Genomic DNA, 57,061 nt, shown 5'->3' on the forward strand with positions numbered 1-57,061 from the left:
CTCGGCTTCCGTATGCCGTCCGGCCCGTCCCACGACCCCGTGCCCACCGTGCGCCCGACCGCGCCCCCGCTGCACCGTTCGCCGATGCGGGCCGCGGTCGTGGCCTCGATCGCGGCCGGCGCGTCCGTCGCGGCGGCCTGGGGTCTGGCCATCTCGCCGCTGCCGGGGGCTCGTACGACCACCGCCCGGGTGCCGGTCGCCAGCTTCGGCGAGTCGGGCTTCGGCGGTACGCCCATCGGGGCGACGACGACCTTCCCGGCCCCGTCGGCACCGTCGGCTCCGTCGGCTACGTCGGGGCAGACCGTCGCCGGCCCGGGCCTGTCCGCCGGTTCCTCGCGCACATCGGGCTCTGGGGGGACGACCCGCTCGTCCGGCTCGCAGGGCTCGGTCACCGTGCCCTACTGGGTCGTGCGCAACCGCGCGAGTGCGCTCGTCGCCGAGGTGGGCCCGGTGCGCCTCTCGGTCGCACGTTCGGCACAATCAGGGCCATGACCAACGAGTCGACGACGCCCGGGGCTGGGACCCCTCGCGACGTCCAGCCTGACGAGACGGGCATCATCGACCTCGAACACACGCGCCCGGTGCCTCGCACCGAGGCCACCTCCACGGGGCAGGAGCAGGCCGCTGCCCACGACGACCCGTGGTTCGACGTCTTCGGTCCCGAGCACCCCACGCAGGGCCCCGGCGTGCCCGCGCGCGCCGACGAGGACTGGGGGAGCGACCGGGCCGACGCCCTCGCGGAGCAGGCCCACCGCGCGTCCTACGCACCGCCCGTGATCCCCTCGGGCCCGTCGGGCGCTGAAGGGGCACCCCTGCAGGCCCCCGAGGGTCAGACAACCCACGCCGGCTCGGGTGGGGGCTTCGCCTGGCCTGCCCCGACCGGTGAGGCCGTGACCTTCACCGATGCGCCCGCCGGTTCGGCAGACCCTCTCGACGGCACGGCGCCCGCTCGACGCAAGCGGCGGCGCTCGCGGTCCGGGCTCCTCGTGGCCGGCGTCGTCGGCCTGTGCCTGCTCTCCGGCCTCGTCGGCGGAGTCGCGGGCCAGCTGCTCGACGACCGGGTCAACCTCGCCGGCTCGACCCTTCCGGAGCCGGGCCCCGGCGCGACCGACCGCCCGGCCGGCTCCATCGCCAGCATCGCTGCCACGGCCCTTCCCAGCGTCGTGACGATCAAGGTCGACGGCGGCGCCGAGGGGGCGGCCACCGGGTCGGGCTTCGTCATCGACGCCAAGGGCCACATCCTCACCAACAACCACGTCGTCGAGGGTGCTGCCTCCGGCGACATCGAGGTCGTCCTCAGCAACGGCGACACCGAGAAGGCGACGATCGTGGGCCGCGACGCCAGCTACGACCTGGCTGTGCTCAAGGTCAGCCGCCCCGGCCTGACGCCCCTGCAGCTCGGGCCGTCGAGCAAGGTCGTCGTCGGTGACCAGGTGATCGCGGTGGGCGCGCCCCTCGGGCTCGACCAGACCGTGACGACGGGCATCGTCAGCGCGCTCAACCGGCCCGTCACCCCGGGCTCCGGGGGCGGCGACGTGACCTCCTACATCAACGCGATCCAGACCGATGCGGCGATCAACCCCGGCAACTCGGGTGGTCCGCTGCTCGACCTCAACGGCAAGGTCATCGGCATCAACTCGGCCATCGCCCGGGTGCCGGGCGCGAGCGGCACGACAGGCGGCAGCATCGGGCTCGGCTTCGCCATCCCGAGCGACCAGGCCCGCCGCACGGCCGACCAGCTCATCTCGACCGGCAAGGCGACCCACCCGATCATCGGGGTGCAGCTCGACCAGACCTTCAGCGGCGAGGGCGCGCAGGTGTCCGACAAGGCGACGGCGGTGACCGCGGGAGGCCCGGCCGACAAGGCGGGAGTCAAGCCCGGCGACGTCATCACCGGCTTCGAGGGCAAGCGCATCCGCACCCCCGACCAGCTCATCGTCTCGATCCGTTCGCGGGCCGTGGGCGACACCGTGACCCTCACCGTGAAGCGTGACGGCAAGCAGATCGACCTGCAGATGACCCTCGAGGCTGAACCGGACAGCTGACGTTCGGGCGACATCCGTATGATGACGCAGCCAGGGTCGCAGGGAAGCGAGGACGTGTGTTCGACATCAACGGCTGGGAGCTGCTGCTCCTCGGTCTGCTCGCCATCCTCGTGCTCGGTCCCGAGCGCCTGCCGGAGTATGCCGCGAAGTTCGGGCGCTTCGTGCGCCAGGCCCGCAGCATGGCCGACCGCGCCAAGGAGCAGCTCAAGGACGAGATGGGTCCGGAGTTCTCCGACATCGACTGGCGCGCGTACGACCCGCGACAGTACGACCCGCGCAAGATCGTGCGCGACGCGCTCAGCGCGCCGCCTGACGCGGACGAGGCCCCTGCGGCATACGACAAGCCGGTGAGCACCCCGCGGGGTCACGACCCGGCGCTGCCGACGCCCTGGGACGCCGAAGCCACCTGAGAGCAGGACGGCCGGAACGACTTCTCGTTCCGGCCGTCTCGCGTTCGGGTGCCGTTCGGATGCCGAGTCCGTATGCCGTCCCGCCCGGGCCGTGGCACCCCGGGCCGGTCGCTGGGGCGGGGTCGGTCAGCGCCCAGCGGGCGTGAGGCCGAGAGAGCGGCCGGCGAGCCCGCGCGCACGCGTGCCGAGGCCGCGGGCGATGCCGCGCAGGGCCACCGCGGCGGCCGAGTCCGGCTCGCCGAGCACGACGGGCATGCCGCTGTCGCCGCCCTCGCGCAGTCGCGTGTCGAGGGGGATCTGCCCGAGCAGCTGCACGGGCGCCCCGATGCTCTTGGTGAGCGAGTCGGCGACCGCCTGGCCACCACCGGAGCCGAAGATCTCCTGGCGGGTGCCGTCGGGCAGCTCCAGCCACGACATGTTCTCGATGACGCCGGCGAGCCGCTGGTGCGTCTGCAGGGCGATGGAGCCGGCTCGCTCGGCGACCTCCGCCGCGGCCTGCTGCGGCGTCGTCACGACGAGGATCTCGGCGGTCGGGATGAGCTGCGCGACCGAGATGGCGATGTCGCCGGTGCCCGGCGGCAGGTCGAGGAGAAGCACGTCGAGGTCGCCCCAGAAGACGTCGCCGAGGAACTGCTGGAGCGCCCGGTGCAGCATCGGGCCGCGCCAGACGACCGGCTGGTTGCCCGGCACGAACATGCCGATCGAGATGACCTTCACCTCGTGCGCGATGGGAGGCAGGATCATGTCGTCGACCTGGGTCGGACGCTGCTCCACACCGAGCATGCGCGGCACCGAGAAGCCGTAGACGTCGGCGTCGACGACCCCGACCCGCAGGCCCTGCTCGGCCATCGCGGCGGCGAGGTTGACCGTCACCGACGACTTGCCGACGCCGCCCTTGCCGGACGCCACGGCATACACGCGGGTGAGGCTGTTGGGCTTGGCGAAGGGGATCTCCTTCTCGGGGGCCCCACCCCGCAGCTGGGAGCGCAGCTCGGCGCGCTGCTCCTCGCTCATGACGTCGAGCTCGACCTCGACGGAGGTGACGCCCTCGAGGGCGAGCAGCGCGTTGCTCGAGTCGCGGGTGAGCGTCTCCTTCATCGGGCAGCCCGAGACGGTGAGGAAGATCGCGAGGGCGACCTTGCCGGCGTCGTCGATCTCGACCGACTTGACCATGCCGAGCTCGGTGATCGGCTTGCGGATCTCGGGGTCGTTGACCTTCGACAGTGCCGTGAGCATGGCGTCACGGCTGGGCAGCGCGGGGACAGACATGTCCTCCATCGTAGGCCGACCCTCGGGGCCTCACCGCCGCGGGCGGCCTCGGCCCCCTGTGCCCTCGCCCACGTTCAGCGCTGGTCCGTGGCCGCCTCGTCCTCGCCGCGGATGAGCGAGCGCTCCTCGAGCTCCTCGAGGAGGTTGCGCAGCTCGGAGCGGACGAAGTCGCGCGTCGCCTGCTCGCGCAGCGCGATGCGCAGCGAGGCCACCTCGCGGGTGAGGAACTCGGTGTCGGCGAGGTTGCGCTCGTCGCGGGCCCGGTCCTGCTCGAGCGCCACACGGTCGCGGTCGGCCTGGCGGTTCTGCGCGAGGAGGATGAGCGGCGCGGCATACGACGCCTGGAGGCTGAGCATCAGCGTGAGGAAGATGAAGGGGAACTCGTCGAAGCGCAGCTGGGCCGGCGCGGCGACGTTCCAGACGACCCACACGGCGACGAAGATCGTCATGCCGATGATGAAGCCGGCCGTGCCCATGAGGCGGGCGAACTGCTCGGACAGGACCCCGAAGGCCTCCTGCGAGAGCGTGATCCTCGGCAGCACCCGGGCGCGCTGCTCCTGGGGCTGGTCGAGCTTGTCGCTGTGCCCGGCGCGGGCGGCGCTGCGGCGCTCGGAACGCTCGCTCACGGGCGCACCCCGATCTCGTGCCGCTCTTCACGCCAGTCCTCGGGGAGGATGTGGTCGAGCACGTCGTCGACGGTCACGGCCCCGATGAGCCGGCCGTTCTCGTCGACCACGGGCAGCGAGACGAGGTTGTAGGTCGCGAGCGTGCGGGTCACCCGCTCGAGGGAGTCGCTCGCGGCCACCGGCTCGATCTCCTTGTCGATGATCGACCCGATCGCGGCGTGCGGCGGCTCACGGAGCAGCCGCTGGATGTGGACGAGCCCGAGGTAGCGGCCCGTGGGAGCCTCGAGCGGCGGACGGCAGACGTAGACCATCGAGGCGAGAGCGGGCGCGAGCTCCTCGCGGCGCACGGTCGCCAGGGCCTCGGCGATCGTCGCCTCGGGCCCGAGGATGACCGGCTCGGTCGTCATCATGCCGCCGGCGGTGTTCTCGTCGTAGGCGAGCAGGCGACGCAGGGGAGCGGCCTCGTCGGGCTCCATGAGCTGGAGCAGCTGCTCGGCCTGCTCGGGCGGCAGGTCGGCGAGCAGGTCGGCGGCGTCGTCGGGCTCCATCGCCTCGAGCACGTCGGCGGCGCGGGCGTTGGCGAGGCCCGCGAGGATCTCGACCTGGTCGTCCTCGGGCAGTTCCTCGAGGACGTCGGCGAGGCGCTCGTCGTCGAGCGCGGCCGCGACCTCGGCGCGCCGCTTCGGGTTGAGGTCGTGGATGACCTCGGCGAGGTCGGCCACCTTGAGGTCGTCGTAGGTCTCGAGCAGGCGCTCGGCGCTCTGCGCGCCCAGCTGCTCGTGCAGGCCGACGACGTCGCGGATGTCGACGAGCATCGTCTTGCCCGACCGTCGTCGGGTGAGGCGTGACATCGCCTTTGACGCCGAGGAGACGCCGGTCGCGGCCTGCCGCACGAAGACCTTGACGCCGAGCCAGTCCCGCCGCGGACCCTGCTCGATCGCGAGGTCCTCGACGAGCGCCGACGCGAAACCGGCCTCGACCGCCTCGGGCGCGGTGACGGTCACGGTGCGGTCGAAGAGCTCGGCCGCGACGAGGACCTCGTTGGTGCGCTGCTCGAAGCGGCGCATGTTGACCAGGCCCGTCGTGATGACGGCGCCCGCGTCGATGGAGGTGACCCTCGTCATCGGCACGAAGACACGACGGCGGCCCGGCACCTCGACGACGAGACCGATGACGCGCGGCTGGGGCCGGGTGGCGGAGAACATCACCACGACGTCGCGCACGCGTCCCACCTGGTCACCCAGCGGATCGAAGACCGCGAGGCCGGTGAGGCGCGCGACGAAGACGCGGGTGCTTGCGCTCATGGGGCAAGGCTATGGGGTCAGCCGCTGCGCCGACGCCCGCCACGTCGTTGCCGCTTGGCCCGCAGCTTCGCGCGCTCCCGGGCGGCCTTGCGTGTGGCCCGTTCAGCAGCCTTGGCCCGCTTCCGGGCCGCCTTCTCCTCGCCCCGGCCACGCCAGTGCCAGGGGCGCCAGGACGTCGTCGTGGCAGCGGTGCGCGCGGGCGCGGAGCGGGCGTCGCCGGCGGCATACGCCCCCGGCGCCTCGATCGGCGCGTCGAAGGGCACGAGCGCGGTGACGGTGCAGCCGTCGGCCCAGCGGGTCAGCGAGTCGTCGACGGCGTTGAGGCGCGACGCCCGCAGCAGCTCGGCAGCCTTGTCCCACTCAGGGGTGGCGGGCTCGAGGACGTGGGTGTGCGCGCGGAGCGTGAGCAGGCGGCCGCCGGTGTCCTTGCTGCGCAGGATGAGCCGCACCTCCTCGGGCAACCACGGCAGGGGCTGCTCCCCGGGCCCACTGACGACGTATGCCGCCCCGTCGTCCCACACGTGCCAGGCTGGCCACGCCCGGTCGCCTGCGACGTCGATCCAGAGCAGGCCCGACTTCGTCATGGCCTCGCCGAGCAGGGCGGCGACGGCGGCGGGGGAGGTGGTGGCGGAGGTCGAGGCGGAGGTCGTTGAGGAGGTGGCGCCGGGGGCCGGGGGAGCTGCGGCGGGGGAGGTGGTTCCGGCAGCGGCGGCGCCCGCGGCCTCGCCGGGCACGGCTGGTCCGGCGGTCGCGACAGGCTCGGCGGGCTGGGCGGTCACGGCACCACCCTAGTGATCCACGCCTCAGGACGGGCCCGCGTGACTGTCGTCATAACCGGCCGGCTCCGGGCGTTGCTACGTTGCAGCCCATGCGCAGCGCGAAGGACTTCTTCCGTCCACTGGCGGTGGGCGCGCCGACCCCGATCACCGAGGTCCCGGCCCGCCCGTCCCGAGTCATCCACTTCTTCGACCCGAGCAACGCCAAGATGGCGGCGAAGGTGCCGGCCATGGTCGGCACCGTCGACGTGCTGCTCGGCAACCTCGAGGACGCGGTCAAGGCCGACCGCAAGGAGGCCGCCCGCGCGGGCCTCGTCGAGATCGCCACGGCGACCGACTTCGGGGAGCACACGCAGCTCTGGACGCGGATCAACGCGCTCGACAGCCCGTGGGCACTCGACGACCTCACGACCCTTGTCACCGAGATCGGCGACAAGCTCGACGTCATCATGGTGCCCAAGGTGCAGGGGGCGGAGGACATCCACTACGTCGACCGGCTCCTCGCGCAGCTCGAGGCGAAGGCTGGGCTCACCCGCCCGATCCTCGTGCACGCGATCCTCGAGACGGCTCGCGGCATGGTCAACGTCGAGGAGATCTGCGGGGCGTCACCGCGCATGCAGGGGCTCTCGCTCGGGCCCGCCGACCTCGCCGCCGACCGACGGATGAAGACGACCCGCGTCGGAGGCGGGCACCCCGGCTACCTCGTGCGCACCGACCCGGTGGACGGCGACGTCCACGGCGAGCGGACCACCGCGCAGCAGGACCTCTGGCACTACACGATCGCCCGGATGGTGGACGCCTGCGCGATGCACGGGATCTACCCGTACTACGGCCCCTTCGGCGACATCCAGGACGTCGTCGCCTGCGAGGACCAGTTCCGCAATGCCTTCCTCCTCGGCTGCGTCGGCACCTGGTCGCTGCACCCCGTGCAGATCGAGATCGCCAAGCGCGTCTTCAGTCCGTCGGCGCAGGACGTCGCGCACGCCCGGCGCGTCGTCGAGGCGATGGGCGACGGCACGGGCGCCGTGATGCTCGACGGCAAGATGGAGGACGACGCGAGCCTCAAGCAGTGCCTCGTCATCGTCGAGCTCGCCGAGCGCCTGGCGCAGACCGATCCCGCGCTCGCCGAGCTCTATGCCGGCACACGGGGGGCTCCGCCCCCCGTGGACCCCCCGACGACCCGCGCGGCCGGGTCCGCAGCGGAAGGTGACCAGCGATGACCGGGGGTGTGGGTGCATACCGCCCCCGCCGCTCGGTGCTCTACATGCCGAGCTCCAACGAGCGCGCCCTGGAGAAGGCGAAGACGCTCGGGGTCGACGCGCTCATCCTCGACCTCGAGGACGCCGTGGCTCCTGACGCCAAAGACGCCGCGCGCGAGAACGCCTGCGCCGCAGTGCGGTCCGGCGACTACGGCCGGCGCGAGCTGACGATCCGGGTCAACGGTCTCGGCTCGCAGTGGCACGACGCCGACCTCGCCGCCGCAGCCGCCGCCGGGCCCGACGCGATCGTCGTGCCCAAGGTCGGGTCAGCGGAGGAGGTGCGCTCGCTCGTCGCAGCGATGGAGGCGGCCGGCGCTCCGGCGCACACCCGCCTCTGGGCCATGGTCGAGACGCCGGTCGCCGTGCTGCACGCCGAGGAGATCGCCCGGGCCTCTGACCGCCTCGCCTGCCTCGTCCTCGGCACCAACGACCTCTACAAGGAGCTCGGCGCCACCGTCGTGCCTGGCCGCGCGGCCGTGCAGACGGCGCTGCAGCTCGTGCTGCTCGCCGCTCGAGCGGCGGGGGTGGCGGTGGTCGACGGGGTCTACAACGACGTCAAGGACGCCGACGGGTTTCTCGCCGAGGCGCGTCAGGGACGCGAGATGGGCTTCGACGGCAAGACCCTCATCCACCCCGGGCAGGTCGAGCCGTGCAACGAGGTCTTCGCGCCCAGTGCCGACGAGGTCGAGCAGGCCAGGGCCGTCATCGCGGCGTTCGAGACCGCGCAGGCGGAGGGACGGGGCGTCGCGACACTGAACGGCCGGCTCATCGAGAACCTCCACGTCGACACCGCGCAGAAGGTCATCGCGACGGCGGAAGCCATCTCCGCCCTCTCCTGACACCGGCTCGACCCCTACCCACCCCCGCACACGACGACCCCTCACACGGACGAACCCCCGGTTCGATGTTTCTCCGCGAGCCATGGCCCGCGCAGAAACATCGAACCGGGGGTTCTGGGGCCGCTGGGGGGTCAGCTCATGCCGATCCGTGACGCGACGATGCTCGTGACGATGACGGAGGTGATCGTGACCGTCGAGAAGCCGGCCACGATCATCTTGGGCAGGATCTCGTGCTCGATCGCCGCGACCTCCTCGGGCGACTCACCGGCGCCCTTGGCGGCCTCCTGCGACAGGATCATCGTGCCCGGGAAGCCGTAGAGCGACGTGAGCCCGATGGCGACCGACATCGGGATGCTGTAGCCGAGCAGCTTGCCAACGAGGGCCGAGAAGCCGGCGATGCCGACGATGCCGAAGAGGAAGGCGAGCAGCAGCGGGAACGCGAGCGCCGAGACGTCCGAGGGCTTCACCGTCGCGAGCGGGCCGAAGACGAGGATCATGATGGCGATCATCATCAGGCCGAGCGAGTCGATTCCACCGAGCACTGACGGCTTGAAGATGCCGGTGGTGCGCAGCGCGATGCCGAAGATCAGCGCGACGACGAAGGTGTTGAGGATGCCGTCGGTGATGTTGTTGATGCCGAGGCTGAGGAGCACGACGACACCCACGACGAAGAGCGTGCCGGCCGTCGTGCGCAGGGCCGACGGGAGCTTCGAGGTGTCGGCGGCCGCGGGGTCGTCGGCCTCGGGCAGGACGAGTGCGCCGGCGCGGTAGTCCGCCTTGAGGCGGGCGGCCTCGCGGCGCAGCAGGATCGAGGTGAGCGGGAAGCCGATGAGGCCCTGCAGCGCCGCGATGAGAACGGGGAAGATCGCGATGCTCGTGAGGCCGACACCGAGGGCGGCCTCCTGCACGATGAGCACCGAGATGGTGCCGCCGCTCAGGGCGCCGGTGCCGGCGACGACGAAGTCGAGCGCCTGGGCGTAGCCGTCGGCCACAGAGCCCGTGATGCGCGACCCGAAGATGAGGCCGGCCACGAGCAGCGCGACGCCGATGCCGAGGACGGTGGCGACCCCGATGAGGAAGGTCTTCCACTGCTTCTTGAAGTCGTCGAGGCTGATCATCGTGCCGAGGTGGACGATGATGAAGCCGACGACGACGCCGGCGAGAGCCAGCAGGCTCGAGCTCGCCAGCAGGTCCTCCGGGAAGATGCCCGTCAGAAACCCGATGAGGAAGATGATCGAGGCGACGAAGAGCGAAGAGAGCAGTGACTTCGTCTTCTTCGCGACGAAGTCACTGATCGTCCAGACGAGCATGACGACGACGAACGCGAGCACCGGGTTCAACGGAGCCTCCGAGGGATGAGGAGTGGTGGCTTGATCCAACCACCCGCCGGCCATGATCCGATGCACTTCGTCCATGGTCTTCTCGTCGCGCCGCGCGGAACCGGGGCGAGCGCCTGGGATCAGGGTGCAGCTCTCGGGCGTTGGACGGGTCATGGAAGACACGGAGCGCCGCACGCCGCAGGGCTCGCGCACGTCGGACGGTCCCCAGCCGACCGACGACTCGCGCCCGTTGACGCGCCGCCGGCTCCTGACCATCGGCGCGCTCGGCGTCGTCGCCGCCGGGGGCACGTATGCCGTGACGCAAGCGGGCGGCATACCCTCGCTGCCCGACGTGCCGGGGCTGTCGGGCCTGTCGGCGCCGGCTCCGCGGGAGCTGCGCATCGACCCGTCGCCCGTCAACTACACGGAGCTTCAGTCGAGGCGGGCCGTCGGTGAGGCTGCCTATGTCTACGAGGTGAACGGTCGCCGCTCTGCCTACTACGTCACCGAGGCCTTCGGGAAGCGGCTGGACCGGTGGATCGCGCTGCACCGCAAGCACATCGGTCAGGCCCCGGATGAGATCCGCTCCTACGGCGCGTGGGTCCGGGGCTCGACGACGTCGTGGCACAGCTCGGGCGAGGCCATCGACATCGCGCGGCTGCGTGCGGACGGCACGGACCTCGTATCGCTGCGACACGACCTCTGGCGTGACGCGCCCGCGTCGGAGCTGCGGCGCCGGCTCGCGCTCTACTGGCGGACGGCTGCGGGGCTGCACCACGAGTTCGCCGACGTGCTCACCTACCTGTTCGACGACGCCCACGCCAACCACATCCACGTCGACATCGGGCGCTTCGGACCGGAGCAGCCGCGCCTCATCCGCCGCTCGAACGCGCAGGTGCAGGCGGTGCAGGCGATGTGCCGCCACGTGTGGGGCCGCAGCGAGGTGCAGATCACCGGTGTCTACGACGACGTGACGCGTGACGCGACGACGCGGATCCTCGAGCAGGCCGGCGGGCCGGGTGAGCTCGCCGACAGCCGCGCGGCGTGGCAGGCGTTCATGGTGGCGACGATGCAGAGGGCGTGAGAGCTCGCCCCAGAGGATCGCTCTCGGTTTCGTGGGAGGGCGCAGTTGATGAAGCGGGCGACGAACTGCTCTCTCGACTGCGTGCGGGGTGCCGCCCATCCCCCCCGGGCGTGCGTCTGCACACCCGAGCTGCCCGGGTGGGCTGCACGGCCCAATCGAAAGAGCACTCCGTCGGCACGGACGATCGAGAGCGCACGCCGTCGAGGAGACCGATCGAGAGAGCACTCCGTAGGGGTTTCGTGGGAAGGGCGCGGTCCAGGGACCGGCGACGAACTGCTCTCTCGATTGTCGAGGAGGCGACGAACTGCGCTCTCGATTGGCTGGGGGGACGGGGTGCTCTCTCGATGGGGCGCACGTGGCGTTGCCGACACCGGTGGTCGGGAAGAGACGTGCGTCGGGCATGGTTGTGGGGTGCGTGAGGACGGTGAGCGCGACGTGAGCGACGAGACGGTGACGCCCTGGCGGCATACGGCCCCGGAGTCGTCAGGGCAGCCCGACGTGCTGACACCGCTGCTGCGCGAGCGCGAGAGCGTCATGATCTACGACCGCACGCACGTGCTCTCGACGTCCGCCCTGCGCGCCATCCTCGAGGCCGCCCGTTGGGCGCCGTCGGCCGGCAACTCGCAGCCGTGGGGCTTCATCGTCGGCCTGCGCGGTGACGAGACCCACGCCGCCATGGTCGACGTGCTCTCGTCGGCCAACCAGGTCTGGGCGCCCGCCGCCTCGGCGATCATCCTCACCCTGCACCAGGTGGCGACCGACGAGGACCACGAGATCGCCTACAGCGACTACGCGATGTTCGACCTCGGCCAGGCCGTCGCCCACATCACCGTGCAGGCGCGGTCGATGGGCCTTCAGGTGCGCCAGTTCGGCGGCTTCGACCACCGGGCCGCCGCCGAACGCTTCGACGTGCCAGCCCACTGGGCCGTGACCACCGGCATTGCTCTCGGGCTGCCGGCGGAGGCCGGGGCCGACGACGCGCTGCCGGAGTGGCTTCGCGCACGGTCGAGGCTCCCGCGCTCACGGCTGCCGCTCGAGGCCTTCGTCCACTCGGGCAAGTTCGGTCACGCCGCCGACTTCCTCACCGACTGACGCGGCCCTCGAGCACAGCGAGATCGCGCTCCGCGAACAGCCGGTGGTGCCACTCCTCGTTGATCACGATGAGCAGGCACTTGCGCACCTCGAAGCTGCGCGACGGGGGCCAGCTCTCGCCCGGGACCGGCTCGGTGCGAGCGGCGAGCGACTCGTCGGTGAGGCCCTCGATCACCGAGCGTACGACTGCCATGCGGCTCTGGCGCACCGCGAGGGCCTCGTCGAGCGAGGGCCGGACGCTGCGGTCGCGGGGGATGCCCTGGGTGTCGGGCATGCCGTCCCACGGCAGCTCGAGAGGGTGCCACGGCGACGGGTCGCCGAGGATCGCGCGGCTCACCCATGCGTCACTCGCAAAGGCGAGGTGGCGCAGTGTCTCGATGAAGGACCACTCGCCGTCGACCGACTCGTGCAGCAGGTCCGGGTCGAGACCGCGGGCGCGCTCGACCGTCGCTGCCCATCTGCGCTCGACGATCTGCCAGGCCTCGCGGAAGCCGGCCGGGTCGGTCGGCCGCATCCGCACGCGGTCGGCGTCCCGCCGGTCGAGCTCGGCCTCGACGAGCGGCGCGACATCGACCCCGTTGAGGACGAGGTTCTCGAACTCGCCGTCGATGCGCACGTCGGTCAGCTCGACGCCGCGCATGACGACGTCGTGCATCTCAGCCCCACGGAACCACGACCGCGAGAAGTCGGTGTCCACGAACTCCGAGTCGGTGAGCAGGGCCCGCACGAACCGGGACCTGCTCAGGTCGTCACCGGTGAAGTCAGCCATTCCGTGAACGTAGCGGCGAGCGCTGACAGTGTGGCCGCGTCGGTCGATGGCCCCTCTGGACGTGACTCCCAGAAGGGGCGAAGTCGTTCGAGCCTGGATTTCCTCGCAGTTGCTCGCCTCTGACAAGGGACTCACACTCCGAACCAGCCCAGGGGACGACTCGAGACATGGAACCCCAGATCGTCGCCGCGATCCTCGGTCCAGCATGCACTGCACTGCTGGCCGCCACCGGCATCGCCCTGAAGAGCCTGCTCGAGCAGCGTCGCAGTCATGGATCTCGTGAGCGCGACATGCGCGTTGCAGGGGAGACCGTGGTGTTCATCGCCAGCTATCTCGCCGCGTACGAGAAGCTCAATGTCGCACCTGCGGAGGAGGCGGCGGTCAAGGTGCGGGCCACCAATGATCTAGAGGCCTCCTACCAGAGCATGATGGCTGCCGCAGTCGATGAGCAGCTCAGTGACTCCAAACCCGACTGGTCAAAGGTGGTCAAGGCCACGTTTCTCATTCCCCTCGAGAGACCAGCGGCCCGGGTGGTTCGTGCGATCTACTACTGCGCGCTCGTCTACGCCCTCGCCGTGTCCGCTCTATACGTGTCGTTTTCCTTCACCGCAGAGGAGGCACAAGGTGGCAGGGCCGTGGGTCTGGTGAGCGCCATCATCCTGCTTCCCTTCAACGTCCTTCCCGCGCTGCTGTTGCACATGTGGGCACGGCGGCTGGAGCGAGGTGCCCAGGCCGAGGCGAACGATCTCCCGGCAACGAACCGGTCGGGCTCGTGGCCGGTACCGTCCGGCCAGCCGCTCACCCGCCCGCCGGGCGCGTGAGCGGCCGTCGACCGCCGCTCATCTACCAGCGCGACGTGGCTGCAGCCATGAGGTCACCGAAGAGCAGGCCGTCGTCGACGGCATACCCCCGTCTGGTGAACCACTGGGCCATGTTGTGCGCGTCGCGCTCGAGGAACTCCGGCCCGTGCGGGTTGCCGATGACGTCGACGATCTGCGGCCAGTCGATGATGACGAGACGCGACGCGTCGCCCTCACCCTCGAGCAGCACGTTGTAGGGCGACAGGTCACCGTGGGCCCAGCCGAGCTCGGCGAGGTGGATCATCGCCTCGCGCAGCTGCTCGAAGAGCAGGGGCAGCACGTCGCGCTCGGGCCGGGTCTGCGAGAGGCGGGGCGCCGCGCTGCCGTCGCGAGCGCCGATGAACTCCATCAGCATCTCGTCGTCGGACAGCTGCACGGGGTAGGGAACGGGCAGCCCTTCCTCCCACAGGCGCACGAGCGTCTCGAACTCCGCGAACGCCCAGAGACCGCTGATGAGCTCCTTGCCGAACGCGGTGCGGGTGCGCATGGCGCGGTTCTCGCGCGACTTCCGAACCCGCCGCCCCTCAAGGTAGCCCGAGTCGCGGTGGAACATCCGGTGCTTGCTCGACCGGTAGCGCTTGCCGGCCATGAGCACGTCGCGCTCCGGCACGCCGGGCACCCAGCGGCGCACGAGGTGCACGTCGGCCTCCTTGCCCGTCTTGAGCACGCCGAGATCGCTCTCGACGGCTCCGAGGTCGGTGATCACCCAGTCGGGGCGTGGCTTCGGTCCGTGGGTGGCGCCGTCCCAGCTCGACCAGCGCTCACCCTCGGGCGGAGCGTCCGGCTGGGAGTCGACGGCGAACTGCTCACTCTCGAGCGCGGACAGCCGTCGGTCGGTCAGACGAGAGGGGTGGACCTCGTCGTCATCGTGGAATGCATTGAATGACAAGGGAACTCCAAGGAAGAAGTGATGTGGGCTGGCATGCCCGGGGCCGTCATCGACATGTCACCCTCCTCGGGTCCGGTGCGGTGCCCTGTGGCTCCGCGGTCGTCCCCGACGATCCCCGATGCCCATCGGGGAGCGCAACCGAATATCCGTGCCGTCGGAGCCGTCACTTTGCGGCAATCCGTATCACTGCGCCCGCCAGCGGCTCTACCGTGGCAGGGAGACGAACCGTCGTGGGTCTGTCGGAGGGGAGTGGGGTATGCCGTCCGCGTCCTTTGGTGGGGGAGCGGTGCGCGTGCGCACTCCCGGCGGCTACGACGCGACCCCGGCCAGTGACCGGGGCGACCGTGACCTCGGTGACGGAACCGGCCACGCCGCAGCCAAATCGGCTCTGCTGGCCGCACTCGGCGAGAGCGACTTCGAGGTCGTCGACCGCATCGACCTCACTCCCCGGCGCAGTCGAGACCTCGCGTCACCCGGTCCGGCGAACCGTCGCGGCACCGTGAGCCTCGACGTCGACGTGGCGCCGACCGACGACGCCGTCGTCCTGCTCGAGCGGGACGGTGTCTACTCGTGGCACCTGCCGCTGCGCCCGACCGGTGGCACGCGGTCCCTCGAGGCCCGAACGCTGTCCTTCGAGATCGACGTCCAGCCGCGGAGGCCGACGTCGGCGAACGTGCGGGCAGCTCGCCACGCTCGTGCCCTGACCGCCGAGCAGCCCCACGACCGTGGGCTGCTCGGTGACCTCGTGCACGGTGCGGTGCAGGCGATCGTGCTTCGCTTCGTGGCGCCGCTCGTCGTGGGTGGTGTCGTCCGCAAGCTCGAGGAGGCCGTCCGCCCGGGCCTCGTCCACGCCGCCGGCCCCGCAGCCGGGTCCTGGCAGCCTCTCCGCGCCGGTGCCACCCTGGGCCTGCCCACGGACCGCCCGGTGCGGGTGCTGCTGCTCGTCCACGGCACGTTCTCGTCGACGGTCGGGGCGTTTGCCGCGATGGGCCTGGTGCCGGGCGCCGAGGGCTTCCTGCAGACGGTGCTCTCCGCCTACGACGCCGTCATCGGCTACGACCACCGGACCCTGAGCGTCGACCCGAGACAGAATGCTGTCGACCTCCTCGCCGAGCTGCGACGCCAGCACCCGGGCACCGACATGACGATCGACATCATCACCCACAGCCGCGGCGGTCTGGTGACTCGATCCTTCGTCGAAGCCCTTCTGCCGCAGTCCAACTGGCCGGCCACCGTCGACAACATCGTCTTCGTCGCGGCCACCAACGGCGGCACGCACCTGGCGGACCCCGCACGCTGGCACGACCTCGTCGACCTCTACACCAACCTCGTCACGGTCGGCGCCGCCGGGCTGGCGCTCCTGCCCGGCGGGGCGCCCGTCGCTGCCGTCGTCGGCGGTGTCGTGCGCGGTATCGGGGCGCTCGTGAAGTACCTCGTGTCCTACGTCGCGACGGGCGACGACGTGCCCGGGCTTGCGGCGATGATCCCGGACGGGCCGTTCGTCACCGACCTCAACCGCGACCAGCCGGGTCAGCCGGGACCGGGCACGAACTGGCACGTGGTCTCCTCCAACTTCCACGTCAGCCTGCTCGACGGGAGCCACCGGCCACCGGAGTTCCCGAAGGAGCTGGCGGTGCGGCTCGGCGAGGGTTTCGTCGACGGACTCTTCGAGGGTGACAACGACCTCGTCGTCGACACGGCCTCCATGTCTGCGATCGGGCCGCCCTCGGGTGGCTACGTCAAGGACTCCCTCGCCCTCGGCACGAACGACGAGGTGTACCACACCAACTACTTCAGCCAGCTGCGCGTCATCGAGGCCATCGCCGGCTGGCTGCCCCTCGGCATGGGTGCGGGTGGCGGCCCCGAAGCTGCCCTCGAGGCGCCGCCCGAGACGGGTGGCGATGAGGGCGCCGAGGCCGAGCTCGACGGCGGCGTCGACCGTGAGGTGACGGGCGGTGGCGATGTCGGACTGACCGAGGTGGAGCTCGAAGCCCCGTCCCGCGCCCCCGGCCGACCTCCCAGGCTGACGGCGTCGCGTCCGTCGCGGGCTCAGCCGCCGCTCCCACCCGTTCCCCTGCCGACGACGGAGCGCCCGCCACGGAAGGCCCCGACGACGAAGGGAACGGCGAAGAAGGGGACGGCCAAGAAGGGCGCGACGAAGAGAGGCGCGACGAAGAGGGCTGCAGCGCCCGGTGTGCCGGCGACCAGTCCCGGGCAGCTAGCGGCGGAGATGCCGGCCACGGTGCGGCCCGAGGAGGACTTCACCGTCCGGGTGCGCCTGGGCACGGGCACCATCGAGGCCAGCCACGGAGCCGTGTCCGTCAGCGCCGGGGTGCAGGTAGATGCGGCGCGGCCGGTCAGAATCCAGGTCGTCGGCAAGCAGAACGCCCGCATCATCGGCGAGGACGCCAGGGCGCTGGGGCTGCCGCAGGGCGACTGGACGAGCGATGCCCAGTTCACCGCGCAGGCCCTCGAAGCCGGACCGGTCCGCATCACCGTCATCGCCCGCCAGGGCTGGGTGCCCGTCGCCAACCTGACGCTCGAGGGTGAGGCGGCCCCGACCGAGCGCAGTGGGTTGCTCCCGCTGACCGGGACCTCCCGCGCCACCGCGAAGGGGGCCTTCGACATCGACGCAGCAGGGCTCGAACGGCTGCCGGTGCTCGAGATCTTCGAGCGGCGCGTGGCGGGTGGCCGAGTCGTCTACCAGTACGCCGTGCGGGCGACGCCGCGCGGCAAGGTGAGGCACTTCGAGTCGCCGCCCCTGACCCGCAGCGAGCAGTTCGCTGCCAAACGGATCGGACAGATCGCCGACATCTGGCGCACGAGGAACCGCACCCCGGAGGAGCGCTTCTCCGACGTCCAGGACATCGGGGTCGACTTCTTCGAGCGGCTCTTCCCCGAGGAGATGCAGGAGTTCCTCTGGGAGCGGCGCGACAAGCTCGGCAACCTGCTCGTGCTCACCGACGAGCCCTACATGCCGTGGGAGATCGTTCACCTCAAGCCCCCACGTGGAGAGCGGGAGCAGGAGCCACGCTTCCTCGCCCAGGGCGGCCTCGTGCGCTGGCACTTCGACAGGGTGCCGCCACAGCGCCTGCGCGTGCGACCGGGCCGGGCGCGGTCACTGTGCCCCGTCTACGAGGACCCGGCCTTCACGCTGGCCGGTCCCGAGCAGGAGGCCCACTTCCTCGAGGAGCGCTTCGGCGCCACGCCGATCCGGCCGACGCCGCGGGCCGTGCGTGACCTGCTGCGGCGAGGGGGCTTCGACCTGCTGCACTTCGCCGGGCACGGGGCCGCCGACGCGAGGGCGATCGAGGACGCGCGCATCCTGCTCGCAGCCGGCCGACGCGACGGCGAAGAGCTGCAGGAGTACCTCTCCGCCACCAACGTGAGCGCGAACGCCGCCTGGACCCGCAAGGGCGAGGTCGGCCCCGTCGTGGTGCTCAACGCCTGCGAGGTCGGCCAGGTGGGCACCCAGCTGTCCACCGTCGGAGGCTTCGCCAAGGCGTTCCTCGACGCCGGTGCGTCCGCCTTCGTGTCGTGCCTCTGGTCGGTGCGTGACGAGCCGTCACGCATCTTCGTCGAGGCGCTCTACGACGAGCTGCTCAAGGGGGCCACCGTGGCCGCAGCCAGCGCGCACGCGCGAGCGGTCGCCCGCGACGCGGGCGACGAGACGTGGCTCGCCTACGTCGTCTACGCCCGCCCCGATGCCGTGCTCGTCACAGAGCCCGACCTGCCGGCCCCGACGACGAGTACGACCCCCGGCCCCGCCCGGCCGGGGAGCCTCACCACCCACCAGCCCAGCGGTACCGAGAGAGGACGAGCCATGACCAGCAGAGCCCTGTGCGTGGGGATCAACGAGTTCAAGACGCTGCCCCAGAGCAGCTGGTTGAACGGGTGCGTCAACGACGCCGAGGACATCGCGGCGACGCTGAAGAAGAACGGCTTCCAGTCGCGCAACGTCACGGTGCTCCGGGATGCCGAGGCCACGAAGGAAGCGATCATGAACGCCCTGACCGGCATGATCCGCAAGTCCAAGCCCGGCGACGAGGTGCTCTTCAGCTACTCCTCCCACGGCACCCAGGTGCCCGACCTGCCCGGCACCGAGGCGCCCGGCGACAAGGAGCCCGACGGCCTCGACGAGGCCTTCGCCTGCTACGAGATCGCCGTGGGGGGCGACGGCTGGGACCGCGACACGGTCATCGTCGACGACGAGCTGCGTGAGCTCTTCTCGTCCGCGCCCGACGGTGTGCTCGTCGAGGTGCTCCTCGACACCTGCCACAGCGGGTCGGGCACCCGCGACCTCGACGACATCCAGAGAGACCTGCTGCGGGGCCGACGCCCCCGGTACCTGCCGCCCCCCACCGCGAAGGCCCTGGCGCAGGCGCGCACGATCCGGGCCAACCACCCCGAGGCCGTGGAGCGCAAGGCGCTGCTGTCGCTCGTGAAGTCGCGTGGACCCAAGGCCAAGCCCGTCCTCTTCGCCGCCTGCCGCGCCGACCAGACGGCGTCCGACGCGCAGTTCGGAGGACGGCCGAACGGCGCCTTCACCTACCTCTTCCTCAAGGCCCTGACCGAGAACCCGACCGGTACCCGGACCGACCTGCACAAGGCCGTGACGAACGGTCTCAAGACCGAGGACTTCGAGCAGCGGTCGACGCTCGAGGGCCCGGTCAAGGCCAAGAAGACCGGCTTCGGCCAGCTCTGGTGAGGCGGCCGCCGCGGTGAGCCACACCACAGGTGTCCACCCTCACACGCGGCGGCACTGACCGACGGAGCTGCCCGGCGGCATACTCGGCGGAGGCGCCCCGGACGACATCGTCGACCGGGCGCGCACCCGTTGACCCCAGCCCGACGCAAGGTGGCGATCCGAGCATGTCCCGACTCCAGCAGACCGACGGCCTCACCGAGGAGCAGACCGAGCTCGTCAAGCTCGTGCGCGAGTTCGTCGAGGAGCAGATCATCCCCGTCGCCACCGAGCTCGAGCACAAGGACGAGTACCCGCAGGCGATCGTCGACGGGATGAAGGAGATGGGCATCTTCGGGCTGATGATCCCCGAGGAGTACGGCGGCCTCGGGGAGTCGCTGCTCACGTATGCGCTGTGCGTCGAGGAGATCGCCCGCGGCTGGATGAGCGTCAGCGGCATCATCAACACCCACTTCATCGTCGCCTACCTCGTGCTGCAGCACGGCACCGAGGAGCAGAAGCAGCACTACCTGCCCAAGATGGCGACCGGCGAGATCCGCGGTGCCTTCTCGATGAGTGAGCCCGGTTGCGGCTCGGACGTCTCGGCGATCAAGACCAAGGCCGTCAAGGGCGAGGACGGCGCGTGGACCATCAACGGCCAGAAGATGTGGCTGACCAACGGCGGATCGGCCAACCTCGTCGCCGTCCTCGTCAAGACCGACACGGGCGCCGACTCCGTCTACCGCAACATGACGACCTTCCTCATCGACAAGGAGTCCGGCTTCGGTGAGACCGCCCAGGGGGTCACCGTGCCGGGCAAGATCGACAAGATGGGCTACAAGGGCGTCGACACGACGGAGCTCATCCTCGACGGCCACCGCACCACCGACGCGCAGATCCTCGGTGGGGAGCCGGGCAAGGGCTTCTACCAGATGATGGACGGCGTCGAGGTGGGCCGCGTCAACGTCGCCGCACGCGGATGCGGTGTCGCGAGAAGGGCTTTCGAGCTCGGTGTGTCCTACGCCCAGCAGCGCGAGACCTTCGGCAAGAAGATCGTCGACCACCAGGCAGTCCTCTTCCGGCTCGCCGACATGGCCGTCAAGGTCGAGGCCGCCCACGAGATGATGGTCAAGGCCGCCCGCAAGAAGGACTCCGGCGAGCGCAACGACCTCGAGGCCGGTATGGCGAAGTACCTTGCGTCCGAGTACTGCTCGCAGGTCGTCGAGGACAGCTTCCGCATCCACGGCGGCTATGGCTACTCCAAGGAGTACGAGATCGAGCGCCTCTACCGCGAGGCACCGATGCTGCTCATCGGCGAGGGCACGGCCGACATCCAGCGGATGATCATCGGACGACGTCTCGTCGAGGACTACAAGCTGAAGAGCTGAGCCGGGCACCTGCCCGAGCCGCTCGGGGCGGGATGCGAGGATGGAGCCATGAGCCTGCAACCAAACCGAGCAGGGGGACGGCCCGGCTTCGCCACGCTCTCCCTCGACTACCCGATCTCGCTGGGCGTCTACGAGAAGTACGAAGACGCCCAGAAGGCCGTCGACACCTTGTCCGACAAGGAGTTCCCGGTCCAGAACGTCCTCATCGTCGGCACCGACCTCAAGCAGATCGAACGCGTCACGGCGCGGCTCACCTGGGGTCGGGTGATCCTCGGCGGTCTGCTGTCGGGCGTCTGGCTCGGTGTCTTCGTCGGCCTCATCCTCTCGCTCTTCGGCCAGCCGGCCAGCACCTTCGGCCTGCTGCTCTTCGCAGCCATGTGGGGCGGCCTCTTCGGCGTCGTCTGGGCTGCCGCCGGCTACGCGTTCACCCGCGGCCAGCGCGACTTCTCGTCGGTCACCCAGGTCGTCGCGACCCGCTACGAGGTCTTCTGCGAGCACAAGTTCGCCCAGCAGGGTCGCGAGATCCTCGCCGCCGCCGGCCTCGGCTCGACCGCGGCCCCCATCGTGCAGCCGACGACACCCCCGACGACCCCCCCGACGACGCCCCCGTCCTCCGACTCCTACCGGCCGCCGAGCGTCTGACCCCGCCAGCCGGCCATCTGGCGGCACCCGGCGGCCAGGTGCATCGAATCCTCCCTGTCGCGTGTCCTCCTTCGTGGAGGATCGTCACAGGGAGGTTTCTCATGTCCATGGCTCACGCGCGTCGCCGCGCACCACGACCGACCGCGATGGGGGGCCTCGTCGGGGTCGCGGTCGCCGCCGCCATCGCGCTCGCAGCGTGCGGACAGCCCGCCCCCGATGGGTCCCGCGACGGGCCGACGACACTGCCGGCCGTCTCGACGGGCCCGCTGAGACCCGTCACCGCGCAGCGCCTCGCGGCCGATGGCGCGCTCGAGTGCCCAGCGGCGCTCGAGTCACCCGATGGCTTGACCGTCCCCCAGAAGCCACAGGGTGTCGACGGCGCCGCCCGCCTGCTCCCGGAGCGCGACCCGGCGAGCCTCGTCGTCTGTGCCTACCCCACGATGCGGCTCACCGCCCCGACGCCGCTCACCGCGCCGTTCGCGCGGTCGGAGCGCACGGTGCTGAACCCGACTCAGCGCCGCGCCGTCGTCGAGCTGCTGACCTGGGCCTCGCGGTGGAACGGCAGCGAGCGCCCGTGCACGGCCATGGCCGGGGACGAGACGGCATACCTCGTCGGGGCGACCTACGGCGGCGCGATCGTGTGGGTCGCGGCGAAGGCCGATGCCAACGCGTGCTCCAGGGGCACGAACGGCGACTTCGTCACCGGTGACCCCGTCGGCGTGCCGCTCAAGGCGACCGTCGCCGGGCAGGCACTGCCGGCCGAGCAGCCTTGCGACGCAGCCGGACTCGGGCGACTCGACGACGACCGAACGCTCGCCCCGGAGGGCAGCCCCGCTGTGACGGTGTGTCGCCTCGACGCCAAGGGCACCTGGCAGGCGACGGCTCTCGACGCCGCCCGCAGCGCTCAGGTGCTCGACCTGCTGCGCTCGCTCCCGACGCGCCCCACCGACCACGTCTGCGAGGGCGCAGGCGGCAGCGTCGACGCCCGCTTCACCCTCCTGCTCCGGTATGCCGCCGGGCCGGCCCTGCGGATCAGCGTGGACCCCGCGTGCAGCCCGGGAGTGCTCGGGAGCGGCCTGGAGTCTGCTGATGCCGGGCCGCTCGTCGACCTCGTCGCACCGTGGAGCCCGCCCATCCCGGGGCCGGACCCCAACGGGTCGGTCTCCTCACCCTGAGTGCCGGGTTCGACCCGACACCCGGGGCGTCACCGCGCGATCAGGCCCCGCGCCCCGCCCAGACGCCTGCGATCCACGCCTCGACGTCGGCGCTCGTGCGCGGCATGGCGGCCGAGAGGTTCTCGCAGCCGTCGGCCGTGATGAGCACGTCGTCCTCGATGCGCACGCCGTTGCCGCGCAGCTCGGCGGGGACGAGCTCGTCGTCCGCCTTGAAGTAGAGGCCGGGCTCGACGGTGATGATCATGCCGGGCTCGAGGATGGCGTCGTTGTACTGCTCCCGCGTCGCGAGGGCGCAGTCGTGCACGTCGATGCCGAGGTGGTGGCTCGTGCCGTGAACCATCCAGCGGCGGTGGTACTGCCCGTGGTCGGGGTCGAGCGTGGCCTCGACGTCGATGCCCTCAGGGAGCAGCCCCCAGGCGTGGAGGTGCTCGGCGATGACGCGGATGGCGGCGGCGTGGACGTCGCTGAACTTGTTGCCGGGCTTGCAGGCGGCGATGCCCGCCTCCTGCGCGGCATACACGGCGTCGTAGATTCCGCGCTGCGCGTCGGTGAAGGTGCCGCTGACCGGCAGCGTGCGGGTGATGTCGGCGGTGAAGAGGGAGTCGACCTCGACACCTGCGTCGAGCAGCAGGAGGTCGCCGTCGGTGATGTCACCGGTGTTCTTGATCCAGTGCAGCGTGTTGGCGTGGTCGCCGCTCGCGCAGATCGAGTCGTAGCCGACGCCGTTGCCGTGGTGGCGGGCGTGCAGGCCGAAGACGCCCTCGACCCAGCGCTCGCCGCGTCCACGACGGACGGCCTCGGGCAGGTCGGCGATGACGGCGTCGAAGCCGCGGTGGGTGCCCTCGACGGCCGAGCGCATCTGCTCGACCTCCCAGTCGTCCTTGACCATGCGCAGGACGGAGAGCCTGGCGGCGAGCTCCTCGTCGGCGTCGCGCGCCCGCTCGGCGGTCGCCTCGGCCTGCTCGGAGCCGGCGGAGGCGGACGCGGCGTGGCGGGCCCGGTCGACGAGCGCGGCGACCTCGGGGTCGGCGTCGCGCACGACTCGCACCTGCACGGCGTCGACGTCCTTGGCGACGGCGTCGCCGAACTCGTCGATGTGGCGAGCCGTGACGCCGAGCTCGGACTCGATGTCGTCGAGCGTGGGGCGGGCGCCGACCCAGAACTCGCCGTAGCGCGAGTCGCCGAAGAACTCCTCGGTGTCGCGGTCGGCGAGAGGGCGGAAGTAGAGGACGGCCTCGTGGCCGTCGCTGCCCTCGCCGTCGGCGGACCGGCGCGGCTCGAGCACGAGCACGGCGTCCGGCTCGCGGTCGCTGCCGAGCCCGGTGAGGTGTGCGAAGGCGCTGTGCGGACGGAAGACGTAGTCGCAGTCGTTGCTGCGGACCTTGAGCCCGCCCGCCGGCACGACGAGCCGGTCGCCGGGGAAGGCCGCGCTGATCGCCTCACGGCGTCGGGCCGCCCAGTCGGCAGCCTCGGAGCGCGGGGTCACCGCGCTGTCGCGGGGCGACCAGCCGGTGGCGACGAACGCCCGGAACTCATCGGTGGTCGGGCGCTTGCGGCTCGGGGAGGTCTTCTGCTCTTCGCTGCTCACCCGGCCATGGTGTCACGAAGGGACCCGCCCGCCGAAGCGGGTTTGCGACGTGTGGCTCGTGGGACGAGAGGGTCGTGGGCGGTGGGTCGGCAGGGCGGCATACAGTCTCGGTGTGGCCCGCAACGACCGACCGACCCGGCCGACGGGAGCGCGGCGGGCGTTGCCCTCCCTGCGCTCGAGCACGCGGCGCGCGATGCGTCCGGACGGTCCGCCGACCGACGAGATCCCGATGTGGTCGAGCCCCGACGGGGTCGACCGCGACACCGCCCAGGCGGTCATCGACCTTGCGATGCGGGCCGGGGTGGCGATGCTCGCGACGGGCGCGTCCGCCGCCGACGTCACGGCGACGGTGCTCATGCTCACCAAGGCCTACCGTCTGACGTCGGTGCACGTCGACGTCACCTACACCTCGCTCACGGTGTCCTACCACCGCGGACCGCACGCCGACCCGATGACGATCATGCGCATCGTGCCCTTCCGCTCGCAGGACTTCACCCGGCTGGAGCGGCTGCGCGAGCTCATCGTCTCGCTCACCCAGGAGACGCTGCCCCTCGACGACGCGCGGGTGCGCTTCGACGGGGTCGTGTCGTCGCCGCACCCCTACAGGCGGTGGCTCGTCACCGGTGCGGGGGGCGTGCTGGCGGCCGGCGCTGCCGCGCTCGTCGGGGCAGGGCCCTTCATCGCCTTCGTCAGCTTCCTCACGGCTCTCGTCGTCGGGCGGGTCATGTCGTGGCTGGCCAGCGCCGGGGTCGCCTCCTTCTTCGCCCAGAGCGTGGGTGCGGCCATTCCCACCGTCGTCGCGACGCTCGTCGTCGTGCTCCAGTCGCACGGCTTCACCGTGATCGGTGACGTGTCGCCCTCGCTCGTCGTCGCCTCGGGCATCGTCCTGCTGCTCGCCGGGCTCTCGGTGGTCGGCGCTGCCGAGGACGCGCTCGAGGGCTACTACGTGACCGCCGGTGCGCGGGCCTTCGAGGTCATCGTGCTGACGCTCGGCATCACGGTCGGGGTCTCGACGGTGCTGTCCTTCGGCCAGCGGCTCGGCTTCCCGATCGCGATCACCTCGCAGACCCGGCTCACCGACGCGGTCGCCCTCCAGGTCGCCTGTGCCGTCGTCATCTCCGGGGCCTTCGCCGTCATGTCGTATGCGCGTGGCCGGGTCGTCGTGGCCGCGGGCGTCGCCGGGGCGCTGGGGTGGCTCGCGCTCGCCCTGGGAGAGCAGGTCGGCATCGGTACGATCACGGCCTCGGCGATCGCTGCAGCCACGGTCGGCTTCCTCTCTCGTGTCGTGGCCCGCCGCCTCGGCTTCTCGGCGCTCGCGGTGACGACTGCGGCGATCGTGCCGCTGCTGCCCGGCCGCCTTGCCTATCAAGGCATCAGCGAGATCGTCACCCGTCCCGACGAGACCGGCGTTCCGTCCGGGCTCACCACGCTCGCGCAGGCCTTCGGCACCGGGCTGGCGCTCGCCGCCGGGGTCGCGATGGGCACCTATTTCGCGAGCCTGCTCCAGGCCAAGCGCACGGGGGAGCGGCCCCGACCGGCCGCCGCAGCCTCGCGCACGACCGTGACGAGGGCCGTCGGTGAGCCGACGCTCTCCGACACCGGAGACCTTCCCCGCGTGATGCAGGCGCAGACCGCCGAGCCCGCGACCGAGCGGGCCCACGGGGGAGCGTGAGGAAGCACACGGCATACCCCGGTGTGCGAAAGCCGCCCACTGGGGCAGGCTGGCACCCGGACCTTCGAGGACGAGGAGTGGGCATGCAGTTCGGGCGCAGCTACGAGGAGTTCGAGGTCGGTGCGGTCTACCAGCACTGGCCCGGCAAGACGGTGACGGAGTACGACGACCACCTCTTCTGCCTCCTGACGATGAACCACCACCCGCTCCACCTCGACACGCACTACGCGGCCGGGTCGACGCAGTTCGGGCAGAACGTCGTCGTCGGCAACTACGTCTACTCCCTCCTGCTCGGCATGTCGGTGCCGGACGTGTCGGGCAAGGCCATCGCCAACCTCGAGATCGAGTCGCTGCGCCACGTCGCTCCGACCTTCCACGGCGACACGATCTACGGCGAGACGACCGTGCTCGACAAGTGGGAGTCGACCTCCAAGGACGACCGCGGCGTCGTCCACGTCGAGACGATCGGCTACAAGCAGGACGGCACCGTCGTATGCATCTTCCGCCGCAAGGTCATGGTGCCCAAGGAGAACTACCTCGAGGCCCGTGGCGGCGAGCAGCCCGGCCGCCCCGTCCCCGTGCCCGACAAGAACTGGCCGGGCCGCGACTGACCCTCGCGCCCGCAGCTGTGTCAGCCGGTCCCGACCTGCGCGCCCCGGCACCTCGCAACACACCGAGCAATCGGCAACACCCCGAGGTATGCCGCGTGGGGTTGCCGACTACTCGGTGTGTTTCCGCGCGCGGGTCGGCCTGGCGGCTAGGATCCGGGCGCCGAGCAGCCCCGGGCGGGGCAGCTCGTCCCAGATGACCCGTTCGACGGGGTGCCCGAGCCGGCGGATGACGTCTTCGCGCCGTTTCTCGGCCCAGACGATCTCGGCCGCGAACTCGCCCTCACCCCGGTACTTCACCCGTCCGTCGAACTCGAGCACCACCCCCTCGACGAGGAAGTCGACGCGAGCCACGGGGTTGCCGGCTGCGTCCGTGATCCAGAACTGGCTCTCGTAGGCGAGACCGAGATCCTGAAGGATCAGACGGGTTCGTGACTCGCCGGCCGACTCGGCCAGCGGGTCCATCCGCAACACGGCGTCGAGCGCCCGGCCCGACCCTCGTGGGGCGAGACGAGCGCCACCTCCGCCAGCAGCTCCTCGACGGTGACCATCTCGCGGTGCAGCGCCGCGTCGCCGGCCACGACCGCGCAGTCCCTGCCCATCGTCAGCGCGGTGCGCACGACCGCTCTCGCCACGGGCACGACGCCGATCGAACCGAACCGGACGGGCCGCACGTCGCCCCGCGGGTGCAGGTGCACTCCCGTCCGGCGCACCGTCTGGCCCACGTCGGCGAGCAGGTCGACGCGGTCGACGTCATGGCCCCACAGGGGTAGCCCGTGCAGCGCCAGAGCCGCGTGGTGGCTGACGATGTCGCCGTCTCGCGTGTGGCTCACCGCCCGCACGAGCAGACGGAAGCGCTCATCCTGGTCCGCATCGCGCCAGCGCACGCCCTCGACATAGGCGGCCCGGCGCGGGCGAAGGAGCTCGCCCGACCGCACCGCCCGTCTCAGCTCGAGGTGGTCGACACCGAGCGCGGCGGCCTGCGCCGAGCTGAAGGCGCCGTCCTGGCGGCCGGCGAGAGCGCGAAGTCGAACGTCCATGCGCAGCACGCTGGACGGCATACGGCGGCGGTGGAAGAGGCCCGCTGCACGCTGTGGACGACCGCGGTCGGCCCGCCCCCAGGTGTGGACGGTCGCGAACACACCGAGCAGTCGACAAGACCACGCGGCACACCTCGTGACGTTGACGGTTGCTCGGTGTGTTGCGAGCCAGGGTGGGTCGAATCCGACGAATCGGGCACATTGTCGCGGACTCGTGCCTACTCTCGAAGGCGTGGGGGTGCGCCCGTGGGGTCTGGTCGCTGTCGCCGTGGTGCCGGTGGCGCTCGGGGTGACGTTGTCGGGCGTGCCCGCGCACGCCGAGTCGACCGACACCCCGGGCACCGGTCACGGCCGGCACAGCGCCGGCGCAGGTCAGGACGCCACCGTCTCTGACCGTCTCGCCGGCACCCTCGGGACCGCCCCCGGCCCCGCCCCGCGGGGCAGCCGCCCTGCTGCCACCGCCGGCAAGGGCAGCCACTCGATGACCGGCCCCGCCGAGGGCGCCGCGACCTCAGCGCACTCCGCGGCAATGGCGACGGCAGCGCCGTCGGCCGCCCTGGGCGCGATCGCCGCGACGACCCCCACGACGGCCGATGCCTGGAGCTCCGTCGGCACGTTCCGCACCGCCGAGGGGTGGTATGCCGCCCCCATCCACGCGACGCTGCTGCCGGACGGTCGGGTGCACTTCATCGGGATCGCCCGCGAGACCAACCCGCCGACCCCGACGTCGAGGGCGCGGCGCGTGTCGTGGGTCTTCACGCCTCCGCCCGTCGGCAGCGCGCCCGCGGCCGACACCGTCATCACCGAGGTGGCCGAGCCGGTCGAGCACACGGGCACGCCCTACGGTGACGCGAGCCTCTACGACGACCTCTACTGCACGAGTGCGACCCTCGACGACACCGGCCGCGTCGTCACGGCGGGCGGCACGCGCATCGTCTCCGACCGGGCGACGGGTGAGCTGCGCTACACGCTGGGGCTGCCCTACCAGACCGTCTTCGACGGCACGACGTGGCAGCGGCTGCCGGGCGAGATGGTCGGGCGCGGTTACCTCGACAGCGCGGCGCGGTGGTATCCGACCCTGACCCGCCTGCCCGACAAGCGGATGCTCGTCACCGGTGGCCTCGAGCTCATCACGCCCAACGCGTCGGGCACCGACAACCGCAGTGTCGAGACGCTCGACCCGCACACGGGCGAGCGCGCTCTCGTGTCGAGCCACGCCGCCACGCCCGTCGCGATCCACGCGCGCGACTACACGAGCGTCTTCGTCCTGCCGTATGCCGCAGCAGCCTCCGACCTGCTCATGATCGCCGACTCGGGCACGCCCGTGACGACCGCCGCCACGGCAGACGCCCCGTGGAACACGTTGCCGCGCAGGACTTCTCACGGGACGACGGACCAGTCGGGCTGGGGTGCCTCGAGCGTGATGCTGCCCATCCGCTCCGGCGCCGGGGCGGGAGCGGCCTACCGCAACGGCAGCATCCTCGTCACCGGTGGCGACATGGTCGGCACCTTCCAGCGCAGCGCCGACGTGCTCGACCCGGTGACGGGGCAGTGGGGGCCGTCGGTCGACCTCGGCATCAACCGCCACCACCCCGACGCCGTCGTGCTGGCCGACGGGCGGGTGCTGCTCGTCGCCGGTCACGACATGACCGGTGCGACCGACGTCCAGCGGGCGCAGTACGTCGACCCGCTCTCGGGCTTCTCGGTGACGACCGGCGCGAGCGCGTCGGGGGTCATCCGCGGCTACCACTCCGTCGCGCTGCTCCTGCCCGACGGCCGCGTGCTCGTCGGCGGCGGCCGTGATGTCGTGACAGCGGACTCGCTCGAGAAGCCGACCTACCAGATCTACACCCCGGACTACCTGGCGCGCGCCCGTCCGATGATCGCGTCGGCCCCGTCGCAGCTGGAGTACGGCGCGCTCTTCCAGCTGCCGACCGTCGGGACCCCGTCGGAGGTCGTCCTCGTCGCCCTCGGGTCGCAGACCCATTCCTTCGACACCGGCCAGCGGGTCGTGCAGCTGCCCGTCGGCGTCACCTACAACCGCGCCGACGGCGCCGCCCTCAGCATCGTCGGCACTCCGGCGGACTCGCACGTCGCACCGCCGGGCTACTACGGGCTCGTCGTCCTCGACGGTGCGCGGACCCCGTCGGTCGCGAAGGTCGTCCACGTGGGGTGACGCGGAGCACAGCCTGCACGGCCTGATCCCGTCCTAGAGTGTGCGCGTGACCAGCGAGCTCAACGCGCACGGGACCGGGCGGAAGCCGGGTCCGGTCATCGACCTGCACGCGCACTCGAACGTCAGCGACGGGACCGAGACCCCGACAGAGCTTGTCGAGGCGGCCGCTGCGGCCGGCATCGACGTGCTCGCGATCACCGACCACGACACCGTCGGCGGGTGGGAGGAGGCCGCGGCCGCCGCTCGCCGGACGGGCGTGACGCTCGTGCCGGGCATCGAGGTGTCGTGCGCCCTCGGTGGGGTCTCGATCCACCTGCTCGGCTACCTCACCGACCCCGGCGACGAGGCCCTCACGGCCGAGCTCGCCCGTGCCCGTGAGTCCCGCGCCACCCGGCTGGAACGGATGGTCGCGCGGATGGCCGCGGACGGCATACCGGTGACGTACGAGCAGGTGCTCGCGCAGGTGGCCCCCGGCGCCACCGCGGGGCGCCCGCACATCGCCGACGCCCTCATCGCGAACGGCACCATCCGGCATCGCGACGAGGCCTTCGCCGAGTGGCTCGCCGAGGACTCGCCCTACTACGTCGCGCACCATGCGCCGCACCCCGTGCGCGCGGTCGAGCTCGTGCGGGCAGCGGGTGGGGTGCCCGTCATCGCGCACCCCTTCACGCGCACGCGCTCGCGCGGCGCCGACGAGGCGCTCATCGAGCAGATGTATGCCGCCGGGCTGGCCGGGCTGGAGGCCTACCACCGCGACCACGGCCCCGAGCAGATCGCGCGGGCAGAAGCGGTCGCCGAACGGCTCGGGCTGCTGCTGACGGGCTCGAGCGACTACCACGGTCAGGGCAAGCTCAACCGTCTCGGCGAGCGCACCACGAGAGCGGAGGTGCTCGACGCGATCGAGCAGGAGTCGTCGGGCGGCACGGCCGTCGTGCGTCCCTAAGCCGCTCGCCCGCGGGGCACCGGGCGAGATCGCCCTCAACCTGCGTGCGGCCTGATCAGCGCCTCCTGCGCGACGTGGCAGACCTCGCGGCCGTCCGCGTCGAAGGCCGTCGCCTCGATGAGGGCCCGGGAGGCGTGCGCCGCCGGGGTCGTGTGGTCGAAGAGGAGCCAGGCGTCGGCCCGGGCCTCGCGGTGGAACCAGATCGCGTGGTCGAGCGACACGGCTCGCCACCGGGCAGCCAGCGACCGCTCGTGACCCGTCGTGTGCCCGTGCGGCGTCACGGCGGTCGACATGAGCATGAGGTCGCTGGCGTAGGCGATCGTGGCGCGGTGCACGAGCGGGTCGTCGGGCAGCGACTCTCGCGAGCGCATCCAGATGCCGTTCGGTGGCGATGCGGAGTGGGCCGGATGCGTCTCTCGCAGAACGGGATCCACTCGCAGCTCGATGGCAGCGAACTCCTCCCAGTAGTCGCCGAGGCCGCCGGTGGCCTCGGCGACATCGCGCAGATCGGGGCTCGCGTCGGCACCTGCCGACGGGGGCGCGGGGCGCTGGTGCGTGAGACCGTCGACGAGGGCACAGCACGAGACGGTCGACCGGCAGAGCAGACGCTCACCCTGCCAGACGCCCACGTCGAGCGTCGTGATGAGGCCGCCCGTGCGAAGCGTCTCCGCGACGAAGCGCACGGGCTCACCCGGGCGCCCGGCGCGCAGGAACGTCGTGTGGATCGAGTGCACGGGGCGCTCCTCGCCCGCCGTGCGCCCCGCGGCAACGACCGACTGTGCGACGAGCTGGCCTCCGTAGAGGTGGGGCAGGCGCACGGTGTCGGTGCGGCCGAGCCAGGTCGTCTCCGACTCGCGGCGGAGGTCGAGCAGGTCGACGAGCCCGCTGACGCGCTGCGTCACGACGCGCCCTCCGCGCGGGTGGTGCGGCGTGGCGGGCGCGGGAAGAAGCCGCTCGTTCGCGCGATGTAGTCGTCGTAGGCCGCGCCCCGCTTGCGGCGCATGCCCTTCTCGAGAAGGGCCTTGCCGCTGTAGCTGACGAGGAGCTTGGTCATGACGATCGGTGAGACGACCGTGAGCAGGCCGACGGGGCTGCCGAGCGCGAGGAGGAAGAGGCCGACCCACACGCAGGAGTCGCCGAAGTAGTTGGGGTGGCGCGTCCAGGCCCACAGACCGCGGTCCATGATGCGCCCCTCGTTGGCCGGCTCTGCCTTGAAGCGAGCGAGCTGCTGGTCGCCCACGGCCTCGAAGGCGAAGCCGACGAGCCACACGGCGATCCCCAGGCCGCCGAGCACGCCGAGCGGCGCTGACTCGTACATCGCGACCTGCACGGGCAGCGACACGACGACCACGAGCAGGCCCTGGAGCCCATAGACCTTGCGCACGAGGTAGCCGACGAGCGACCCGGTCCGGTGGCGCATGAGGGCCGTGTAGCGCGGGTCCTCGCCGTGGCCGCGGTTGCGACGACCGATGTGGAGTCCGAGCCGCAGGCCCCAGACGGACGTGAGGACGAGCACGACCAGACGTCGTGTCGAGTCACCCTCGGAGCCGGCAGAGACCAGGTAGGAGACGACGGCGACGACGACGAAGGCCGGACCCCAGAAGATGTCGATGATCGAGTGGTTCTTCGCCCGGATCGAGACCGCCATGACGACGGCCATGAGCGCTGTGACGGCGATGATGCTGGCGAGGATGTTGAGGCCGACTGCAGCCCAGGGGAACTCGGTCATGAAACGGCCTCCGATGCCAGCTGCTGGAAGGCCTCCTGGGCCTCGGTGAAGGTGTGCGAGGTGCCGGCCGCACTCTGCTCGAGCAGGTGCGCGAGGGCCTCGGGCGCGAGGTCGCCGACGGGCAGGGACACGGTGCCGAGCTCGACGCTCTGCGCGAGGCGGAGGACGCCTCCACCGGTGACGACGACCTGCCCGTTGATGGTCGACGTCGGGTCGACGAGCGCCCCGACGACAGGTGCGACCGCCTCGGGGGTCATTCGGGCTGCATGCCGGGGGTCCATGCCCGCGTCGGTCATCTGGGTCGTCGCGTAGGGGAGGAGGGCGTTGCACAGGACGTCGCGCCGGGCGCCCTCGACGGCAGCAGTGCGGGCCAGCGCGATGACGGCGCCCTTGCTCGCGGCATACGCGGAGACCGTGGGCTCCCCGTGCAGGCCGGCGGTCGAGGCGACCACGACGATGCGCCCGTGACCCGCGTCTCGCATGACGCGGGAGGCGGCGGCCACGACGAGCGCGGTGCCGATGACGTTGACGGCGAGCACCCCGCGAAGGTTCTCGGGGGTGGTCTTGTGGAGCATCTGGGGTGAGCTGACGGCGGCGCTCGTGACGCAGATGTCGAGGCGCCCGAAGTGTTCGAGTGCCGAGGCGACGAGCGCCTCGGCGGTCGCCGGGTCGGCCACGTCGCCGTGGTCGGCGACGGCCCGGCCACCCGTGGCGCAGACCTGCCGGGCGACGTGGTCGGCTGGTCCAAGGCCGTCGGCGTCGACCTCGCGGTTGCGGTTGTTGACGACGACGGCGGCCCCGAGGTGGGCGAGGTGGAGGGCGAAGGCGCGACCCAGACCCTTGCCGCCGCCGGTGACGATCGCGACCCGGCCCTCGAGCGGCCGACCCGGATGTGGCTCGGCGATGGTCGCGGCGCCCTGTGAGGTCGTCACGACGCGACCCGCTCGATGAGGACGGCCACGCCGAGCCCGGCCGCGCCGCTGACGGCGGCGACGCCGTAGCGCCCGCCCCGCCGCTCGAGCTCCTCGACGCAGCTGCCGACGAGGATCGCCCCGGTGGCGCCGAAGGCATGGCCCATCGCCATGGTGCCGCCGTTGGGATTCATGCGGTCAGGGCCGGCTCCGAGGTCACGGCGGAAGCGGAGGCACAGGGCCGAGAAGGCCTCGGCGAACTCGAAGACGTCGATGTCGTTGGGGGACAGTCCTGCTCGCGCGATCACCTGCTCGACGGCGCTCTGGCCGGCGGTGAGCATGACGACCGGGTTGACCGCGGTCGAGGCGGCGCCGACGATGCGGGCCCGCGGCGTGATGCCGGCCGCCGCCGCGGCCTCCGGCGACCCGATGAGCAGCAGCGCGGCGGCGTCGGCGACCTGCGGGGAGGTGCCGATCGTGTGGAGGTGGTCGATGTGGTCGATCCCCGTCCAGGCGCCGAGGGCGATCTCGTCCTGCCCGGCCGCCCCCACCTCGGCGAAGGCCGGGGGCAGGGCGGCCAGCGACTCGAGAGTCGTGCCCGGGCGGACGAGCTCGTCGTGGTCGAGACCACCGCGCTCGGCGGTCGCCGGCACGGGCACGACCGAACGGTCGAAGGTGCCGGCGGCCCAGGCGGCAGCGGCCTTGTGCTGCGTCTCGAGGCCGTAGGCGTCGAGCTCCTCGCGGGAGAAGCCCTCCAGCGTGGCGTTGAGGTCTGCGGAGATGCCCATGAGCACAGCGCCGATGCGACGGGTGGTGGGCGGGTCGCAGTAGAGCGGGCCGCGGTCGGCGAACATCGGCACGCGGGACACGCTCTCGACCCCGCCGGCGACGGCCAGGCGCAGGTCGCCGGCCCGCACGCGCGCCGCGGTCTGGCCGACAGCGTCGACGCCGGAGGCGCAGAAGCGGTTGATCGTCGCCCCCGGCACGTCGTCGCCCCAGCCCGCGAGCAGGGCGGCGGTGCGGGCGATGTCGGCCCCCTGGTCGTCGACCTGGGTGGCGCAGCCGAGCGTGATGTCGTCGACCGTCTCGGACCGCAGCCCGGTGCGCTCGACGAGGGCCTGCTGGAGGTGCACGACGAGGTCGACGGCGGTGTGGTCGTGCAGCGAGCCCTTCGCCGTGCCCTTGCCTCGCGGGGTCCGCACGTAGTCGAGAACGAGCGCGTCGGTCATGTTGTCCTCTTCACGGATCGGGGGATACTCTGCTAGTTGTAGTACGTAGCGGAGGGCGTTGACAAGCCCGACGGCATACCTTGGCGACGGAGTGGCGATGGCGCCACGAAGGAGACGGCGATGGCGGACGAGACGGGCGTCTGGGTGCTCGGTGGATACCAGAGCGACTTCGCGCGCAACCTCACGCGGGAGGGGCGCGACTACGCCGACCTCACCCGCGAGGTCGTCGACGGCACGCTCGAGGCGGCGGGTGTCGACGGGAGCGGCATCGGGGTCGTGCACGTCGGCAACGCCTTCGGGCAGCTCTTCGCCGGCCAGGGGCAGCTCGGGGCGATGCCCGCGACCGTGCGCGAGGACCTCTGGGGCGTCCCTGCCTCGCGGCACGAGGCCGCCTGCGCGAGCGGCGGCATCGCGATCCTGTCGGCGATGGCCGACCTGCGCGCGGGCAACTACGACAGCGCGCTGGTCGTCGGCCTCGAGCTCGAGAAGACCGTGCCCGGCGACCAGGCTGCGGGCCACCTCGGCGCCGCCGCCTGGGTCGGGCACGAGGGCGAGAGCGCGACCTTCATGTGGCCGCACATGTTCAGCACCGTCGCCGACGTCTACGACGCGCGCTACGGGCTCGACGAGGCGCACCTTCGCGCCATCGCGTCCGTCAACCTCGGCAATGCCCGGCGCAACCCGAACGCCCAGACGCGCGGCTGGACGGTGCCCGACCTCACGGGCGACGCCGGCTCCGACGACGCCACCAACCCCGTCGTCGAGGGCCGGGTGCGGCGCTTCGACTGCAGCCAGGTGACCGACGGTGGCGCGGGGGTCGTGCTCGTCTCGGACGCCTGGCGCCGTGCCCACCCCGAGGTCTCGGCGACACCGCTGGCCCGGGTGCTCGGCTGGGGCCACCGCACTGTGGGGCTCGGCCTGCAGCAGAAGCTCACCCGCGACGCCGACGACCCCTACGTGCTCCCGCACGTGCGCCAGACCGTCCTCGACGCCTTCCGCCGCGCCAGGGTCGACCTCGACGACCTCGACGGGCTCGAGACCCACGACTGCTTCACGCCGAGCGAGTACCTCGCGATCGACCACATCGGACTCACCGGCCCGGGTGAGTCGTGGAAGGCGATCGAGAACGGCGAGATCGAGATGGGTGGTCGGCTGCCGATCAACCCCAGCGGCGGTCTCATCGGGGGCGGCCACCCCGTCGGAGCGAGCGGCGTCCGCATGCTGCTCGACGCCACGAAGCAGGTGAGCGGCACGGCGGGTGACTACCAGGTCGAGGGCGCGCGCACCTTCGCCACCCTCAACTTCGGGGGCAGCACCGCCACCACCGTCAGCTTCGTCGTCGGCTCCGCAGCCTGACGCCGCAACCGAACCCACCGCACCCACCCAGACCCACCTGAAACCACCTGAACCCACCCGAGACGAAGGAAGCCCGCGCATGGATGTCGAAGTCGTCGGTCGTCTGCTCTCCACCCTGCCCGCAGACGACGACCACCCGTATCGCACGGGCCCGTGGCGACCCCAGACGACGGAATGGAGGGCCGACGACCTCGAGGTCGTCGAGGGCGCGGTCCCGACCGACCTCGACGGCGTCTACCTGCGCAACACCGAGAACCCGGTCCACCCGTCGATGAAGAACTACCACCCCTTCGACGGCGACGGCATGATCCACGTCGTCGGCTTCCGCGACGGGAAAGCCTTCTACCGCAACCGTTTCGTGCGCACCGACGGACTGGCCGCGGAGCAGGAGGCCGGGCACGCGCTGTGGGCGGGTCTCGCCGAGTCGCCGTCGCTGTCGCTGCGCGAGGACGGCTGGGGTGCGCGCCGGCGCATGAAGGACGCCTCGAGCACCGACGTCATCGTGCACCGCGGCACGGCCCTGACGAGCTTCTACCAGTGTGGCGACCTCTACCGCCTCGACCCGATGTCGGCCGAGACCCTCGGCAAGGAGACGTGGAACGGCAGGTTCCCCTTCGAGTGGGGTGTCTCCGCCCACCCGAAGGTCGACGACCGCACCGGCGAGATGCTGTTCTTCAACTACAGCAAGGACGCGCCCTACATGCACTACGGCGTCGTCGACGAGAGCAACGAGCTGGCCCACTACATCGACGTGCCGCTGCCAGGCCCTCGTCTGCCGCACGACATGGCCTTCACCGAGAACTACGCGATCCTCAACGACTGCCCCCTCTTCTGGGAGCCCGAGCTGCTCGCCAAGGGCGCCCACGTGGCGCGCTTCCACCCCGACCTGCCGACCCGCTTCGCCGTCATCCCGCGGCGTGGGCAGACCTCCGACATCCGGTGGTTCGAGGCTGAGTCGACCTACGTCCTGCACTTCGTCAACGCGTACGAGGAGGGCGACGAGATCGTGCTCGACGGCTTCTTCCAGGGTGACCCCGAGCCCGCCGACAACGGGATGGGCAACAAGTGGGAGCGCGCCTTCCGCTTCCTCGCCCTCGACCGCATGCAGGCGCGCCTGCACCGGTGGCGGCTCAACCTCTCGACGGGGCTCGTCAAGGAGGAGCCGCTGAGCGAGAGCATCACCGAGTTCGGCATGATCAACGGTGCCGTCGCCGGCACCAAGCACCGGTATGCGTACGCCGCCTCGGGCAAGCCCCACTGGTTCCTCTTCGACGGGCTCGTCAAGCACGACGTCCTCACCGGCTCGGAGGAGCGCTTCTCCTTCGGCGACGGGGTCTACGGCAGCGAGACCGCCATGGCGCCGCGGGTCGGTGGCACCGCCGAGGACGACGGGTACCTCGTCACGCTGACGACCGACATGAACGCCGACGCGTCGTATGCCGTGGTCTTCGACGCCGCTCGCGTGGCCGACGGGCCGGTGTGCAAGCTCAAGCTGCCCGAGCGCATCTCGAGCGGCACGCACTCCACGTGGGCCCCGGGCTCCGAGCTGCGACGGTGGCAGCAGACGGACACCGCGGCCGAGGCTGTCGGACTCTGACGGCATACGACCCCGCCCCCATGGACGACACCGCGCCGACCGACCTCACCCAGCCCACCCGTCTGCCTGCCGGCGGGCCCAACGCCATCGGCCACATGCTCGGGCTGCTCGGGGACGAGTGGACGCTGCTCCTTCTCCAACAGGCCCTGCAGGGGGTGACGCGCTACGGCCAGTTCAAGGAGACGCTCCCCATCTCGAACTCCGTGCTGACCGCACGACTGCGCAGTCTCAGCGAGGCACAGCTGCTCGAACGCCATGTCTACCAGTCGAATCCGGAGAGGGCGGAGTACCTCACCACCCCGCGGAGCCGTTCGCTGTGGCCGGTCATGCTCGCGATCTGGGAGTGGGAGCGGCAGTGGGTGCCGGAGCACCCGGCGCCCCTGCCGGCCATGCACCACTCCGTGTGTGGCCACGACTTCGCCCCGGTCGTCGTGTGCCAGGCGTGCGGCAAGCCCTTCGAGCCCCGCGAGGTCGTGGCGGAGTGGGGCCCGAGCGGCTCGTGGGCGCGGTCGGTGCCCCAGGCGACGACGCGGCGCCGCTGGGAGCCCGAGGCGGGCCACCAGTACCCCGGCCTCTTCCCGCAGACGATGGCCATCTTCGGCAACCGCTGGTCGTCGGCGCTCATAGGTGCCGCCTTCCGCGGCGTCACCCGGTTCACCGACTTCGAGGCCAACCTCGGGGCGCCCCCGACCCTCGTCGCCGACCGGCTCCGGTCGTTCTGCGCGATCGGGGTGCTCGAGCCACGGGCCAACCCGGACCGCCCCGACTGGGCGGAGTACGGCCTCACGCCCAAGGGCCGCGCGTTCTATCCCGTCATCGCGGCCTCGATCGCCTGGGCCGAGCACTGGTTCGTCTCCCCGGAGGGGCGAGCCGTCGTGCAGCACCACCGCACCTGCGGCGAGGAGCTGACCGCGATCTTCACCTGCGACCAGTGCGAGCGCCCGCTGGCGGGCAACGACGTCACCGTGGTCCCGGCCGACGATGCCCGGGACCCTCACGAAGGAGAGGCATGACCGCGCCGACGACCATCGCCGACATCATCCGCACCACGAGCAGGGAGCACCCCGGCTCGCCGGCGGTGGTGGGGGAGGGCCGGCCGGTGACGCACGGCGAGCTGGGCCGGCGCTCCGACGCTCTCGCGTCCGGGCTCGTCTCGTGGGGCCTCGGCCCGGGCGACCGCGTCGCCTACCTCGCTCGCAACGCCACGGAGTACTGGGAGCTCTTCTTCGCGGCCGCCAAGGCAGGCGTCGCCGTCGTGCCGCTCAACTTCCGGCTGTCGCGTGACGAGGTCGCCTACGTGCTCGGCGACTGCGAGCCCGCCGTCCTCCTCGTCGAGGACCACCTCACGTTGCTCGTGCCGAGCGGGTATGCGGGTCACCGCCTCGTCTTCTCGCAGAGCGGCTCGTTGACGAGCACGCCCGAGGGCTGGTCGAGCTACGAGGAGTGGCTCGCCGAGCAGGCGGAGGTCGACCCCTGTCGCGACGTCGGGGGTGACGCGCTCTGCTCGATCATGTACTCCTCGGGCACGACCGGCCGGCCCAAGGGTGTGATGACCACGGTCGCCGGAATGCTCTGGGCCGTCAGCGCCTTCAGCTCGCAGTTCGTGGTCACGGCGAGCTCGGTCAGCCTCGTGCCGACGCCGTACTACCACATCGCCGCCGGCGGATGGTCGCTCATCGCGCTCTCTGCGGGCGGTCGCATCGTCCAGTTCACCGAGGTGACGCCGGCCACCATGCTCGGGCTGCTCGTCGGTCACCGGGCGACCCACGTCATCATGGTGCCCACCGTCATGCAGCTGTTCATCACGAGCCCGGAGGCGTCGGCCGCCGACTACTCGAGCGTCGAGTACGTCGTCTACGGCGGCTCGCCCATCTCCGAGACCGTCATGGTGGGCGCCAAGGAGGTCTTCGGGGCCAAGCTCGCGCAGAGCTATGGGCTGACCGAGACGATCGGCGTGACGACGATCCTGCGCGACGAGGACCACGTCACGGGTCCGGACAGCAAGCTGCGTTCGGCAGGGCGAGCCGTGCCCGGCGTCGAGGTCGCCGTCTTCGACCCCAGCACCGGATCTGCCTGTGCCACCGGCGAGGTCGGTGAGATCGTCACCCGCGGTCCCGGTGTCACCCATGGCTACTGGCGACTGCCCGAGGCAACGGAGTCGTCCTTCTGGCCCGGAGGCTGGTTCCGCACCGGCGATGCGGGCTTCCTCGACGACGAGGGCTACGTCTTCCTCAAGGACCGCATCAAGGACCTCGTCATGTCCGGTGGCGAGAACATCTACCCCGCAGAGGTCGAGAACGTCGTCATGGCCCACCCGGACGTGCAGGAGGTGGCCGTCATCGGCGTGCCCTCCGACCGGTGGGGGGAGTCGCCCATCGCCGTCGTCGCTCCCCGGGCAGGCCACACCGTCGACCCGGACGAGCTCATCGCCTTCACGAGGGAGCGGCTCGCGCACTACAAGTGCCCCACGGCCGTCGCGGTCGTCGACGCACTGCCCCGCAACCCTTCCGGCAAGGTGCTGAAGCGCGACCTTCGCGCTCCCTACTGGGCCGGCCACGACAGGAGCATCGGATGAGCCTCACTCCCGCGCAGCGCGCCATCCTCAGGCAGGTCGTCATCGGCTCGCCGGATCTCGACGCCACGACCCGAGAGCTGCGCGAGTCGCTCGGTGTGGCAAGGGGTTTCGCCGACCCCTTGCTGGAGGAGATCGGCATGGCCGACGAGACCATCCGGGTTGGCCCCGAGGCGCACCTCGAGGTCGTCGCCCCGCTGCGCGGGGACGTCTCGCTCGCAGCCTGGCTGCGCAAGGCCGGTGGTGGCGGGGGCTACGCCCTGTCGATCCAGGTGCCCGACCTCACGCCTCACCTCGCCGCAGCGGCGCGGCAGGGAGTGCGCGTCGTCGCCGACCTCGTGGCCTACGGCCATCGCATCGTGCAGCTGCACCCGGGCGACATGGGCCTGCTCATCGAGCTCGACGAGATCGCCGACCCGGCAGCCTGGTTCTGGGACGACATCGAGGCGGAGGTCGCGACCGCGCCGCGCGTCGACGACGTGCTCGCCGTCGAGATCACCTCGCACGACCCGCGAGCGCAGGTCGCCCTGTGGGCCTCGGTGCTGGGCGCGGAGGTGGACCCCACCGACTCAGAGCCGCGAATCAACCTGGGCCGCCGTGAGATCCGCTTCGTCGAGGGGTCACGCAAGATGCTGTCGGCGATCGACCTCGCAGCCGTCGACCCCGAGGCGCACGCGGGGACAGCCGTCGACGTCGCCGGTGTGCACCTGCGTCTGGTCGACCCGGCGGCGGCCACAGTGACGGCCGCCGCCGCGACTGCCCAGCCCGCTCAGCTCGGGTCGGCGTAGTCCTCACGCAGCCGCGTCTTGAGGAGCTTGCCGCTCGCGTTGAGCGGCAGGGCGTCGACGAAGGCCACCCCGACGGGGCACTTGTAGTGCGCCATCTGCTCCCGCGCCCAGGCGATGAGGCCGGCCTCGTCGAGGTCGCTCCCCGGCGCGCGCACGACGACGGCGAAGGGTGACTCACCCCAGCGGGCCGACCGGATGCCGATGACGGCTGCGTGCGCCACTCCGGGGTGCCCGGTGAGGATGCTCTCGACCTCGGCCGGAAAGACGTTCTCGCCGCCGGAGACGATCATGTCCTTGAGCCGGTCGTGCAGGAAGAGGTAGCCCTCGGCATCCATCGACCCGCCGTCGCCGGTGCGCAGCCATCCGTCGGGCGTGATGGCGGCAGACGTCGCCTCCGGGTTGCGCCAGTAGCGACGCATGACGTGACCGCCGCCGATGAGCACCTCGCCCCGCTCGCCATGAGGCAGGTCCTCGAGGGTGACCGGGTCGACGACGCGCACGGGCACGTTGGCCATCGGGCGGCCCGCCGACCGAAGTCGGTGCGCCGTCTCCGGGGTGGGCCGGTGGTCCTCGGGCGACAGCATGGTGACGCCGCCGGTCGACTCCGTCAGCCCGTAGCTCTGGAGGAACTTGCAGCCGAAAACCACTGTGGCGTCACGCAGCACGGGCTCGGGGATGGGTGAGCTGCCGTAGACCATGTAGCGCAGCGCCGACCAGTCCGCCGTGCGCACCTCGGGCTGCCCGAGGAGGAACTGGATGACGGTGGGCACGGCGACGGCGTGCGTGACGGCATACGCCTGGAGGATGCGGATGAGGTCGGCCGGCCCGGTGGGGTTGAGCAGCAGGAGGGCGGCGCCGTTGACGACGCTGACGAGGGCGAGGCCGAAGCCGGAGACGTGGAAGAAGGGCACGGGCGCGAGCGCGACGCAGTCGGTGTCGAGCTCCAGCAGGTAGTGCATGGCCGCGATCGCCTGCCCGATGTTGGCGCCGGTCAGCTCGATGCCCTTGGGGCGCCCCGTGGTTCCCGACGTGTAGAACATCAGCGCCGTGTCGTCGGGTGAGCGCCGGTGGCCGGGGTCCTCGTCGCTGACGCCGTCGAGCCAGGCCTCCCAGCCCACGACCGTAGCGCCGGGCGTATGCCGTCCGTCCCCCTCCGCAGACAGCGTCACCACCCGCTTCACGCTGGGCACGGCGGCTGCGGCCTCGACGAGCCGCTCCTGCCCGTGGCCCAGCACGACGACGGACGGCTCGCTGTCGCCGAGGATGAACTCCATCTCCGGCACCGACAGCCGGAAGTTGAGGGCGGTCGGGATCGCGCCCATCTTCGACCCGCCGAAGAGCACGGCGAGGAAGGACGAGGCGTTCTCGCCGATGTAGCAGACGCGGTCGCCCACCGACACGCCGTCGCGCAGCAGAGCCTGCCCGACGCGGCTCGCGTCACGGTCGAGCTCGGCGAACGTCGTGCGCGTGTCGGCGGTGATGACGGCCGGGAGGTCGGGGGTCGCCGCGGCGCGCTGCCGGGTGATGTCCTCGAGACGCTCGACGCGGGTGCCGTCGGGATGCAGGGCGTAGTGCGGGTCGCGGTACTCCACCGGGGTGGGGGTCATCCACGTGCCGGGGGCCTGTGCTGCTCGCGTCATCGGGAGCTCCTTGCTGCTGCTGGGTCGGGTCTAGAGGTGGAAGGGTGCGAAGACGGGCGGCTCGAAGATGCCGGGAGGAGCCGCGACGACCGCGTCGATCGCTCGGAGGACCGGCCCTGCGGTCACGAACTGCCCTGCGGTCGTGTGGCTTCCGGGCTCGTTGGGCTCCACGAGGTTGAGCGTCACGACCATCTCGGGCTTGCCGTGCAGGTGGATCGTCCAGTGGTCGCGACCGGCGTACTCCGCACGGTCGGGCTCCATCGTCCAGATGATCGCGAGGGTGAGGAAGGGCCGCCCGTCGACCATGGCGTGCCAGCGCCACTCCGTCGTCGCGACCGTCCCGCGCGCGATGGAGCCGGCGGCGACCTCGAGGTCGGCCAGGGCGGGCACGACGCGGTGGTCGGGCACGACCTCGTCGTAGGTGACCCCCATCCGCTCGCACATGAAGGCGATGGTCTCGAGGTAGAGCGCGGCATACAGCGTCGGTAGCGGGCCGTCACCCGTCAGCGCCGCCGGGTCGCTGCCCATGCCCATGACGGTGAAGGCGAAGTCCGGGTCGGGCATCGCACGGGCGTCGAGCACCTCGTCGATGGTGATCCGGTCGAGCGTGACGCTGGCGCCGGTGAGCCCGAGAGCGAGCCGCTCACCGACGATCCCCGGGCTGACGCCGACGCCGAAGAGGGTGCTGCGGCCCTCCTCGCACGCATCGAGGAAGAGTCGCTCCCGCTCGGGGCCGTGGGCGCGGGGGAAGTGCTGGCCCGACGTCGTGATGACGTTGGCACCCGAGCGCAGCAGGCGCAGCAGGTCGTCGTCGTGGGTCTCGTAGGGCAGCTGGAGTCGCGGGGCGTGCAGGACGACGTCGGGGCGTGCGTCGATGACGACCTCGATGTCGGTCGTGGCGAGCACCCCGGTCGGCTGGCGCCGGGCGATGTCACCGGCGTCGCGTCCGGCCTTGCTCTCGCTGTAGACGTGCAGCGCGACGAGGTCGAGGTCGTCGCGGTCGATGACGCCGCGCAGCAGCGTCTTGCCGACCGCGCCGGTCGCCCACTGCGCCACGCGGGTATGCCGTCCGCTCGGGTGAGCGCTCATCCCTTGGTCCTCAGCTCGGTCGCGTGGAGCAGCTTGCCGAGACCGCGCTCATAGCGAATCGGGTCTCGTGCCAGTCGTGCTCGCGCGTCGACGGCCATCGGGTCGGTGTCGCACACCCACTCGCCGCGGCCCATCGCCCGCAGTCCCGTGACGGCGATGTCGCGAGGATCCTCCTTGCGGCCCTGCACGTGCGCGGCCATGCGGGTGTCGACCGACCCGACGATGAGCGACGTGACGGTGATGCCGAGCGGCTCGAGCTCGGCCCGGGCGATGCCGCCGAGATAGAGCGCGGCGACCTTGGCGGGGGAGTAGCCACCCATGAAGGCCGTCGGTGCGATCGCGGCGACGGAGAGGACGTTGACGATCGACCCACCGCCGCCCGCCGCCAGCACCGGCGCGAAGGCCCGGGTGAGGTGCAACGGAGCGAAGTAGTTGACCTCCATCTCGCGGCGGGCCGCCTCGGGGTCGTCGGCGAGGACGAGGCGGTTGCCGGTGAAGAGGCCGGCGTTGTTGACGAGGATCGTCGCGTCGGCGCAGGTCTCGGCCGCAGCCGCGATGTCGTCTGCGTCGGTCACCTCGAGCCGGATCACCGTGGCGCCCGTGGCGGCTAGCTCGGGGGTCACGTCGTCGGGGTCTCGCACACCGGCATACACCGTCGTGGCGCCCTGGGCGAGGGCCTCCTGGACGAAGGCGAGCCCGATGCCGCGGTTGGCCCCGGTGACGACGACGCGGGCCCCGGGGACGGGGGTGCCCCGCCCCGCGGTCATGCCGGCACCCCGGCAGACCGCTCGGCGTAGACGACGTCGTGCGGGAACTTCTCGCTCCGACGCAGCCGGGCGGGGTCGTCGACGAGCATCCCGTAGACCCACGTCTCGGAGCGGTCCATGTCGTGGTTCCAGTCCCAGCGCAGGGCGCGGTGGCGGATGCCCCACCGGCCGTCGTGGAGCTCGAGGTCGTCGACCATGCGGGCACCCGTCAGGGTGTCTCCGACGACGCCGTCGGGCCTCCGCACGCGGGCGAAGGCGAGCACGTAGGACTCGGCCCGGGCGTGCCCCGACTCCAGGTCCTCACCGAGCGTGACGTCGACGAGGACGTTGGTGAGGGCGTGGGTCGTCAGGGCCTTGGGGTGGGTGAGGGTGCCCTCGATCGAGCGCAGGTAGTCGGCGGCTGGTCCGTCGAAGACGCCGCCATGGTCCTCGGTCGCGCCGGGCAGGTAGCAGGCCGCCGCGCCCTCGACGTCGCCCCGGTCGACCGCTCGGAGGTAGGTGGCGAGCAGGTCGTGGACGTCCTGTTTGGCGAGCAGCTCAGCCACCCTCCGGGTGAGTGGCGCAAACGACGAATTCGCTTGCGGCGCAGGGGTGGCGGGGTCGACGTGGGGGTCGGTCACCTGGGGCTCCTTCGATCCGGTGAGGCGGGGCGGAGAGGGTTGACGGACTCGCTCCGCTTGCTGTAGTAATCCCTATCACACTGTTAATTGAAGTGTCACGAGGAACGAGGCACCGTGAGCGCAACGACGCGCAGCACCGATCCGCCCGAAGGCCACGGCACGACGGCTGCAGCACCCACGAGCACCGCAGCAGCCGGCGACCGGGCCCTGCGCCTGCGCGACGTCACCATCACGTTCGGCGGCGTCACGGCCCTCGACGCCGTGAGCTTCGAGGTGCGCCCCGGCCGCATCTGCGGGCTCATCGGCCCCAACGGCGCAGGCAAGACGACGCTCTTCAACTGCATCACCCGCATCTACGTGCCCTCCTCGGGTGAGATCCGCTGGGGCGACATCGACCTGCTGCGACTGCGCCCGCACGCCCTGGCCGGGGCGGGCATCGCCCGCACCTTCCAGAACCTCGCGCTCTTCGGCGCGATGAGCGTCTTCGACAACGCGATGGTCGGCGGCACGTCGGTCTCCCGGGTCGGCCTCACGAGCGGCGCCCTCGGGTGGCCACCGGCCCGCCGGCGGCAGCAGGTCCTGCGCGACCGCGCCTGGCACCTGCTCGACCGGCTCGACCTGCTCGACGTCGCCGAGCGCCCCGCGGCGGGGCTGCCCTTCGGCACGCTGAAGCGCGTCGAGCTCGCCCGGGCCCTGATGTCGCAGCCGCAGCTGCTCCTCCTCGACGAGCCCGCCGGTGGCCTGACCCACAGCGAGGTCAAGGACCTCGGCTCGCTCATCACGAGCCTGCGCGACGAGCTCGGCTTCGCGGCGCTCCTCGTCGAGCACCACATGGGGCTCGTTCTCGGCATCAGCGACCACGTCGTCGCGCTCGACTTCGGCCGCACGATCTTCGAGGGCTCACCGTCCGAGGTGCGCGACAACCCCGACGTCGTCCGGGCCTACCTGGGGCGGGCCGCATGAGCCTGCTCTCGCTCACCGACGTCACCGCCGGCTACGGCCCCAGCGAGGTGCTCCACGGCATCACCCTCGACGTGGACCCCGGCGAGGTCGTCGTCATGCTCGGCGCCAACGGTGCGGGCAAGACGACGACGATGCAGGCGATCGCCGGGCTCCTGACGTGGCGCGGCAGCATCGAGCTCGACGGGCGACCGCTGCCGCAACGCCCCGAGCAGGTCGTGCGCAGCGGGGTCAGCCTCGTCCCGCAGGGCCGCGGCACGCTGGGAGCACTGACGGTGCTCGAGAACCTCCGGGTGGGCGCGGCCGTGCGCACCGACACCGGCGGCATCGGTGACGACATCGACCGGTGGTGCGAGGTCTTCCCGGTGCTCGGCCGGCGCTCGCGCCAGCTGGCGGGCACGCTCTCCGGTGGCGAGCAGCAGATGCTCGCCGTCGCCCGGGCGCTCATGAGCCGCCCCCGGCTGCTGCTCTGCGACGAGCCGAGCCTCGGCCTCGCGCCGATCGTCGTGCAGGAGCTCTTCGCGACCCTCGCCCACATCAACGAGACCGACGGTACGGCGATGCTCATCGTCGAGCAGAACGCCGAGCTGGCCATGGACCTCGCCAGCACCGTCTACCTCCTCGACGTCGGCACCATCGCGGCGTCGGGCACCCCCGCCGACTTCCGCGCCGACGACGCCGTGCGCACGGCATACCTCGGCTACTAGGAGCCCTCATGGAACTGTTCCTCGAACGCCTCATCTCGGGCCTGACCAACGGCTCGATCTACGCGCTGCTCGCGCTCGCGCTCGTCGTCGTCTTCCGCGGCACGGGCACGCTCAACTTCGCCCAGGGCGAGCTCGCCCTCTTCACGACGTTCGTCGCGTGGTGGCTGACGACGCAGTCGCTGCCCATCTGGTTCGCGATCGCCGCGGCCCTCGGCGTCGGCTTCCTCATGGGCGCGCTCATCGAGCGGCTCCTCATCCGCCCGGTCGCCAAGCGCAACGACATGGCAGTGCTCATCGTCGCCCTGGGGCTCTTCACCGGCCTCAACTCCCTCGCCGGTCTGCTCTGGGGCAGCGAGACGAAGATCATGCCGAGCCCCTTCCCCAACGGCGAGAGCGACTTCATCTCCGTCGGTGGGGCGCGCCTCTACGGCGACGCGCTCGGGGTCTGGGGCGCCCTCATCGTGCTCATGGGCCTCATGACGCTGCTCTTCCGCTTCACCAAGGTCGGCCTGCACATGCGCGCCGTGGCCGACAACGCGACCTCGGCGACCCTCGCGGGGGTGCGGACCAGCCGCATCCTCGCCATCGGCTGGGGGCTCTCGGGCGCCATCGGTGCCCTCGCCGGGGTGCTCGTCACTCCGCTCGCGCCACAGCAGCTGAGCCTCACGACGATGTTCTCCATCTTCATCGCGGCGTCGGCGGCAGCGCTGTTCGGCGGGCTCGACAGCCTCGTCGGGGCGGTCGTCGGCGGACTCGTCATCGGCGTGCTCGAGGCGATGCTCACCGGCTACGTCTCCGTCATCGGCGGCTCGCTCCAGCAGACGTCCGCGCTGCTCATCATCGTCGTCATCCTCTTCGTCAAGCCCACCGGCCTCTTCGGCACGACCAAGCTCGTGAGGGTGTGATGGGCGTGCAGGAGCCCACCGTCGTCGACGACCCCCCCCGCGCCGCTCCGCCGGGGCGTATGCCGTCCGGCCCGGTCGCCGCCCCCGGCTCGCCCCGCGGTCGTGGCCGCAGCGGCCGGGAGCGCCTCACCGTCATCGAGGGCTCGCGGCGTCACTGGGCGCTGCGCGCGCTCGCCGTCGTGGTCGTGGTGGCGGTGCTGCTGCAGGCCTCGCAGGCCCAGGCCTTCCGGGTCGGGCAGTTCACCAACGTCTTCATCATCGCGATCGCCATCGTCGGCCTCAACCTCGTCACCGGCCACACCGGGCTGCTGTCGATCGGCCACTCGGCCTTCTTCGGGCTCGGCGCCTACACGACGGGTGTCCTCGTCGCGCGCTACGACGCCGCGCCGATGACGACGATCCCCGTCGCGGTGGTCCTCAGCTTCGCGCTTGGACTGCTCGTGGGGCTGCCCTCCCTGCGCATCAAGGGCCTCTACCTCGCACTCGTCACCCTCGCGGTCGGCGTGTCCTTCCCCGAGATCATCCGGCGCGCCGAGGAGCTCACCGGCGGGGCGGCCGGCCTCGTCGTGCGGTCGGCCTCGCTCGCGCCGCCGGCGTGGACCGGGCTCGGCCGGGCCCAGCGGGGCATCTGGATGTTCTGGGTGTCGGCAGCCGTCCTGCTCCTCGTCATGTGGCTGAGCCGCAACCTCGTGAGGAGCCGCTTCGGCCTCGGCATGCGAGCGACCCGCGACCACGAGATCGCGGCCGCCGCGAGCGGGGTGCGGGTCGCGCGGACCAAGATCCTCGCCTTCGGTGTCTCCGGGGCCATCACCGGGCTCGCCGGCTCGCTCTTCACGATGTACATCGGGGCACTGTCGCCCGACGGGTCCTTCACCCTGCTCAAGTCGATCGAGCTCGTGACCGGGCTCGTGCTCGGCGGCATCGCGACCCAGCTCGGCCCTCTCATCGGGGCCGCCGCCGTCGTCTTCCTGCCCCAGCTCACCGGGTCGCTCAGCACCGGCCCGCTCTCCGGGGTCGTCTTCGGCGTCGTGCTCATCACCATCGTCTTCGTCATGCCCGAGGGCATCGCCGGGCGCATCGGCCTCTGGGTGCGCCGCCGGGTCGCGGTCGTGCCCGCGGACCGCCCCCGTCCGGCGGGCGACGCCCCACCGGCCTCCACTCCTGCACCTCCACCTCACAGCAACACACACAACAGATGGGAAGACCAATGAAGCGATTCCTGCGCGTCGTCTCGGCAGCCGCGCTGCCCGCCCTGGTGCTCGGCGCCTGCGGGTCGGGCACCGGCACCGGCACCGGCGGCGACCCGGCGGCCGCCTCCACCGGTGGCGCGGCCAGCGCGGCGGCCTCCGTCGTCAACGCCGACGACTGCGCCGACCCGGAGGGCGCCAAGGCGCCCATCACGGGGACCCTCAAGGTCGGCTGGTCGGCCCCGACGTCGGGTCCGCTCGCCGATGCGGTCGGCAACGTCATCGAGGGGATGAAGGCGCGCTTCGCCGTCGAGAACGCCAAGGGCGGCATCGGCGGCGTCAAGCTCGAGGTCGTCGTCAAGGACGACGCCTTCAACCCCGAGCGGGCCAAGGCCAACGTCGGCGAGCTCATCCAGAAGGAGGGCGTGCACGTCCTCGAGACCTTCGGGTCCGGCCAGGTCGACGCCATCGCCGACGACCAGAACGACGCGTGCGTGCCGCTGCTCTTCGCCCAGGCCAGCGTGCCGGCCTACCGCGACATCGAGAAGTTCCCGTGGACCACCGAGTACCTCCCGTCGGCCGACGTGGAGATGGGTGTCGTCGTCGAGAGCCTCAAGAAGAAGTACCCCAACGGCGCCAAGATCGCGCTGGCCGCCAACCAGACCGAGTCGGGCCAGGGCATCGCCAACGGCCTCAAGAAGGCCATCGAGGGAACGGGCTTCACGATCGCTGCCGAGGCGCCCCTCACCGACCCGCGCACGGCCGCCTCGTCGCTCAAGTCCTCGGGCGCCCCGATCCTCGTCAACGCCGGCGTCACGACCGACTGCCTCGCCCTCACGCAGGCCATCGGCCGCGTCGGCTGGAAGCCCGAGACCGTCATCCAGCCCTCGAACTGCGCCGACGGGGCGACGCTCTACGCGCCCGCCGGCGACGCGGCCGACGGCCAGCAGATCCTGCGCTGGCTCAAGGACCCGGCCAACGCCGCCTTCGCCGACGACGCCGCGGTCAAGGAGTACCTCCAGCTGTCGGCCGCGAACGGCGCGGACTCCCCGACGAACAGCTACACGGTCAACGGCTGGGCGATCGCCGACCTCATGGTCGACGACTTCACCCGGGCGGCGAAGCTCGAGGGCGGGCTCTCGCGGGTCTCGATCATGCAGGCGGCCCGCACGCAGAACTACCAGCCCCCGATGTTCATCGACGGCATCTCCTTCACGATGAGCCCGACTCAGGCCTACGGCGTGCTCGCCTTCCAGCCCTTCACGTGGAAGGCCGCCGACAAGGCCTTCGCCGTGGGTGGTGACGTCATCGACATCTCGTCGCAGTACGACAAGTAGGACAGGATGCAGAGCGAACGACCGGTGCATGTCGACGAGGAGATGGAGAGCCGATGACGATGGCGCGAGGGCTGCACCCGGCGGCCACGGTGGCCGACTACCAGGCGCGCGGGTGGTGGACCGACGAGACGGTCGACCAGCTCTTCGCGCAGCAGGTGCAGACGCGGGGTGAGGAGCTCGCGGTGGTCGACCCGGCCAACCGCGAGGCCCTCCTCGGGTCCGCACCGCGGCGGCTCACCTGGGCCGAGCTCGACGCCGAGGTCACCCACCTCGCCGCCGTGCTGCTCGACCTGGGCCTGGGCCGTGGCGACGTCGTCGGCGTGCAGCTGCCCAACGCCGTCGAGCTCGTCGAGGTCTACCTCGCCGCCTGGAGCATCGGCGTCGTCGTCTCCCCGCTGCCGATGCAGTACCGCGAGCGCGAGGTGCTCGGCATGGGCACCCAGGCCGACTTCGCGGCATACGTCACTGTCGCCCGATGGGGCGATCGCTCACCCGCCGCCGACGTGCTGTCCCTGCGGGACCAGCTGCCGTCTCTGCGCCAGGTCATCGCGTTCGGCCCCGCGGCCGAGCGCGGTGACCTGGCGGGCGGGGTGCTCGCCGTCCACCCGGCCGCGGCCGACGACACGGAGCGGGCCCGGCTCGCGTCCCACGTCGCGAGCGACCCCAACGACGCGAACGACTGCCTGACGATCTGCTGGACGTCGGGCACCGAGAGCGAGCCCAAGGGAGTGCCGCGCTGCCACCTCGACTGGCTCGCCATCTGCTGGGCCACGGTCGACGCCCCGAAGGTGACGGCCGACGACGTCCTGCTCAACCCCTTCCCCATGGTCAACATGGCGGGTATCAACGGGATGTTCCTCCCGTGGCTGCGCACGGGTTGCGTTCTCGTGCAGCATCATCCGTTCGACCTGCCCACCTTCCTGGGCCAGATCGCGGCAGAGCGGGTCACCTACACGGTCGCCCCGCCGGCCCTGCTCTGGATGCTCCTTCACAACGAGCCGCTCCTCGCGCAGGTCGACCTCAGCAGCCTGACGCGCATCGGCTCCGGCTCGGTGCCACTCCAGCCGGCGATGGTGCGCGGCTGGCAGGAGAAGCACGGCATCGGCATCATCAACTTCTTCGGCTCCAACGAGGGCGTGGGCCTGCTGTCGAGCCCCGACGACTTCCCCGACCCCGACGAGCGTGCGCAGTTCTTCCCGCGCTACGGGGCGCCCGGCACGACGTGGTCGTCACGGGTGTCGGAGTGGATCGACGTGCGCCTCGTCGACCTCGTCACCGGCGAGGACATCACCGAGCCCGGGGTCCCGGGCGAGATGCGGCTGAACGGGCCGACCGTCTTCGCCGGCTACCTGCACGGCGATCGGCTCGGGAGCCCGTTCGACGAGCAGGGTTACCTACGCTCCGGCGACCTCTTCGAGATCGCCGGCGACCGCGGGCAGTTCCTCCACTACCTCGACCGCGCCAAGGACGTCATCATCCGGGGCGGCATGAACATCGCGCCCGCCGAGATCGAGGGGCTCATCGCCGAGCACCCGGCGGTCGTCGACGTCGCGGTCATCGGCGACCCCGACGAGATGCTGGGCGAGCGGGTCGCGGCGGTCGTGTCACTCGCGCCCGGCCAGAGCCTGACGCTGGAGGAGCTCGTCGCCTTCCTGCGCGGCCAGCACATCGCCTCGTTCAAGCTGCCCGAGCGTCTCGAGGTGCGCGACGACCTGCCGCGCAACCCTGTCGGCAAGATCCTCAAGCGCCTGCTGCGCGCCCCTGCGAAGGAGTCCTCGTGACCGAACCGACCCTCACCCCGCCGTCCGAGATGAGCGACGAGGCCAAGCTCGCCCTGGCCCGCGAGATGTTCCACGCGTGGGACACCAAGGACTGGGAGGGCGTCATCGACCTCTTCGCCGACGACGGTGTGCTCCACAGCGTCATGCAGGAGCCCCTCGTCGGACGCGACGTCGTCGGCGAGCGGATCCGTGCCCTCGGTGCCATCACCGAGCGGATCACCTTGCACATCAAGGCGATCGGCCTCATCGACGGCAAGGTCTTCGTCCAGCGCGTCGACGACTTCGACACGGTCACCGGCTCGCACGGCGCGGTGCCGGTCGTCGGCATCCTCTCCATGGCAGGCGGTCGCGTGACCGAGTGGCTCGAGTACTACGACCGCCCCAGCCTGCTCGCCGGCATGGGCGTCGACGCACCCGCCCACTGATGGCACTGACGGCGCTGATGGCGCCACCCTGGGCGCTCGACGTCGTGACCGCCATGGGGCGGGCCGGAGACGCCGTCGCCTTCCGCCAGCCCTCCGGCAGCGGGGGTCTCGACGGCGCGACCGTGCGCACCCACGCGGAGAGCCGCGCCCGAGCGGCACGGCTCGCGCACGCTCTCGTCGCACACGGCATACGCCCTGGTGACCGGGTGGCGCTCGTCGTGGAGTCGACGGCGGACGCCGTCGAGGCCTACCTCGCGTTGGGGCTCGCGGGTGCCACCGCGGTCCAGGTCAACGACCGGCTCCAGGTGGCGGAGATCGCGGAGGTGCTCGACGCGGCGTCGCCGCGAGCGGTGGTGCACACCGCGGGCCACGCCGGGCGGCTCGAGGACCTGCTCGCCGGGGGCGGGGTCGAGGTGGTCAGCCTCGGCGGACGGCTCGGCTGCACCACGCTCGACGCCGACGACGCCGCACGGCACGGGGTGAGCGCCCCGCCCGAGGTGACCGTCGACCCCCGAGCCGCTGCCATCGTCGGCTTCACGAGCGGAACGACCGGACGACCCAAGGGCGTCGTGCACAGCCAGGCCAACCTCGCGCGCATCGTGCGGCACATGCCGGTGCACGACGGGCTGCGCTGGGGGAGCCGCTGCGCCTTCACCGGCACCCTCGCCTTCGCCGCGGGCATCTGGGGAGTCGTGCTGCCGCACCTCTGGGTCGGCGGCGAGCTCTCCTTCATGGCAGGGCTCCCGCCCGACGAGTGGGTCCGGCGGATGGTCGCCGAGCGCACCAACTTCACGTATGCGCCGACGCCGCTCATGGGGGCGCTCGCCGCCGAGGTCCGCCGCCGGCCGGAGGTGCTCGACCACCTCGACGGCGTGCTGCACTCGGGCTCGATCGCGCCGCGTGAGAGCGTCGTCGACCTCGTCTCCGCGATCGGGCACCGCTACGTCGAGACCTACGGCATGACCGAGACCGGGGCGCCGGTCACCGCGACCGTCCCCGACGACTGGCGGCCAGGCAGCACGGCCGATGACCCCTTCGCCTCCGCCGGGAGGGCGGTCAGCATCGCGCGACTCGAGATCCACGGGCCTGACGGGCAGCGGCTGGGCCCGGGCGAGGTGGGGGAGGTCGTCGTCGAGAGCGACACCCTCTTCGACGGCTACCTCGACGCGCCGGAGCTGACGGCGGAGGCGGTGCGCGACGGGCGCCTGCACACCGGCGACCTCGGGTCGCTCGACGCGGCCGGCCACCTCTACGTGCGGGGGCGGTCGAAGGAGATGATCGTCACCGGAGGAATGAACGTCTATCCGGCGGAGGTCGAGCGGGTCATGGCGCAGGCGCACGGCGTGGCGGAGGTGGCCGTCTTCGGGCTGCCCGACGAGCGGTGGGGCGAGACCGTGGCGGCGGCCGTCGTCGCACGCCCCGGTGCCGACCTCGACGTCGAGGCGCTGCGCGAGCACGTGCGCGAGCGGATGGCGGGCTACAAGAAGCCGACCCGCATCCACGTCGTCGACGAGCTGCCGCGCAACGCGAGCCTCAAGGTGCGCAAGGACGTGCTGCAGCGCCGCTTCGGTGGTGCCCCGTGACCCGCGACGAGCTGCTCGCGGCCCTGCGGCTGCCGGTCGTGGCTGCGCCGATGTTCCTCGTGTCGGGCACCGAGCTCGTCGTCGCGGCCGCGCGGGCCGGGGTGCTCGGCGCCTTTCCGACGCAGAACTGCCGGACGGCCGAGCAGCTCGACGAGTGGCTGGCGACGATCGCCGAGGGGGTGGGCTCGCGGCCGTGGGCCGTCAACCTCGTCACCCACAGCAGCAACACGCGGCTCGCCGACGACCTGAGGCTCGTGGCGGAGTACCGTCCGCCCGTCGTCATCACGGCGCTCGGGTCGCCCCGACCGGTGATGGAGGTCGTCAAGGGCTACGGCGGCCTCGTCGTCGGTGACGTCGTGAGCATTGCCCTGGCGCGCAAGGCGGTTGCCGCCGGCGTCGACGGCCTGGCGTGCATCAGCGCCGGCGCCGGTGGCCACACGGGCCACCTCTCTCCCTTCGCCTTCGTGTCGGCAGTGCGTGACTTCTTCGACGGCATCGTCACCGTCGGCGGCGGCATCGCCGACGGTGCGGGAGTTGCCGGCGCTCTCGCCGCGGGCGCCGACCTCGTCTACATGGGCACCCGCTTCCTCGCCTCGCGCGAGAGCCTCGCGCCGGACGCCTACAAGCAGATGGTGGTCGAGCACGGGCCCGACGACCTCGTCGTGAGCGCCGGCGTCACCGGCACCCCGGCGTCGTGGCTGCGACCGAGCCTGCTCGCCCACGGGCTCGACCCCGACCACCTCGTCCACGAGGGCGGCCGCAGCTATGACGCGGCGCAGGCGCCTGCCGCGCGGTGGTCGCAGCTGTGGGCGGCCGGGCAGGGCCTGCAGTCGATCCACGCGGTGGCGCCGGTGGCCGAGATCGTCGACGAGCTCGAAGCCGAGTTAGCCGCCGCTGCAGAGCGGTTCACCCGCCTCACGTCCAGCCTCGCTGGGCGGAGCACGAAGGCTCCCGCGTCCGGAGCGCGGGGTGTCGGCGGCGCGACCTAGGGTGGGCGCGTGACGACGCGCCCCGCAGAGCAGGAGACCTTCGCCGGCATGCCCACGCCGCTCTACAGTGGCTCGCCGTCCCGCCTCATGGCCTGGCTCGACTGCCCACGCCGCTACCGCATGCAGTACCTCGACCGGCCCAAGCCGGCCGCCCGGGCGCAGCGCGCCCACACCTCCGTCGGCATCGCGACCCACAACGTGCTCCGCGACTTCTGGGACCTGCCGCCCGAGCAGCGCACTCCCGCAGGGGTGGCCGAGCTCGTGCGCACGTCGTGGATCGACGTCGGCTTCCGCGACCCCGAGCAGTCCGCGGTGTGGCGCATGCGGGTGCGCGAGGTCGTCACCGACTACCTGCGCACCTCCGACCGCGAGCGCCAGCCCGTGGGCATCGAGCGCAGCGTCTCGCTCAAGACCGACGAGGTCGCCATCACGGGCCGCATCGACCGACTCGACGACCGCGACGGCGAGCTCGTCGTCGTCGACTACAAGACGGGCCGTCAGGTGCCCACCGACGACGATGCCCGCACGTCGCTGCCCCTCGCGCTGTATGCCGTCGCGTGCGCCCGCATGTTCCGCCGGCCCTGCCACCGGGTCGAGCTCCACCACGTGCCGACCGGCACCGTGGCCGCCCACGAGCACACCGACGAGTCGCTGGGCCGCAAGGTCACCGAGGCCGAGTCGATCGCCTCCGACCTGCGCCGTGCCGACGCCGACTACGCCGAGGTGGGTGTGGAGTCGACTCGCTTCGCCCCGCGCCCCTCCGCGCTCTGCTCGTGGTGCGACTTCCGGGCGCACTGTCCCGAGGGCCAGGCCCAGGGACCCGAGAAGTCCGACTGGGCCGGCCTCGAGCCCTATGCCTCGACCGACAGGAGAGACACGTGACCAACCTGCGCGCCGCGGTCCTCGCGGCTACCGACCACGTGGCAGCGATCGTCTCGCGCGACGACGTGGTCGCGGCGTGGCACGAGCAGAGCGCGCTCGCGGAGTGGGAGGTCGGGGGCCTCGTCGCGCACCTCGCGAGCCAGCCGGTGACGGTCGTGACCCTGCTGAGCGCCGACCCCGTGGGCGACCCGATCCCGCTCGAGGAGCACTACGCGCGGTCGGCCTGGGTCCACGCGAGCCTCGACGACGAGATCAACGTCTCGATCCGCAAGACCAGCGACGCCCGAGCGGTCGAGGGGCCGGAAGCCGTGCTGGCAACCGTGAGTGAGGCGCGCCGGGTGCTGCCCGACCTGCTCGCTGCACAGCCCGACGGCCGGGCTGTGCTCATCCCCTGGGCCGGCTGGTCATTGAGCCTCGACGACTTCCTGACCGGGCGACTCATGGAGGTCGTCGTGCACGGCGAGGACGTCGCCGCGAGCGTCGGCTTCACGTCACCGGCCCTGCCTCGCGGGGTGCTCGACCCCGTGCTCCTTCTGCTGACGCGGCTCGCGGTCACTCGGCACGGGCAGGGGGCGGTCGTGTCGGCGCTGACCCGCGCCGAGCGCGCGCCGCGGACGATCTCGGCCTTCTGACCGTCCACCTGACAGACTGCTCGCATGGCCCGCCGCACGAGCACCCGCGACTCGAGCCCCACTCCGCCCGCCACCGACACGCCCGGCGCCACCGTCATCGCGCTGGCCAACCAGAAGGGCGGGGTCGCCAAGACGACCTCGGTGGCGAGCCTGGGCGCTGCGCTGGCCGAGCTCGGCAAGCGCGTGCTGCTCGTCGACCTCGACCCGCAGGCCTGCCTCACCTTCTCGCTCGGGGTCGACCCCGACACCGTCGAGCGCTCCATCCACGACGTGCTGACCGCAGGGGTGGCGCTCGAGGAGGTCACGCTCACGACCGACGACGGCATGGACCTCGTGCCCTCCGCCATCGAGCTCGCGGGTGCCGAGGCGATGCTCCTCTCGCGTCCCGGCCGCGAGTACGTCCTGCGCACGGCCCTCGAAGCCGGCGACACGGCATACGACGTCGTGCTGCTCGACTGCTCGCCGAGCCTCGGGGTGCTCACCCTCAACGCGTTGACGGCGGCCGACGGGCTCATCATCCCGATGCCGTGCGAGATGCTGAGCCACCGCGGGGTCGGTCAGCTGCTCGACACCGTCGGCGACGTGCAGAAGATCCTCAACCGCGACCTCGAGGTGTGGGGCATCCTGCCGACGCTCTACGACGGGCGCAGCAACCACGCGCGCGAGGTGCTCGCCGATGTTGGCGCCCGCTACGACCTGCCCGTTCTCGAGCCGCCGATCCCCAAGACGGTGCGCTTCGCCGAGGCGCCGGCCGTCGGCCGCTCGATCCTCGCCACGGCGCGCTCCTCGAAGGGCGCCCAGGCCTACCGCGAGGTCGCGCAGTCGCTCCTGCCGCGGCTCTGAGGGGCCGTTCGCCGCTGGATGGCGGTGTTGGTGACGAGGTACGACGGGGAATGTTTCCCGGTGACCCCGTGCTGC

At 71.7% G+C, this 57,061-nt stretch carries 51 protein-coding genes (1 of these 51 cut by a window edge); 33 read left to right on the forward strand and 18 right to left on the reverse strand.

The annotated features are described in order from the left end of the window. The 3 genes in view from FHX52_RS17320 to tatB are tightly spaced (at most 56 nt apart) and all read left to right on the forward strand, a layout consistent with a single transcriptional unit that may run on beyond the window. On the forward strand, positions 1-492 hold the 3' portion of the coding sequence (locus FHX52_RS17320; protein ID WP_141823525.1) for an anti-sigma factor. 264 nt of this gene lie to the left of the window's left edge; only the last 492 of its 756 coding nucleotides appear in the window; its start codon lies beyond the left edge, outside the window; the stop codon is at positions 490-492. After that, entirely contained in the window at positions 489-2,045 is a 1,557-nt protein-coding gene (locus tag FHX52_RS17325) for a S1C family serine protease (RefSeq protein ID WP_141823526.1), read from the forward strand. Before FHX52_RS17320 ends, FHX52_RS17325 begins: the two co-directional genes overlap by 4 nt. Before the next feature lie 56 nt (positions 2,046-2,101). Next, positions 2,102-2,455, forward strand: a complete 354-nt coding sequence (gene tatB / locus FHX52_RS17330; protein WP_141823527.1) for a Sec-independent protein translocase protein TatB — start codon at positions 2,102-2,104, stop codon at positions 2,453-2,455. Positions 2,456-2,581: 126 nt separating this feature from the next. Here the strand turns inward: tatB and FHX52_RS17335 are convergent, their stop codons facing one another. The 4 genes from FHX52_RS17335 to FHX52_RS23960 all read right to left on the reverse strand — a co-directional run bounded on the left by FHX52_RS17335 (position 2,582) and on the right by FHX52_RS23960 (position 6,433). Next, a complete protein-coding gene (locus tag FHX52_RS17335; protein ID WP_141823528.1) occupies positions 2,582-3,724 on the reverse strand; it encodes an Mrp/NBP35 family ATP-binding protein in 1,143 nt (380 codons plus the stop codon). A gap of 74 nt (positions 3,725-3,798) precedes the next feature. Continuing rightward, positions 3,799-4,350 (reverse strand): DUF1003 domain-containing protein, encoded by a 552-nt coding sequence (locus FHX52_RS17340; protein WP_141823529.1) that lies wholly within the window; start codon positions 4,348-4,350, stop codon positions 3,799-3,801. Continuing rightward, complete coding sequence (locus FHX52_RS17345) at positions 4,347-5,654, reverse strand: magnesium transporter MgtE N-terminal domain-containing protein (RefSeq protein ID WP_141823530.1); 1,308 nt, start codon at positions 5,652-5,654, stop codon at positions 4,347-4,349. The genes FHX52_RS17340 and FHX52_RS17345 overlap by 4 nt, the downstream gene beginning before the upstream one ends. A gap of 17 nt (positions 5,655-5,671) precedes the next feature. After that, positions 5,672-6,433 (reverse strand): hypothetical protein, encoded by a 762-nt coding sequence (locus FHX52_RS23960; RefSeq protein WP_185747343.1) that lies wholly within the window; start codon positions 6,431-6,433, stop codon positions 5,672-5,674. 89 nt (positions 6,434-6,522) lie between these two features. Between FHX52_RS23960 and FHX52_RS17360 the strand changes: the two genes are divergently transcribed. Beyond that, entirely contained in the window at positions 6,523-7,650 is a 1,128-nt protein-coding gene (locus tag FHX52_RS17360; RefSeq protein WP_246070087.1) for an HpcH/HpaI aldolase/citrate lyase family protein, read from the forward strand. After that, positions 7,647-8,528 carry an HpcH/HpaI aldolase/citrate lyase family protein gene (locus FHX52_RS17365; protein WP_141823531.1) on the forward strand — a complete coding sequence of 294 codons (882 nt, stop codon included), beginning with the start codon at positions 7,647-7,649 and terminating at the stop codon, positions 8,526-8,528. Before FHX52_RS17360 ends, FHX52_RS17365 begins: the two co-directional genes overlap by 4 nt. Before the next feature lie 131 nt (positions 8,529-8,659). Here the strand turns inward: FHX52_RS17365 and FHX52_RS17370 are convergent, their stop codons facing one another. Next, the gene (locus FHX52_RS17370; protein WP_246070089.1) at positions 8,660-9,943 is read right to left on the reverse strand and encodes a hypothetical protein; all 1,284 of its coding nucleotides are present in this window, start codon (positions 9,941-9,943) and stop codon (positions 8,660-8,662) included. Positions 9,944-10,019: 76 nt separating this feature from the next. Between FHX52_RS17370 and FHX52_RS17375 the strand changes: the two genes are divergently transcribed. Together FHX52_RS17375 and FHX52_RS17380 are read left to right on the forward strand one after the other, a co-directional pair. Then, entirely contained in the window at positions 10,020-10,931 is a 912-nt protein-coding gene (locus tag FHX52_RS17375) for an extensin family protein (protein WP_141823532.1), read from the forward strand. Between the two features lie 411 nt (positions 10,932-11,342). Then, positions 11,343-12,023: a nitroreductase family protein gene (locus FHX52_RS17380; RefSeq protein WP_221630629.1), complete on the forward strand. Its 681-nt coding sequence runs from the start codon at positions 11,343-11,345 to the stop codon at positions 12,021-12,023. Here FHX52_RS17380 and FHX52_RS17385 read toward each other — a convergent pair. After that, positions 12,013-12,792: a DinB family protein gene (locus FHX52_RS17385; RefSeq protein ID WP_141823534.1), complete on the reverse strand. Its 780-nt coding sequence runs from the start codon at positions 12,790-12,792 to the stop codon at positions 12,013-12,015. The genes FHX52_RS17380 and FHX52_RS17385 overlap by 11 nt on opposite strands. Positions 12,793-12,959: 167 nt before the next feature. On the opposite strand from FHX52_RS17385, the gene FHX52_RS17390 reads away from it, so the two are divergent. Next, complete coding sequence (locus FHX52_RS17390) at positions 12,960-13,613, forward strand: hypothetical protein (protein WP_141823535.1); 654 nt, start codon at positions 12,960-12,962, stop codon at positions 13,611-13,613. Between the two features lie 22 nt (positions 13,614-13,635). Here FHX52_RS17390 and FHX52_RS17395 read toward each other — a convergent pair whose 3' ends face one another. Then, a complete protein-coding gene (locus FHX52_RS17395; protein ID WP_141823536.1) occupies positions 13,636-14,541 on the reverse strand; it encodes a serine protein kinase RIO in 906 nt (301 codons plus the stop codon). A gap of 256 nt (positions 14,542-14,797) precedes the next feature. Here FHX52_RS17395 and FHX52_RS17400 point away from each other — a divergent pair, with 256 nt between their 5' ends. The 4 genes from FHX52_RS17400 to FHX52_RS17420 all read left to right on the forward strand — a co-directional run bounded on the left by FHX52_RS17400 (position 14,798) and on the right by FHX52_RS17420 (position 22,430). After that, positions 14,798-19,249: a DUF7362 domain-containing protein gene (locus tag FHX52_RS17400; RefSeq protein WP_246070091.1), complete on the forward strand. Its 4,452-nt coding sequence runs from the start codon at positions 14,798-14,800 to the stop codon at positions 19,247-19,249. A 164-nt stretch (positions 19,250-19,413) separates the two neighbouring features. Further along, positions 19,414-20,613 carry an acyl-CoA dehydrogenase family protein gene (locus tag FHX52_RS17410; RefSeq protein ID WP_141823537.1) on the forward strand — a complete coding sequence of 400 codons (1,200 nt, stop codon included), beginning with the start codon at positions 19,414-19,416 and terminating at the stop codon, positions 20,611-20,613. 48 nt (positions 20,614-20,661) lie between these two features. Then, complete coding sequence (locus tag FHX52_RS17415; protein WP_246070093.1) at positions 20,662-21,255, forward strand: YflT domain-containing protein; 594 nt, start codon at positions 20,662-20,664, stop codon at positions 21,253-21,255. 101 nt (positions 21,256-21,356) lie between these two features. Continuing rightward, entirely contained in the window at positions 21,357-22,430 is a 1,074-nt protein-coding gene (locus tag FHX52_RS17420; RefSeq protein ID WP_141823538.1) for a hypothetical protein, read from the forward strand. Between the two features lie 40 nt (positions 22,431-22,470). On the opposite strand, the gene FHX52_RS17425 is transcribed toward FHX52_RS17420, so the two are convergent. Beyond that, entirely contained in the window at positions 22,471-24,018 is a 1,548-nt protein-coding gene (locus tag FHX52_RS17425; protein WP_141823539.1) for an aminopeptidase P family protein, read from the reverse strand. Between the two features lie 112 nt (positions 24,019-24,130). On the opposite strand from FHX52_RS17425, the gene FHX52_RS17430 reads away from it, so the two are divergent. Beyond that, a complete protein-coding gene (locus FHX52_RS17430; RefSeq protein WP_246070095.1) occupies positions 24,131-25,690 on the forward strand; it encodes a threonine/serine exporter family protein in 1,560 nt (519 codons plus the stop codon). An 83-nt stretch (positions 25,691-25,773) separates the two neighbouring features. Further along, positions 25,774-26,301: a MaoC family dehydratase gene (locus FHX52_RS17435; RefSeq protein ID WP_141823540.1), complete on the forward strand. Its 528-nt coding sequence runs from the start codon at positions 25,774-25,776 to the stop codon at positions 26,299-26,301. Between the two features lie 108 nt (positions 26,302-26,409). On the opposite strand, the gene FHX52_RS17440 is transcribed toward FHX52_RS17435, so the two are convergent. Continuing rightward, on the reverse strand, positions 26,410-26,763 hold the full coding sequence (locus FHX52_RS17440; RefSeq protein WP_141823541.1) for a hypothetical protein: 354 nt from the start codon (positions 26,761-26,763) through the stop codon (positions 26,410-26,412). Beyond that, a complete protein-coding gene (locus FHX52_RS17445; protein ID WP_185747344.1) occupies positions 26,718-27,338 on the reverse strand; it encodes a type IV toxin-antitoxin system AbiEi family antitoxin domain-containing protein in 621 nt (206 codons plus the stop codon). Before FHX52_RS17445 ends, FHX52_RS17440 begins: the two co-directional genes overlap by 46 nt. A gap of 232 nt (positions 27,339-27,570) precedes the next feature. Here FHX52_RS17445 and FHX52_RS17450 point away from each other — a divergent pair, with 232 nt between their 5' ends. Both FHX52_RS17450 and FHX52_RS17455 read left to right on the forward strand, forming a co-directional pair. After that, the gene (locus FHX52_RS17450; RefSeq protein ID WP_141823543.1) at positions 27,571-29,514 is read left to right on the forward strand and encodes a galactose oxidase early set domain-containing protein; all 1,944 of its coding nucleotides are present in this window, start codon (positions 27,571-27,573) and stop codon (positions 29,512-29,514) included. Between the two features lie 46 nt (positions 29,515-29,560). Then, on the forward strand, positions 29,561-30,457 hold the full coding sequence (locus tag FHX52_RS17455; RefSeq protein ID WP_141823544.1) for a PHP domain-containing protein: 897 nt from the start codon (positions 29,561-29,563) through the stop codon (positions 30,455-30,457). A gap of 35 nt (positions 30,458-30,492) precedes the next feature. On the opposite strand, the gene FHX52_RS17460 is transcribed toward FHX52_RS17455, so the two are convergent. The 4 genes from FHX52_RS17460 to FHX52_RS17475 are packed head-to-tail and all read right to left on the reverse strand — an operon-like array spanning position 30,493 to position 34,326. Further along, the gene (locus FHX52_RS17460) at positions 30,493-31,359 is read right to left on the reverse strand and encodes an acyl-CoA thioesterase (RefSeq protein ID WP_141823545.1); all 867 of its coding nucleotides are present in this window, start codon (positions 31,357-31,359) and stop codon (positions 30,493-30,495) included. Beyond that, a complete protein-coding gene (locus tag FHX52_RS17465; protein ID WP_141823546.1) occupies positions 31,356-32,186 on the reverse strand; it encodes a DUF1295 domain-containing protein in 831 nt (276 codons plus the stop codon). Before FHX52_RS17465 ends, FHX52_RS17460 begins: the two co-directional genes overlap by 4 nt. Next, complete coding sequence (locus FHX52_RS17470; RefSeq protein WP_221630630.1) at positions 32,183-33,118, reverse strand: SDR family NAD(P)-dependent oxidoreductase; 936 nt, start codon at positions 33,116-33,118, stop codon at positions 32,183-32,185. Before FHX52_RS17470 ends, FHX52_RS17465 begins: the two co-directional genes overlap by 4 nt. Next, complete coding sequence (locus tag FHX52_RS17475) at positions 33,115-34,326, reverse strand: acetyl-CoA C-acyltransferase (protein WP_141823547.1); 1,212 nt, start codon at positions 34,324-34,326, stop codon at positions 33,115-33,117. The genes FHX52_RS17470 and FHX52_RS17475 overlap by 4 nt, the downstream gene beginning before the upstream one ends. A gap of 120 nt (positions 34,327-34,446) precedes the next feature. On the opposite strand from FHX52_RS17475, the gene FHX52_RS17480 reads away from it, so the two are divergent. From FHX52_RS17480 to FHX52_RS17500, 5 genes are all read left to right on the forward strand, one after another. Further along, positions 34,447-35,682: an acetyl-CoA acetyltransferase gene (locus tag FHX52_RS17480; protein WP_141823548.1), complete on the forward strand. Its 1,236-nt coding sequence runs from the start codon at positions 34,447-34,449 to the stop codon at positions 35,680-35,682. Between the two features lie 79 nt (positions 35,683-35,761). Beyond that, positions 35,762-37,279, forward strand: coding sequence for a carotenoid oxygenase family protein (locus FHX52_RS17485; protein ID WP_141823549.1), 1,518 nt, complete (start codon positions 35,762-35,764; stop codon positions 37,277-37,279). Positions 37,280-37,299: 20 nt separating this feature from the next. Continuing rightward, complete coding sequence (locus FHX52_RS17490) at positions 37,300-38,292, forward strand: winged helix-turn-helix transcriptional regulator (RefSeq protein ID WP_141823550.1); 993 nt, start codon at positions 37,300-37,302, stop codon at positions 38,290-38,292. Beyond that, positions 38,289-39,854, forward strand: a complete 1,566-nt coding sequence (locus FHX52_RS17495) for a long-chain-fatty-acid--CoA ligase (protein ID WP_141823551.1) — start codon at positions 38,289-38,291, stop codon at positions 39,852-39,854. Before FHX52_RS17490 ends, FHX52_RS17495 begins: the two co-directional genes overlap by 4 nt. After that, on the forward strand, positions 39,851-40,639 hold the full coding sequence (locus tag FHX52_RS17500; RefSeq protein ID WP_141823552.1) for a VOC family protein: 789 nt from the start codon (positions 39,851-39,853) through the stop codon (positions 40,637-40,639). Before FHX52_RS17495 ends, FHX52_RS17500 begins: the two co-directional genes overlap by 4 nt. On the opposite strand, the gene FHX52_RS17505 is transcribed toward FHX52_RS17500, so the two are convergent. The 4 genes from FHX52_RS17505 to FHX52_RS17520 are packed head-to-tail and all read right to left on the reverse strand — an operon-like array spanning position 40,621 to position 44,755. After that, positions 40,621-42,279 carry a long-chain-fatty-acid--CoA ligase gene (locus FHX52_RS17505; RefSeq protein WP_185747345.1) on the reverse strand — a complete coding sequence of 553 codons (1,659 nt, stop codon included), beginning with the start codon at positions 42,277-42,279 and terminating at the stop codon, positions 40,621-40,623. The genes FHX52_RS17500 and FHX52_RS17505 overlap by 19 nt on opposite strands. A gap of 30 nt (positions 42,280-42,309) precedes the next feature. After that, positions 42,310-43,368 (reverse strand): NAD(P)H-dependent amine dehydrogenase family protein, encoded by a 1,059-nt coding sequence (locus tag FHX52_RS17510; protein WP_141823553.1) that lies wholly within the window; start codon positions 43,366-43,368, stop codon positions 42,310-42,312. Then, positions 43,365-44,135, reverse strand: coding sequence for an SDR family oxidoreductase (locus FHX52_RS17515; protein ID WP_141823554.1), 771 nt, complete (start codon positions 44,133-44,135; stop codon positions 43,365-43,367). Before FHX52_RS17515 ends, FHX52_RS17510 begins: the two co-directional genes overlap by 4 nt. Continuing rightward, positions 44,132-44,755 (reverse strand): nuclear transport factor 2 family protein, encoded by a 624-nt coding sequence (locus tag FHX52_RS17520; RefSeq protein ID WP_141823555.1) that lies wholly within the window; start codon positions 44,753-44,755, stop codon positions 44,132-44,134. Before FHX52_RS17520 ends, FHX52_RS17515 begins: the two co-directional genes overlap by 4 nt. Before the next feature lie 114 nt (positions 44,756-44,869). On the opposite strand from FHX52_RS17520, the gene FHX52_RS17525 reads away from it, so the two are divergent. Genes FHX52_RS17525 through FHX52_RS17580 form a run of 12 tightly spaced genes read left to right on the forward strand, consistent with a single transcriptional unit; the run spans position 44,870 to position 56,986 of the window. Beyond that, positions 44,870-45,718, forward strand: a complete 849-nt coding sequence (locus FHX52_RS17525) for an ABC transporter ATP-binding protein (protein ID WP_221630631.1) — start codon at positions 44,870-44,872, stop codon at positions 45,716-45,718. Then, positions 45,715-46,422, forward strand: coding sequence for an ABC transporter ATP-binding protein (locus FHX52_RS17530; protein ID WP_141823556.1), 708 nt, complete (start codon positions 45,715-45,717; stop codon positions 46,420-46,422). The genes FHX52_RS17525 and FHX52_RS17530 overlap by 4 nt, the downstream gene beginning before the upstream one ends. An 8-nt stretch (positions 46,423-46,430) precedes the next feature. After that, positions 46,431-47,327 (forward strand): branched-chain amino acid ABC transporter permease, encoded by an 897-nt coding sequence (locus tag FHX52_RS17535; RefSeq protein ID WP_141823557.1) that lies wholly within the window; start codon positions 46,431-46,433, stop codon positions 47,325-47,327. A 5-nt stretch (positions 47,328-47,332) separates the two neighbouring features. Continuing rightward, positions 47,333-48,538, forward strand: a complete 1,206-nt coding sequence (locus FHX52_RS17540) for a branched-chain amino acid ABC transporter permease (protein WP_221630632.1) — start codon at positions 47,333-47,335, stop codon at positions 48,536-48,538. Next, the gene (locus tag FHX52_RS17545) at positions 48,535-49,851 is read left to right on the forward strand and encodes an ABC transporter substrate-binding protein (RefSeq protein ID WP_141823558.1); all 1,317 of its coding nucleotides are present in this window, start codon (positions 48,535-48,537) and stop codon (positions 49,849-49,851) included. Before FHX52_RS17540 ends, FHX52_RS17545 begins: the two co-directional genes overlap by 4 nt. A gap of 53 nt (positions 49,852-49,904) precedes the next feature. Further along, a complete protein-coding gene (locus FHX52_RS17550; RefSeq protein WP_141823559.1) occupies positions 49,905-51,632 on the forward strand; it encodes a class I adenylate-forming enzyme family protein in 1,728 nt (575 codons plus the stop codon). Beyond that, entirely contained in the window at positions 51,629-52,057 is a 429-nt protein-coding gene (locus tag FHX52_RS17555) for a nuclear transport factor 2 family protein (RefSeq protein ID WP_221630633.1), read from the forward strand. The genes FHX52_RS17550 and FHX52_RS17555 overlap by 4 nt, the downstream gene beginning before the upstream one ends. Continuing rightward, the gene (locus tag FHX52_RS17560) at positions 52,057-53,640 is read left to right on the forward strand and encodes a class I adenylate-forming enzyme family protein (RefSeq protein WP_141823560.1); all 1,584 of its coding nucleotides are present in this window, start codon (positions 52,057-52,059) and stop codon (positions 53,638-53,640) included. Before FHX52_RS17555 ends, FHX52_RS17560 begins: the two co-directional genes overlap by 1 nt. Beyond that, the gene (locus tag FHX52_RS17565; protein WP_221630634.1) at positions 53,637-54,629 is read left to right on the forward strand and encodes an NAD(P)H-dependent flavin oxidoreductase; all 993 of its coding nucleotides are present in this window, start codon (positions 53,637-53,639) and stop codon (positions 54,627-54,629) included. The genes FHX52_RS17560 and FHX52_RS17565 overlap by 4 nt, the downstream gene beginning before the upstream one ends. Before the next feature lie 9 nt (positions 54,630-54,638). Further along, positions 54,639-55,511: a RecB family exonuclease gene (locus tag FHX52_RS17570; protein ID WP_246070097.1), complete on the forward strand. Its 873-nt coding sequence runs from the start codon at positions 54,639-54,641 to the stop codon at positions 55,509-55,511. Further along, positions 55,508-56,143 carry a maleylpyruvate isomerase N-terminal domain-containing protein gene (locus FHX52_RS17575; protein ID WP_141823561.1) on the forward strand — a complete coding sequence of 212 codons (636 nt, stop codon included), beginning with the start codon at positions 55,508-55,510 and terminating at the stop codon, positions 56,141-56,143. Before FHX52_RS17570 ends, FHX52_RS17575 begins: the two co-directional genes overlap by 4 nt. Positions 56,144-56,167: 24 nt before the next feature. Then, positions 56,168-56,986, forward strand: coding sequence for a ParA family protein (locus FHX52_RS17580; protein ID WP_141823562.1), 819 nt, complete (start codon positions 56,168-56,170; stop codon positions 56,984-56,986). The last annotated feature ends 75 nt before the right edge of the window (positions 56,987-57,061 follow it).

The sequence above is a fragment of the Humibacillus xanthopallidus genome (assembly GCF_006717145.1).
GTDB classification, from domain to species: domain Bacteria; phylum Actinomycetota; class Actinomycetes; order Actinomycetales; family Dermatophilaceae; genus Humibacillus; species Humibacillus xanthopallidus.

Bases quoted from the DNA above. Each gene is read 5' to 3' on its own strand.
- FHX52_RS17325 (WP_141823526.1), top strand. From the start codon at position 489: ATGACCAACGAGTCGACGACGCCCGGGGCTGGGACCCCTCGCGACGTC.
- FHX52_RS17335 (WP_141823528.1), bottom strand. From the start codon at position 3,724: ATGTCTGTCCCCGCGCTGCCCAGCCGTGACGCCATGCTCACGGCACTG.
- FHX52_RS17345 (WP_141823530.1), bottom strand. From the start codon at position 5,654: ATGAGCGCAAGCACCCGCGTCTTCGTCGCGCGCCTCACCGGCCTCGCG.
- FHX52_RS17360 (WP_246070087.1), top strand. From the start codon at position 6,523: ATGCGCAGCGCGAAGGACTTCTTCCGTCCACTGGCGGTGGGCGCGCCG.
- FHX52_RS17365 (WP_141823531.1), top strand. From the start codon at position 7,647: ATGACCGGGGGTGTGGGTGCATACCGCCCCCGCCGCTCGGTGCTCTAC.
- FHX52_RS17370 (WP_246070089.1), bottom strand. From the start codon at position 9,943: ATGGACGAAGTGCATCGGATCATGGCCGGCGGGTGGTTGGATCAAGCC.
- FHX52_RS17375 (WP_141823532.1), top strand. From the start codon at position 10,020: ATGGAAGACACGGAGCGCCGCACGCCGCAGGGCTCGCGCACGTCGGAC.
- FHX52_RS17385 (WP_141823534.1), bottom strand. From the start codon at position 12,792: ATGGCTGACTTCACCGGTGACGACCTGAGCAGGTCCCGGTTCGTGCGG.
- FHX52_RS17390 (WP_141823535.1), top strand. From the start codon at position 12,960: ATGGAACCCCAGATCGTCGCCGCGATCCTCGGTCCAGCATGCACTGCA.
- FHX52_RS17400 (WP_246070091.1), top strand. From the start codon at position 14,798: ATGCCGTCCGCGTCCTTTGGTGGGGGAGCGGTGCGCGTGCGCACTCCC.
- FHX52_RS17410 (WP_141823537.1), top strand. From the start codon at position 19,414: ATGTCCCGACTCCAGCAGACCGACGGCCTCACCGAGGAGCAGACCGAG.
- FHX52_RS17415 (WP_246070093.1), top strand. From the start codon at position 20,662: ATGAGCCTGCAACCAAACCGAGCAGGGGGACGGCCCGGCTTCGCCACG.
- FHX52_RS17420 (WP_141823538.1), top strand. From the start codon at position 21,357: ATGTCCATGGCTCACGCGCGTCGCCGCGCACCACGACCGACCGCGATG.
- FHX52_RS17435 (WP_141823540.1), top strand. From the start codon at position 25,774: ATGCAGTTCGGGCGCAGCTACGAGGAGTTCGAGGTCGGTGCGGTCTAC.
- FHX52_RS17440 (WP_141823541.1), bottom strand. From the start codon at position 26,763: ATGGACCCGCTGGCCGAGTCGGCCGGCGAGTCACGAACCCGTCTGATC.
- FHX52_RS17445 (WP_185747344.1), bottom strand. From the start codon at position 27,338: ATGGACGTTCGACTTCGCGCTCTCGCCGGCCGCCAGGACGGCGCCTTC.
- FHX52_RS17465 (WP_141823546.1), bottom strand. From the start codon at position 32,186: ATGACCGAGTTCCCCTGGGCTGCAGTCGGCCTCAACATCCTCGCCAGC.
- FHX52_RS17475 (WP_141823547.1), bottom strand. From the start codon at position 34,326: ATGACCGACGCGCTCGTTCTCGACTACGTGCGGACCCCGCGAGGCAAG.
- FHX52_RS17480 (WP_141823548.1), top strand. From the start codon at position 34,447: ATGGCGGACGAGACGGGCGTCTGGGTGCTCGGTGGATACCAGAGCGAC.
- FHX52_RS17485 (WP_141823549.1), top strand. From the start codon at position 35,762: ATGGATGTCGAAGTCGTCGGTCGTCTGCTCTCCACCCTGCCCGCAGAC.
- FHX52_RS17490 (WP_141823550.1), top strand. From the start codon at position 37,300: ATGGACGACACCGCGCCGACCGACCTCACCCAGCCCACCCGTCTGCCT.
- FHX52_RS17495 (WP_141823551.1), top strand. From the start codon at position 38,289: ATGACCGCGCCGACGACCATCGCCGACATCATCCGCACCACGAGCAGG.
- FHX52_RS17500 (WP_141823552.1), top strand. From the start codon at position 39,851: ATGAGCCTCACTCCCGCGCAGCGCGCCATCCTCAGGCAGGTCGTCATC.
- FHX52_RS17505 (WP_185747345.1), bottom strand. From the start codon at position 42,279: ATGACGCGAGCAGCACAGGCCCCCGGCACGTGGATGACCCCCACCCCG.
- FHX52_RS17510 (WP_141823553.1), bottom strand. From the start codon at position 43,368: ATGAGCGCTCACCCGAGCGGACGGCATACCCGCGTGGCGCAGTGGGCG.
- FHX52_RS17515 (WP_141823554.1), bottom strand. From the start codon at position 44,135: ATGACCGCGGGGCGGGGCACCCCCGTCCCCGGGGCCCGCGTCGTCGTC.
- FHX52_RS17530 (WP_141823556.1), top strand. From the start codon at position 45,715: ATGAGCCTGCTCTCGCTCACCGACGTCACCGCCGGCTACGGCCCCAGC.
- FHX52_RS17535 (WP_141823557.1), top strand. From the start codon at position 46,431: ATGGAACTGTTCCTCGAACGCCTCATCTCGGGCCTGACCAACGGCTCG.
- FHX52_RS17545 (WP_141823558.1), top strand. From the start codon at position 48,535: ATGAAGCGATTCCTGCGCGTCGTCTCGGCAGCCGCGCTGCCCGCCCTG.
- FHX52_RS17550 (WP_141823559.1), top strand. From the start codon at position 49,905: ATGACGATGGCGCGAGGGCTGCACCCGGCGGCCACGGTGGCCGACTAC.
- FHX52_RS17560 (WP_141823560.1), top strand. From the start codon at position 52,057: ATGGCACTGACGGCGCTGATGGCGCCACCCTGGGCGCTCGACGTCGTG.
- FHX52_RS17580 (WP_141823562.1), top strand. From the start codon at position 56,168: ATGGCCCGCCGCACGAGCACCCGCGACTCGAGCCCCACTCCGCCCGCC.